General features: G+C 69.0%; 50 protein-coding genes and 3 tRNA genes (2 of these 53 only partly in view). 32 read left to right on the top strand and 21 right to left on the bottom strand.

The window, feature by feature from the left end; translation table 11 throughout:
* The 7 genes from V5F74_RS04105 to V5F74_RS04135 form a co-directional block, all read left to right on the top strand.
* A protein-coding gene (locus V5F74_RS04105; protein WP_394006402.1) for a xanthine dehydrogenase family protein molybdopterin-binding subunit crosses the window boundary here: on the top strand, positions 1-1,448 show its 3' portion. It extends 1,327 nt beyond the left edge of the window; 1,448 of the gene's 2,775 nt are visible here — the last part of the coding sequence; its start codon lies off the left edge, out of view; it ends in the stop codon at positions 1,446-1,448.
* Positions 1,449-1,461: 13 nt separating this feature from the next.
* Positions 1,462-1,977: a (2Fe-2S)-binding protein gene (locus V5F74_RS04110; RefSeq protein ID WP_029557782.1), complete on the top strand. Its 516-nt coding sequence runs from the start codon at positions 1,462-1,464 to the stop codon at positions 1,975-1,977.
* Between the two features lie 9 nt (positions 1,978-1,986).
* The gene (locus V5F74_RS04115; protein WP_029557781.1) at positions 1,987-2,622 is read left to right on the top strand and encodes a hypothetical protein; all 636 of its coding nucleotides are present in this window, start codon (positions 1,987-1,989) and stop codon (positions 2,620-2,622) included.
* A 45-nt stretch (positions 2,623-2,667) separates the two neighbouring features.
* Positions 2,668-3,765 carry a hypothetical protein gene (locus V5F74_RS04120; RefSeq protein ID WP_029557780.1) on the top strand — a complete coding sequence of 366 codons (1,098 nt, stop codon included), beginning with the start codon at positions 2,668-2,670 and terminating at the stop codon, positions 3,763-3,765.
* Positions 3,766-3,821: 56 nt separating this feature from the next.
* Positions 3,822-4,808: a polysaccharide deacetylase family protein gene (locus tag V5F74_RS04125; RefSeq protein WP_051679133.1), complete on the top strand. Its 987-nt coding sequence runs from the start codon at positions 3,822-3,824 to the stop codon at positions 4,806-4,808.
* A 352-nt stretch (positions 4,809-5,160) separates the two neighbouring features.
* Complete coding sequence (locus V5F74_RS04130) at positions 5,161-6,591, top strand: DUF1254 domain-containing protein (protein ID WP_029557778.1); 1,431 nt, start codon at positions 5,161-5,163, stop codon at positions 6,589-6,591.
* Positions 6,592-6,740: 149 nt separating this feature from the next.
* Entirely contained in the window at positions 6,741-7,361 is a 621-nt protein-coding gene (locus V5F74_RS04135) for a hypothetical protein (protein WP_029557777.1), read from the top strand.
* Between the two features lie 293 nt (positions 7,362-7,654).
* Here the strand turns inward: V5F74_RS04135 and V5F74_RS04140 are convergent.
* Both V5F74_RS04140 and V5F74_RS04145 read right to left on the bottom strand, forming a co-directional pair.
* A tRNA-Gly gene (locus V5F74_RS04140) sits at positions 7,655-7,728 on the bottom strand.
* Positions 7,729-7,861: 133 nt separating this feature from the next.
* Positions 7,862-7,946 (bottom strand) — tRNA-Tyr (locus V5F74_RS04145).
* Positions 7,947-8,246: 300 nt separating this feature from the next.
* Between V5F74_RS04145 and rlmB the strand changes: the two genes are divergently transcribed.
* From rlmB to V5F74_RS04185, 8 genes are all read left to right on the top strand, one after another.
* Positions 8,247-9,104, top strand: a complete 858-nt coding sequence (gene rlmB, locus V5F74_RS04150; protein WP_029557776.1) for a 23S rRNA (guanosine(2251)-2'-O)-methyltransferase RlmB — start codon at positions 8,247-8,249, stop codon at positions 9,102-9,104.
* Between the two features lie 330 nt (positions 9,105-9,434).
* Complete coding sequence (locus V5F74_RS04155) at positions 9,435-11,102, top strand: MFS transporter (protein WP_029557775.1); 1,668 nt, start codon at positions 9,435-9,437, stop codon at positions 11,100-11,102.
* A gap of 127 nt (positions 11,103-11,229) precedes the next feature.
* A tRNA-Thr gene (locus V5F74_RS04160) sits at positions 11,230-11,304 on the top strand.
* Between the two features lie 107 nt (positions 11,305-11,411).
* On the top strand, positions 11,412-11,717 hold the full coding sequence (locus V5F74_RS04165) for an Arm DNA-binding domain-containing protein (protein ID WP_348550899.1): 306 nt from the start codon (positions 11,412-11,414) through the stop codon (positions 11,715-11,717).
* Positions 11,718-11,911: 194 nt separating this feature from the next.
* Positions 11,912-12,436 carry an RNA polymerase sigma factor gene (locus tag V5F74_RS04170; RefSeq protein WP_394006406.1) on the top strand — a complete coding sequence of 175 codons (525 nt, stop codon included), beginning with the start codon at positions 11,912-11,914 and terminating at the stop codon, positions 12,434-12,436.
* A gap of 28 nt (positions 12,437-12,464) precedes the next feature.
* Positions 12,465-13,436: a FecR family protein gene (locus V5F74_RS04175; RefSeq protein ID WP_394006408.1), complete on the top strand. Its 972-nt coding sequence runs from the start codon at positions 12,465-12,467 to the stop codon at positions 13,434-13,436.
* 156 nt (positions 13,437-13,592) lie between these two features.
* A complete protein-coding gene (locus V5F74_RS04180) occupies positions 13,593-16,043 on the top strand; it encodes a TonB-dependent siderophore receptor (RefSeq protein WP_394006410.1) in 2,451 nt (816 codons plus the stop codon).
* Between the two features lie 259 nt (positions 16,044-16,302).
* Positions 16,303-16,689: a hypothetical protein gene (locus tag V5F74_RS04185; protein ID WP_394006412.1), complete on the top strand. Its 387-nt coding sequence runs from the start codon at positions 16,303-16,305 to the stop codon at positions 16,687-16,689.
* Between the two features lie 27 nt (positions 16,690-16,716).
* Here V5F74_RS04185 and V5F74_RS04190 read toward each other — a convergent pair whose 3' ends face one another.
* Positions 16,717-16,959 (bottom strand): hypothetical protein, encoded by a 243-nt coding sequence (locus V5F74_RS04190; protein ID WP_024279862.1) that lies wholly within the window; start codon positions 16,957-16,959, stop codon positions 16,717-16,719.
* A 368-nt stretch (positions 16,960-17,327) separates the two neighbouring features.
* Between V5F74_RS04190 and V5F74_RS04195 the strand changes: the two genes are divergently transcribed.
* The 9 genes from V5F74_RS04195 (at position 17,328) to V5F74_RS04235 (ending at position 28,054) form a co-directional block, all read left to right on the top strand.
* The gene (locus V5F74_RS04195) at positions 17,328-17,714 is read left to right on the top strand and encodes a hypothetical protein (RefSeq protein WP_394006414.1); all 387 of its coding nucleotides are present in this window, start codon (positions 17,328-17,330) and stop codon (positions 17,712-17,714) included.
* 63 nt (positions 17,715-17,777) lie between these two features.
* On the top strand, positions 17,778-19,061 hold the full coding sequence (locus V5F74_RS04200) for a TolC family protein (RefSeq protein ID WP_394006416.1): 1,284 nt from the start codon (positions 17,778-17,780) through the stop codon (positions 19,059-19,061).
* Positions 19,058-20,044: a divalent metal ion exporter adaptor subunit IhpB gene (gene ihpB / locus V5F74_RS04205; protein WP_394006418.1), complete on the top strand. Its 987-nt coding sequence runs from the start codon at positions 19,058-19,060 to the stop codon at positions 20,042-20,044. Before V5F74_RS04200 ends, ihpB begins: the two co-directional genes overlap by 4 nt.
* Positions 20,045-20,071: 27 nt before the next feature.
* On the top strand, positions 20,072-23,278 hold the full coding sequence (locus V5F74_RS04210) for an efflux RND transporter permease subunit (RefSeq protein WP_394006420.1): 3,207 nt from the start codon (positions 20,072-20,074) through the stop codon (positions 23,276-23,278).
* Between the two features lie 17 nt (positions 23,279-23,295).
* The gene (locus V5F74_RS04215; RefSeq protein WP_394006422.1) at positions 23,296-23,673 is read left to right on the top strand and encodes a hypothetical protein; all 378 of its coding nucleotides are present in this window, start codon (positions 23,296-23,298) and stop codon (positions 23,671-23,673) included.
* A 279-nt stretch (positions 23,674-23,952) separates the two neighbouring features.
* Positions 23,953-24,222: a hypothetical protein gene (locus V5F74_RS04220; RefSeq protein WP_394006424.1), complete on the top strand. Its 270-nt coding sequence runs from the start codon at positions 23,953-23,955 to the stop codon at positions 24,220-24,222.
* Between the two features lie 23 nt (positions 24,223-24,245).
* The gene (locus V5F74_RS04225; RefSeq protein WP_394006426.1) at positions 24,246-24,692 is read left to right on the top strand and encodes a hypothetical protein; all 447 of its coding nucleotides are present in this window, start codon (positions 24,246-24,248) and stop codon (positions 24,690-24,692) included.
* Positions 24,693-24,834: 142 nt separating this feature from the next.
* On the top strand, positions 24,835-25,881 hold the full coding sequence (locus V5F74_RS04230) for a DMT family transporter (RefSeq protein ID WP_394006428.1): 1,047 nt from the start codon (positions 24,835-24,837) through the stop codon (positions 25,879-25,881).
* 148 nt (positions 25,882-26,029) lie between these two features.
* Positions 26,030-28,054, top strand: a complete 2,025-nt coding sequence (locus V5F74_RS04235) for a hypothetical protein (protein ID WP_394006430.1) — start codon at positions 26,030-26,032, stop codon at positions 28,052-28,054.
* A gap of 61 nt (positions 28,055-28,115) precedes the next feature.
* Here the strand turns inward: V5F74_RS04235 and V5F74_RS04240 are convergent, their stop codons facing one another.
* From V5F74_RS04240 to V5F74_RS04315, 16 genes are all read right to left on the bottom strand, one after another.
* Positions 28,116-29,456 (bottom strand): ABC transporter ATP-binding protein, encoded by a 1,341-nt coding sequence (locus V5F74_RS04240; protein ID WP_374252149.1) that lies wholly within the window; start codon positions 29,454-29,456, stop codon positions 28,116-28,118.
* A gap of 11 nt (positions 29,457-29,467) precedes the next feature.
* Positions 29,468-31,204 (bottom strand): ABC transporter permease, encoded by a 1,737-nt coding sequence (locus V5F74_RS04245; RefSeq protein ID WP_250167815.1) that lies wholly within the window; start codon positions 31,202-31,204, stop codon positions 29,468-29,470.
* Positions 31,205-31,875: 671 nt separating this feature from the next.
* The gene (locus V5F74_RS04250; RefSeq protein ID WP_394006433.1) at positions 31,876-33,072 is read right to left on the bottom strand and encodes a hypothetical protein; all 1,197 of its coding nucleotides are present in this window, start codon (positions 33,070-33,072) and stop codon (positions 31,876-31,878) included.
* On the bottom strand, positions 33,069-33,692 hold the full coding sequence (locus tag V5F74_RS04255; protein ID WP_394006435.1) for a hypothetical protein: 624 nt from the start codon (positions 33,690-33,692) through the stop codon (positions 33,069-33,071). The genes V5F74_RS04250 and V5F74_RS04255 overlap by 4 nt, the downstream gene beginning before the upstream one ends.
* Positions 33,689-34,561 carry a VWA domain-containing protein gene (locus tag V5F74_RS04260; protein WP_394006436.1) on the bottom strand — a complete coding sequence of 291 codons (873 nt, stop codon included), beginning with the start codon at positions 34,559-34,561 and terminating at the stop codon, positions 33,689-33,691. The genes V5F74_RS04255 and V5F74_RS04260 overlap by 4 nt, the downstream gene beginning before the upstream one ends.
* The gene (locus V5F74_RS04265) at positions 34,558-35,541 is read right to left on the bottom strand and encodes a VWA domain-containing protein (protein WP_394006438.1); all 984 of its coding nucleotides are present in this window, start codon (positions 35,539-35,541) and stop codon (positions 34,558-34,560) included. The genes V5F74_RS04260 and V5F74_RS04265 overlap by 4 nt, the downstream gene beginning before the upstream one ends.
* Complete coding sequence (locus V5F74_RS04270; RefSeq protein WP_029557720.1) at positions 35,538-35,879, bottom strand: hypothetical protein; 342 nt, start codon at positions 35,877-35,879, stop codon at positions 35,538-35,540. The genes V5F74_RS04265 and V5F74_RS04270 overlap by 4 nt, the downstream gene beginning before the upstream one ends.
* Positions 35,866-36,714 (bottom strand): DUF58 domain-containing protein, encoded by an 849-nt coding sequence (locus tag V5F74_RS04275; protein ID WP_394006440.1) that lies wholly within the window; start codon positions 36,712-36,714, stop codon positions 35,866-35,868. Before V5F74_RS04275 ends, V5F74_RS04270 begins: the two co-directional genes overlap by 14 nt.
* On the bottom strand, positions 36,708-37,658 hold the full coding sequence (locus V5F74_RS04280; protein ID WP_394006442.1) for an AAA family ATPase: 951 nt from the start codon (positions 37,656-37,658) through the stop codon (positions 36,708-36,710). Before V5F74_RS04280 ends, V5F74_RS04275 begins: the two co-directional genes overlap by 7 nt.
* A gap of 93 nt (positions 37,659-37,751) precedes the next feature.
* On the bottom strand, positions 37,752-39,077 hold the full coding sequence (locus V5F74_RS04285) for a histidine kinase (RefSeq protein WP_394006444.1): 1,326 nt from the start codon (positions 39,075-39,077) through the stop codon (positions 37,752-37,754).
* Positions 39,077-39,712: a response regulator gene (locus tag V5F74_RS04290; RefSeq protein WP_029557716.1), complete on the bottom strand. Its 636-nt coding sequence runs from the start codon at positions 39,710-39,712 to the stop codon at positions 39,077-39,079. The genes V5F74_RS04285 and V5F74_RS04290 overlap by 1 nt, the downstream gene beginning before the upstream one ends.
* A 191-nt stretch (positions 39,713-39,903) precedes the next feature.
* A complete protein-coding gene (locus tag V5F74_RS04295; protein ID WP_394007468.1) occupies positions 39,904-40,890 on the bottom strand; it encodes an ABC transporter substrate-binding protein in 987 nt (328 codons plus the stop codon).
* A gap of 155 nt (positions 40,891-41,045) precedes the next feature.
* Positions 41,046-42,419 carry a 3-oxo-isoapionate kinase OiaK gene (gene oiaK / locus V5F74_RS04300; protein ID WP_394006446.1) on the bottom strand — a complete coding sequence of 458 codons (1,374 nt, stop codon included), beginning with the start codon at positions 42,417-42,419 and terminating at the stop codon, positions 41,046-41,048.
* Complete coding sequence (locus V5F74_RS04305) at positions 42,416-43,660, bottom strand: ribulose-bisphosphate carboxylase large subunit family protein (RefSeq protein WP_394006448.1); 1,245 nt, start codon at positions 43,658-43,660, stop codon at positions 42,416-42,418. Before V5F74_RS04305 ends, oiaK begins: the two co-directional genes overlap by 4 nt.
* Positions 43,661-43,750: 90 nt before the next feature.
* Positions 43,751-44,581: a phosphogluconate dehydrogenase C-terminal domain-containing protein gene (locus V5F74_RS04310; protein WP_394006450.1), complete on the bottom strand. Its 831-nt coding sequence runs from the start codon at positions 44,579-44,581 to the stop codon at positions 43,751-43,753.
* A gap of 67 nt (positions 44,582-44,648) precedes the next feature.
* A complete protein-coding gene (locus V5F74_RS04315; protein WP_394006452.1) occupies positions 44,649-45,989 on the bottom strand; it encodes an MFS transporter in 1,341 nt (446 codons plus the stop codon).
* A 234-nt stretch (positions 45,990-46,223) separates the two neighbouring features.
* On the opposite strand from V5F74_RS04315, the gene V5F74_RS04320 reads away from it, so the two are divergent.
* Entirely contained in the window at positions 46,224-47,120 is an 897-nt protein-coding gene (locus V5F74_RS04320) for a LysR substrate-binding domain-containing protein (protein WP_394006454.1), read from the top strand.
* An 87-nt stretch (positions 47,121-47,207) separates the two neighbouring features.
* On the opposite strand, the gene V5F74_RS04325 is transcribed toward V5F74_RS04320, so the two are convergent.
* Positions 47,208-49,169 (bottom strand): sigma-54-dependent Fis family transcriptional regulator, encoded by a 1,962-nt coding sequence (locus V5F74_RS04325; RefSeq protein ID WP_394006456.1) that lies wholly within the window; start codon positions 49,167-49,169, stop codon positions 47,208-47,210.
* A gap of 404 nt (positions 49,170-49,573) precedes the next feature.
* Between V5F74_RS04325 and V5F74_RS04330 the strand changes: the two genes are divergently transcribed.
* The 6 genes from V5F74_RS04330 to V5F74_RS04355 all read left to right on the top strand — a co-directional run bounded on the left by V5F74_RS04330 (position 49,574) and on the right by V5F74_RS04355 (position 55,115).
* A complete protein-coding gene (locus V5F74_RS04330; protein ID WP_280938447.1) occupies positions 49,574-50,596 on the top strand; it encodes a thiamine pyrophosphate-dependent dehydrogenase E1 component subunit alpha in 1,023 nt (340 codons plus the stop codon).
* Between the two features lie 47 nt (positions 50,597-50,643).
* Positions 50,644-51,666 carry an alpha-ketoacid dehydrogenase subunit beta gene (locus V5F74_RS04335; RefSeq protein ID WP_250167830.1) on the top strand — a complete coding sequence of 341 codons (1,023 nt, stop codon included), beginning with the start codon at positions 50,644-50,646 and terminating at the stop codon, positions 51,664-51,666.
* A 19-nt stretch (positions 51,667-51,685) separates the two neighbouring features.
* Positions 51,686-52,804 (top strand): acetoin dehydrogenase dihydrolipoyllysine-residue acetyltransferase subunit, encoded by a 1,119-nt coding sequence (locus tag V5F74_RS04340; protein ID WP_029557706.1) that lies wholly within the window; start codon positions 51,686-51,688, stop codon positions 52,802-52,804.
* 61 nt (positions 52,805-52,865) lie between these two features.
* Positions 52,866-53,651, top strand: a complete 786-nt coding sequence (locus V5F74_RS04345; protein WP_029557705.1) for a glucose 1-dehydrogenase — start codon at positions 52,866-52,868, stop codon at positions 53,649-53,651.
* 9 nt (positions 53,652-53,660) lie between these two features.
* On the top strand, positions 53,661-54,011 hold the full coding sequence (locus V5F74_RS04350) for a carboxymuconolactone decarboxylase family protein (protein WP_024279895.1): 351 nt from the start codon (positions 53,661-53,663) through the stop codon (positions 54,009-54,011).
* Between the two features lie 36 nt (positions 54,012-54,047).
* Entirely contained in the window at positions 54,048-55,115 is a 1,068-nt protein-coding gene (locus V5F74_RS04355; RefSeq protein WP_394006459.1) for a 2,3-butanediol dehydrogenase, read from the top strand.
* A 63-nt stretch (positions 55,116-55,178) separates the two neighbouring features.
* Here the strand turns inward: V5F74_RS04355 and V5F74_RS04360 are convergent, their stop codons facing one another.
* Positions 55,179-55,955, bottom strand: coding sequence for an SDR family NAD(P)-dependent oxidoreductase (locus V5F74_RS04360; protein ID WP_394006461.1), 777 nt, complete (start codon positions 55,953-55,955; stop codon positions 55,179-55,181).
* Positions 55,956-56,131: 176 nt separating this feature from the next.
* Between V5F74_RS04360 and V5F74_RS04365 the strand changes: the two genes are divergently transcribed.
* Positions 56,132-56,665, top strand: partial view of an SDR family NAD(P)-dependent oxidoreductase gene (locus V5F74_RS04365; RefSeq protein ID WP_394006463.1) — the 5' portion only. The gene runs 216 nt beyond the window's last position; the window shows 534 of its 750 coding nt (coding positions 1-534); the start codon lies at positions 56,132-56,134; its stop codon lies off the right edge, out of view.

Raw genomic sequence — 56,665 nt, forward strand, 5'->3', positions numbered from 1 at the left:
GGGGCGTCACGGCCGGGTCCATGCGCGGCTACGGCGTGCTCCAGACCACCACGGCTCTGGAGACCCTAGTGGACGAGGCGGCGCAGGCGCTGTCGATGGACCCGATCACCCTTCGGCGGCGCAACCTGCTGAAGGCCGGCGATCTGACCATGACCGGCAATCCGTGGACCGTCTCGATCCGCACGCCGGAAATCCTCGACAAGCTGGAAACCCACGCCCTGTGGCGGGGCCGCGACGCGGCCCGCAAGGCCGCTCCGGCCGGGACGCTGGTCGGCACCGGCGTCGCCGTCTGCGCCAAGGACTACGGGACGGGCGCCGACTGCTCCCTCGGCCGGGTGGAGGTCGATCCCCAGGGGCGCATCCGCATCTTTTGCGACGCGGTGGAGATGGGCAACGGCATCGGCACGGCGGTGGCGAACCGCGTGGCGGGCTTGCTCGGACGGCGGGCGGATGCGGTCTCCGTCGCCCGCATCGATGCGTTCGATGAACTCGGGCTCGTGACCTCAGGCGATCCCTACACCCTCACGCAGTCGGAGCAGGACGCCGCCGCCCGCAATCCGCGCTGGGTACCGGCGATCAGCTCGGCCACCAGCGCCTCCATCGGCGCCCATGTGGGTACCCAGGCGGCGGCCGAGGCGGCGCGGCTCATTTTTCGCTTCGGTCTGTGGCCGGCGGCGCTCAGCCTGTGGGGCATCGCCCAGGACGATCCGCGCCGCTTCCTGTGGCAGGAGGCGTTCTGGTTCGACGACGCGCTCATCCTCTCCGGCCTGCCGCCGCTGCAGCAGGAGAAGGTGGCCGCCCGCGCCCACGAGGTGGGCGGCCTCACCGGCGCCATGGCCCACGCCTTCTCCCGCTGGGCATGGGCGCAGGCGGCTTTTCCGCTGGACGGGTTCGAATGGGTCGTGGACCTCGATGCGCTGGCGGTGCGCCGCGGCGGCGGCGCGTTCAAGGTGCTGGATCGCAGCTTCATCGCCTTCCCGCCGGCGAGCTACAACCGGATCGGCACCTCCTTCACATCGAGCTGCGGCACGCTGGTCAAGGTCGAGATCGAGAAGGCGAGCGGCGCCGTGCGGGTCTCGCAGGCCTACAGCGTGCTGGAATGCGGCGAGGTGCTGACCCCCGAGGTGGTGGTCGGCCAGGCGCAGGGCGGATTCGCCATGGGCCTTGGCTACGCTTTGCTCGAAACCCTGCCGCCGTTCGAGGACGGGCCCGGCAATGGCCGCTGGAACCTCGGCGACTATGTGGTCGCCCGCGGCTCCGATCTGCCCCTCCACGCGCTGGAGGTGGAAGTCTTGCCACGCGTCGCCCCGAACGAACCGCCCAAGGGCATGGCCGAGGTGGTCATGATCCCTGTGGTGCCCGCCATTCTCAACGCCATCCACGATGCCACCGGCCATCGTTTCCGTGCCTTGCCCGTCACGCCGGACGATGTCCGGCGGGTGCTGTGAAGGGAGAAGCCGCTTGCCTCCGGTCTCACTCACCATCAACGGTCGCAGCCACGGTCCCATCGAGGTCCGCGAGGGCCTGAGCATGAACGACTTCCTGCGGGAAGTGCTGGGCATGACCGGCACCAAGTTCGGCTGCGGCGCCGCCCAGTGCCTCAGTTGCGCGGTCATCGTGGATCATGCGGACGGAACCAGTTCCACCACGCCCACCTGTATCGCGTCCGCCACCGACTTCAACACGCTCGCCATCCGCACCGTGGAGGGCCACGCGAAGAACGGCGAGCTGACGCCGCTGCAGAAGAGCTTCGTCGCCCATTTCGCCTTCCAGTGCGGCTATTGCACCCCCGGCTTCCTCAACGAGGGGCAGGTGTTGCTGGAGCGGCTGGAACGCTCGCCCATTCCCCGGGCCGATCTGGAGCGCACCATCGCCGAGGCCCTCGACGGCCATCTGTGCCGCTGCTCCGGCTACGTCAAATATCATCAGGCGGTGCGCGATGTCGTGCTCGCCGACCCCAAACGCTTCCTGACCTGAGGGGCTTCGATGCTGTTCGACAGGCGCCTCGCAATGACCCTACCTGCGGCGGCCCTCGCCGGGCTGCTGGCGGCAGCCGGGATCGCGCTTTCGGCGCCCGCAGGTACGCTTGCGGCACCCGCAGGTGCTCTTGCGCCGCCGGACGCTTTCGCCGCCATCGCCGATCCGGCACAGCGGTCGGCAGCCTATTTTGGTGAGCTCAGCAAGGTGCTCACCCACCCGCGCTGCACCAATTGCCACCCCGCCACGGATCGGCCCCGACAGGGGGATTCCGCACGTCTGCACCAGCCGCCGGTGACGCGTGGCACGGACGGGTTCGGCACCGCGAGCCTCAGGTGCGGCACCTGCCATCACGGCGAGAATTACGCGCCGGCCGGCGTGCCCGGCCATCCCGAATGGCATCTCGCGCCCGCCGAGATGGCCTGGGAAGGCAAGAGCCCGGCCGAAATCTGCATCCAGATCAAGGACCCGAGCCGCAACGGCGGACGATCGCTCGCCGATCTCATCGCCCATATCGGCGACGACACGCTGGTCGGCTGGGCCTGGCATCCCGGCGGCACGCGAACGCCCGCGCCGGGCTCGCAACAGGAGGCGAAAGCCCTGGTCAAGGCGTGGGTCGAGAGCGGCGCCGCCTGCCCCAAATGATCTGCCCCCAGCGACCCGCGCAAATGACATATGGAGGAGGAAAAGATGAAATACCGTTCCGTCGGATTGGCCGTGGCGGCGGCGCTCGCCGCAACGCCGCTGCCCGGCGCCCTCGCGGCCGAGCCACCGGCCTATCTCAAGCCCATCTCCGGGCCGCCGCAGCCGCTTTCCGCGCAGGATCTCGCCACCCGCAACGTCCTCCAGCTCAACACCACCATGTTCGCGCTGTACGACAATGCCGGCACCGCGTTTCGCCGCAACATCCTCGCCAGCCATCCGGTCATCCTGGCGCTGTTCTCGGGCGCCGGCGGCCGCATGATCCTCTACCGGCCGGGCCAGCCGCCGCTGGAGGCGCCTTCAGTGCCCAAGGCCTATCAGGTGATGAAGTCGCTCGGCCACAGCGCCATGGCCATTTCCGAGGTCGTGCTGCCGTATCTGGACACGCCGGCCGACACCTCCTGGGTCGCGCCCATGCGGGCCTATCTGAGTGAGACGAAGAGCGCGCTGGAGACCATCGGCGCGGCGGAGATGCCCGATGCGTGGCGGGCGAATTCCCGCGCCATCCTGGAGAACAACATCGCCTTCATGGAGGACAGCCTCGCCAAGGGCGTCGTCACCCTCGATGCGGTGCAGGCCTATGCGAAGAAGCAGGCGCCGGTCCTGCGCAATGCCATCGCCTGGGCGGCCCAGACGCAGGTCAAGCACTGGATGGGCGTGCTGGACGGCTGGAAGAAGGACCTCGGCGGCAGCTTCGATCAGGCCTTCGGCGCCAGCAACACCATCTATGTGGCCCGCCAGAACAACGTGCTGTTCAGCGTGCTCGCCCAGTATTTCGGTGAGAAGGCCATCAACGACCGCCTGTTCCTGATCGAGACCGTCTCCTTCACCACCACGCCGGAGGACATGCTGACCGCCGTGGTGCGCATCATCTCCGACCGCTCGGTGGGCGGACTGTTCTTCAACAGCGATCGGCTGATGGATTACGAGCTGATGGGAGGCGATGCCCGCAAGGCCATCATCGCGGAGATGAAGGCGCGCGGACAGGAGCCGTTCCTGCCGCCGCAGGTGCCGTTCGGCTCGAAGCAGTGGCCGGCGCTGATCTCCGGCGGATCGGGCGCCGCCTCCCTCGACGACCTCCATTGAACGACGCCCCGGGCGCGGCACATCCGTGCCTGGGACCATGCACAGGCAGGTGGGACATGCGCGCACCGATCTTCGCCCTTCTCCTCGCCGCCGTCGCGGCCCTCACCCCCGGGCGCGCTCCGGCGGCAGAGGGCGCTGGCACCGACTGGATCACCGGCCTGCCACGGCAGGACATTCCCGTCGCCGCATGGCCGGGCGGCAAGAAAGTCGCCGTGCTGTTCGTCCTCTATGTGGAGACGTGGGGCCACGGACAGGGGCCGAACTTCCGCCCCGACATGACCGGCCGCACGCCCGACCTCGTGGACGAGGGCTTTCGGCAATACGCCATCAATTTCGGCTTGCCCCGCACCGGCCGGCTGTTCAAGGAGATGGGCGTTCCCCTCAGCCTCGCGCTCAATGCCCAGTTCCCCAAGGCGCAGCCGCAGGTGTGGGCGACGCTGCGGGCGCTCGTTCCGTCAGCGCCCATCATCGCCCACGGGCTGAACAATTCCACCGACCTCCTGCCCCTGTCGGAGGGGCCGGCGGCGCAGCGGGCCTATATCCGCAAGACGCTGGACATGATCGAGGCAGACACCGGCGTGCGCTCCACCGGCTGGTCGAGCCCGAGCGTCTATCCCGATGCGCAGACGTTCGAGGCCACCGCCGCCGAAGGCATCCGCTACACCCTCGACGGGATGGATTCCGACGTGCTGGCACGCCTCGACACCAAGCCAGCGCCGCTGGTGCTGGTGCCCTACCCGCCGAGCGTGGTGGACATGGGCCAGTATCTCTCCCGCTTCAAGGAAGCCGACGACCTCGCTCGCCTCTGGATCGACTACGTGCGCGAGTTGGCCCGCGAGGCGAAAGCCGATCCGGCGCGGCCGGCGACGGTGGTCGCCATCGGCATCCACCCCTTCGTCGTCGGCACGCCGGCGGGAGCGGCCGCCCTGCGGCGGGTGCTGGAGGCGCTGAAGGTCGAGGATCAGGTCTGGCTGGGCGACACGGAGGCGGTGATGCAGGCCGCCGGCCCGTCTTTGGCGAGTCCCGCTCCCGGCAAGAAGTGATGAAGCGTCCTCAAATACCGCTCATACCGAGATCTGGAGGGTGCGCCGGGGCTTGACGAGAAGTTGAAGCCAATTTTCGGCGGGGAAAAATGCGCAGCGCTCCCTTGACCCGCGAAGATCGACGAAATCGGCGCAGGCGTTGAATAAATCCTGTTTTAAGAAATGGCCTCCGAACGGACTGAGATTACTAACCTACCACCCGACGTATCGGCAGGTATCAACATATTTCCCCGCCCCCTGTGCGATGGCGCGCAAAGCAAAACGCGGCGCTTGGGCTTGAGATAACGTCCCGCCGCGCCGCAGGGCGGCTAGATGCAACGCAAGTTGCTCTTTATCGATTGGGGGATACGCAATGAAAGTTTCCAGGCGCACAGTTACGGCCGGTCTCGGCCTTCTGGGTGCAAGCTCAGCGCTTGGCTCTGCGCAGGCGGAAGGCTTCATCGGCGAAATGGTGACGGACGCGGAAGATCTGCGCGCCGCGTCGGATGCCTATATCTACGGCTACCCGCTCGTGACCATGGAGTTCACGCGCCGGGTGATGACCAATGTGGCCGCCCCCGAGGGCAGCCATGCGCCCATGGGGCAATTCGCGCGCCTGCGCACCTATCCCGACGCGAGCTTCCGCGACGTGACCGCGCCCAACGCCGATACGCTCTACACGATGACGTGGCTCGATGTGGCCAAGGAGCCGTGGATCGTCAGCATCCCCGACATGAAGGGGCGCTATTACCTCTTCCCCATGCTGGACGGCTGGACCAACGTGTTCCAGGTTCCCGGCACCCGCACCACGGGCACCGGCGCGCAGACCTATGCCATCACCGGCCCCGGCTGGAAGGGCACGCTCCCGGCCGGCGTCGTCCAGTACAAGTCGCCGACCGCGCTCGTCTGGCTGCTCGGCCGCATCTACTGCACCGGCACGCCGGAGGATTACGCCGCCGTCCATGCGCTGCAGGATGCCTGCAAGGTCTATCCCCTCAGCGCCTACGGCAAGGACTACACCCCGCCCGCCGGCAAGGTGGACCCGTCCGTCGACATGAAGACGGCGGTGCGCGAGCAGGTGAACGCCCTGAGCGGCGTCGAGTACTTCAAGCTTCTGGCGGAGCTGATGAAGACCAACCCGCCCGTTCCCGCCGACGCGCCCATCCTGCCGAAGCTCGCCGAGATCGGCATCGTGCCCGGCAAGGATTTCGACGCCAAGGCCGCCAATCCCGAAGTGCTCGACCGGGTGAAGAAGATCAGCGTCGACCGTGTCATGCTGCACATGGTCACCAGCGGAGACTTCAAGAACGTCAACGGCTGGCGCTACAGCACCAAGACCGGCCTCTACGGCACCGACTACATGCAGCGCGCGCTGATCACCGCCGTCGGGCTCGGCGCCAACCGCCCCGAGGACGCGATCTATCCCATCTCGCTGAAATCCGGCAGCGGCGTCTTCGCGCGCAAGTACAACGGCGCCAACAAGTATGTGATGCACTTCCCCAAGGGGCAGCTGCCTCCGGTGAAGGGATTCTGGTCCCTCACCATGTATGACGACAAGTATTTCTTCGTCGCCAATCCCATCAACCGCTACTCGATCAGCGCCCGGCAGAACCTGAAGGCCAACGCCGACGGCTCGATCGACCTCTACGTCCAGCACGACTCGCCGGGAGCGGACAAGGAATCGAACTGGCTGCCGGCACCGGCGGGCGAGTTCATCCTCATGCTGCGCATGTACTGGCCGAACCCCAAGAAGCCTTCGATCCTCGACGGCACCTGGACGATCCCTGAAGTCAAGGCGTCCTGACACCAGGGCGCTGGCTCCAGCGCCCCCCCGCAGAGAAACGATCCGCCCTCCGGACGCAGGCGACCTCACCGGCCGCCTGCGCAGAGGGCGTTCATTGACTGTTCCCGAACTCCCGGCCCGGGTGCCGGGTCCACCAAAAGGAAAATGACATGACCTTTCGCACGCTGAAGCTGGCCATCGCTGCCGGCAGCCTTGCCGCCGCCAGCCTCGCCGCCGCCCTGCCGGCCGCGGCCCAGGCACCCGCCGTGCCGAAGCCCGAGGCGGTCGAGGTCGTGACCCTGCCGGGCGTCGGCAGCGCCACCGTCCTCACCTACAAGGTCCGCTTCGTCTCTGCCGATCCGGCGACCCGCCGGGTCGTGCTCGAGACCCCGGCCGGCAAGCGCTGGGCCGTCATCGCCCCGCCGCTGGTGGGCGACCTCACCGCCTTCCGCAACGGCCAGAGCCTGCTGATCCGCAAGCTGCCCGGCGTGGTCACCGCCATTGCCAAGCCCGCCAAGAACGAGCCCGCGGAAGTCCTGAACGAGGTCGTGGTGAATGACGGCCTGCCCGGCCTGCCCGAGGGCTTCGGCCTGCGCGAGGTGACGATCGTCGCCCCCGTCGTCGGCACCGATCCGGCCGCGGGCACCGTGAGCTTCCCCGGCCCGGATGGCTACCTGCGCACCCTGAAGGCCGCCAACGGCAAGGTTCTCAGCGACCTCCAGACGCTGCAGCAGGGTGTCAACGCGAAGTTCACCTACGTGGAAGGCCTCGCCATCAACGCGGTGCAGTGAACGGTCGCCTGACGACCGTTTGAAGGATTGGAACCTCGACCTCGGTGGGGTGTGCGATGTCGGCTCCGGGCCGCCGTGCAGCGAGCGAGGTTCCATGCCGTCAGGGGCTCCGAACGCCCCTGACGGCCGCTTTCGTTCTGGGGGGCGAAATCGTCACGGCCATCGGAGTCTCCCGCATCGCCGGCACGGTCGCGTCCCGACGAATCGGGGCGGTCAGCACCCGAGGCGATCGGCGCTCATGAGCCGGCTGGAACAGCGCGGACAGGCACGGTCTGAAATTCAGAAAACAGGGCTGGAGCGGGTGAAGGGAATCGAACCCTCGTATTCAGCTTGGAAGGCTGCTGCTCTACCATTGAGCTACACCCGCATGCCGGCTGGCTTAGCATGCCGGTTCAAAGGGCGGAAGAGGTGGCGGGCGACCGGACAGGCCGGCTCCCTCCTGCTTCCGCGGGCCGGCGGACACCGGCCCCGCGCTCGCGAGAGCGCATTGCGACGACGGGTGGTGGAGGGGGTTGGATTTGAACCAACGTAGGCAGAGCCAACGGATTTACAGTCCGTCCCCTTTAACCACTCGGGCACCCCTCCATAACGACGCCCGTCATCGCGGACCTTCATGCCGGAGCAGGAAGGCTTCGAGCCGGACTGGTGATGCAGGAAAGCGCCAGCGGCCGAAGGTGACGCAGAGCGTGAACTCAAATCGCCATCCGAGGCCGGGTTTATGTGAAAACACCGTGCCGAAGTCAACCGGAAATCGCCCGCCCATGCGCCTCGATCCCCGCCCCTGTGGACGGCCGGGCCGGCCGTGCCGCCGCAACCGGCACCGAAACGCCTGTCCGGGCCCCGCCGCCCCTTGCGCGCGGCGGCGGTGTCTGACAAAGCCACGTCATGTCTGATCGTCCGCCCCGCGAACCGCGCCGCCCCGGCGCCCGCCCGCCCTTCGCCGGCCGTGGCGGCCCGCGCCCATCCGGCGCGCCGTTTCCCCCACGCAAGGGCAAGGGTGGCGGCAAGCCGCCGCCGTGGGCCGGCGCGGACGATGTCGCGCTGCTCTATGGCTGGCACACGGTCGCCGAGGCGATCGGCAATCCCAAGCGGCGGTTCCGCAAGCTGATGGCGACGGAAAACGCGATCAACCGCCTCGCCGAGGAGGGACTTGTCCCGCCGGTTACGCCCGAGCTGGTGCGCCCCGGCGACATCGACAAGCTGCTGGGGCCTGATGCGGTGCATCAGGGGCTCCTGGCGGAGGTCGACCACCTGCGGTCGCCCCCGCTCAAGGATCTCGCGCAGAGCGAGCTTGTCCTCGTGCTCGACCAGATCACCGACCCGCACAATGTCGGCGCCATCGTGCGCTCGGCGGCGGCGTTCGGGGTGAGCGCCATCGTCACCACCGCCCGTCACAGCCCGGCGGCCACCGGTGTGCTGGCCAAGAGCGCGTCAGGCGGGCTGGAGCACGTGCCCTTCTGCCTCGTGCAGAATCTGTCGCGGGCGCTGACCGAGCTGAAGGACAACGGCATGCTGGTGGTCGGCCTCGACAGCGAGGGGCCGGCGGATATCGAGGACACCCGGTTGCGCGCGCCCCTCGCCCTGGTGCTGGGCGCCGAGGGCAAGGGCCTGCGCCAGCTCACCCGCGAGACGTGCGACGTGCTGGCCCGCATCGACCTGCCCGGCGCCATCAAGAGCCTCAACGTCTCCAATGCCGCTGCCTTGGCCCTCGGCATCGCCCGCCGCGCGCTGAAGAAGGGCTGACGCGGGGCAGGCCTGCCAAACGGCAGGCCACCATGCTGCGGCGCATGCATTTTTCGCCCTGCACCTAAGACCAATGACCAATCGTAAGGCTGCCACACCTTCGCCATGATACCGCTCGACGCGCCGTGCGCGTCCAGCCCTGCGGGATATCCGTGCGCCAACAATGACGCGGAACCCAGAGGGTCTACCGGAGGAACGCCCTGAGATCCGTCGCACTCCCGCGTGCGCACGGCGCGGTGGGCTTGCGCCGAAAAGACCCTCTCTCGCAGGACCTGTTGGGTCCGACATCCGCCGGCGGCGGAACCCGAAGCGATGGGAGGGATAGGTTCCATGAGCGTGACCACAGCGGGGGCGGCAGCCAAGCCTCGCCCCATGAGCCGGGAGGAGAAGAAGGTCATCTTCGCCTCGTCCCTGGGCACCGTCTTCGAGTGGTATGATTTCTATCTGTATGGCTCGCTGGCAGCCATCATCGGCGCGCAGTTCTTCTCCGCCTATCCGCCGGCCACGCGCGACATCTTCGCCCTGCTGGCCTTCGCCGCCGGCTTCCTGGTGCGCCCCTTCGGCGCCATCGTGTTCGGGCGCATCGGCGATCTCGTCGGCCGCAAGTACACCTTCCTCGTCACCATCCTCATCATGGGCCTGTCGACCTTCATCGTCGGCATCCTGCCCAATGCCGCCTCTATCGGCATCGCCGCCCCGATCATCCTGATCGGCCTGCGCCTGCTGCAGGGCCTCGCCCTCGGCGGTGAGTATGGCGGCGCCGCGACCTACGTGGCGGAGCACGCCCCGCACGGCCGCCGCGGCTTCTACACCTCGTGGATCCAGACCACGGCGACCCTCGGCCTGTTCCTGTCGCTGATCGTGATCCTGTTCACCCGCACCATCGTGGGTGAGCAGAACTTCGCGGCGTGGGGCTGGCGCGTGCCGTTCCTCGTCTCCATCGCGCTGCTCGGCGTCTCGGTCTGGATTCGTCTCCAGCTCTCCGAATCGCCGACCTTCCAGAAGATGAAGGAGGAGGGCACCACCTCGAAGGCACCGCTCTCGGAGGCCTTCGGCAAGTGGGGCAACCTCAAGGTGGTCCTGATCGCGCTGTTCGGCCTCGTCGCCGGCCAGGGCGTGGTCTGGTACACGGGCCAGTTCTATGCCCTGTTCTTCCTGCAATCGATCCTCAAGGTCGATGGCTACACCTCCAACCTGCTCATCGCGTGGTCGCTGGTGTTCGGCACGATGTTCTTCGTGTTCTTCGGCTGGCTGTCCGACAAGATCGGCCGCAAGCCGATCATCCTCGCCGGCTGCCTGATCGCCGCGGCGAGCTATTTCCCGCTGTTCAACATGATCACCACCTACGCCAACCCGGCGCTGGAGAAGGCGATCCAGAACATCCGGGTCACGGTTGTGTCCGATCCGGCGAACTGCGGCAGCCTCTTCAACCCGGTGGGCACCCGCATCTACACCCAGCCCTGCGACCTCGCCCGCGACTTCCTCGCGAAGTCCTCGGTGAAGTACTCGACCGAGGCCGGCCCCGCCGGTTCCCCGGTGCAGCTGAAGGTCAACGACACGGTCGTGCCCTACAGCCCCGACTTCAACAAGACGGCCCTCGCGGCGCTCCAGACGGCGGGCTACCCGTCGGCGGCGACCAACAAGGACGTCGTGAAGATGGCGCATCCGTTCGACATCTTCCGCCCGCAGGTGGCGGCGGTGATCGGGCTGCTGTTCATCCTCGTGCTGTTCGTGACCATGGTGTACGGCCCGATCGCGGCAGCTCTGGTCGAGCTGTTCCCGGCCCGCATCCGCTACACCTCCATGTCGCTGCCCTACCACATCGGCAACGGCTGGTTCGGCGGCCTGCTGCCGGCCACCGCCTTCGCCATGGTGGCCGCCACCGGCGACATCTACTACGGCCTCTGGTACCCGATCGTGATCGCGCTGATGACCTTCGTCATCGGTCTTCTGTTCGTGCCCGAGACCAAGGATCGCAACATCGATCACTGGCACTGAGGTTGCGCGCGGCCCCGCCGCGCGTCTCCCCGCAATCGAACGGCTCCGCCCAAGGCGGGGCCGTTTTCATTTCCCCCTGCCCCCGGCTTGTTCAGCCCTTGGCGCGCTGGTAGAGCATGGGGCCGGAGCCGGGTTAGCACAGCGGTAGTGCAGCGGTTTTGTAAACCGAAGGTCGGGGGTTCGATCCCCTCACCCGGCACCATTTCCCGGTCGGCCCACGTCGATTGACGCCGATAACTCAAACAAAATCAACGGACTGAAAGCCCCGCTCGTCGGAGGCCGCCTTTGGGCATCTGCTGGCATCGTCAGGTGCCAACAAATCCCGATGCCAGCAATCTGGCGCTTTCCGATGCCGTCGTTCGTTCCACCAAGCCCCAGCCGCGCCCCGTAAAACCGTCTGGCGGAGGCGGCTTCCACCGGCTCGTGACGCCCGCCGGCGGCCGCCTTTGGCGCCTGGCTTACCGATTCGATGGCGGCTGGGGATCACCAAGCACTCGCTCTACGAGTGGAGGAAGCGGAACGGCAACGGCGTCCTTGTCCGACACCCGTCGTCGCCGGACAGCCAGTGCTGCCCGGATCTCACGGCAACTCAATTCGCGCGCGCGGCACCGGTGATCCAGCTGGTGGAGAGCACCCCACATTCGAACAATTCAAATTATTATCTGAATGCAAACCTCTCACCTTTCGACCAGCCTTCATCAATTTTGGACGACTATTTATTATAGTTCCAAATCAACGCGATTGATCCCTCAGGTCAGAACGGATACCTCCTTCATACTCAATTCAAATATTTCTCCTGCCCCACCACGATGACTGCGAAACCTGATGCCGCTGGCGATCTGATGCTGGCCTACATGCGCCAATGGCACGACCTGCGCGGCCACCTCAGCAGGCGCGTGGGTTCGCGAGACCTTGCCGAGGAGGCGCTTCAGGAGACCTGGCTGCGGCTCGCCGGCATGGGGCAGGCGCGGGTGGAGGTGCGCGATTGCCACGCCTTCCTGCTGCGCATCGCGGGGAACATCGCCATCGATCTGCTGCGGCGCGAACGCCGTCATGTCGCGCGGCAGATCAGCAACGAGGCCGTCCTGCGCGAGATTGCCGACGCTGCCCCCTCCCCCGAGGCCTATGCCCTGCACCGCGACGAATTGCGGGTGCTGGTGGCCGCCCTTGCCGAGTTGGCGCCGAAGCCTCGCGCCGCCCTGCTGCTGAGCCGCTGCGACGGGCGGACCCATGCGGAGGTCGCGGCGCACCTGAAAGTCTCCGAAAGCATGGTCGCAAAATATCTGGTGCAGGCTCTGCGTCACTGCCGCGACCGCCTGAGGGCATTGGGCTAACCTCAAGGGTTCGTTGAGACATACCCGCATGACGCACACGCCGCCCCCGTCCTCCGCAGCGGTCGCCCGCCCCTCCATCGCGGCGAGCGATCGCGCCATTGAATGGGTCGTGCGTGTGCATTCGGGAGCGCCGGAGGCTGAAGCGGAAGCCCGGGCCTTCGCCCGCTGGCGCGCGGAAAATCCCGAGAACGAGGCGGCAGCGCGGGAAGCCGAGGCGCTCTGGCATGGGCTCGGCGGTGCCAGCGTCCTGGCCCGGGATGCGAAGCGCAAGGCGTCGCGGGAGAAGATCACGCGCCGCGCGCTGATCGGCGGCGGCGCCTTCGCCGCCCTGGGCCTCGGAGCGCTTGCAGCCGGCGCCATCCGCGATCGCCTCGCCGCGGATGTCGCGACCGACGTCAACGAGGTGCGGACAACCGAACTGCCGGACGGTTCGCGCGTCCTGCTCAATGCCAGTACGGCGCTGGCGCTCGATTTCAGTGCAACGGAGCGGGGTGTGAGACTGCTGTCCGGGCAGGCCATGTTTACCGTGGCGCGCGATCCGGCGCGGCCGTTCGTCGTCACCGCGGGGGATGGGCGGACCCGGGCCATAGGCACGGCCTTCGACGTGGATATCCGGCCCGACGGCGTGGTGGTGACGGTGATGGAGGGCGTCGTCGCCGTGGCGACGGCAGCCGGCGGAGCAGGTGCCATCCTGCGCGCCGACCAGAGCCTGCGCTATGACGGACGCGGCCGCGTCATCGGCCCGCAGGCGGTGAATGCGGATGCCGCAACCGCCTGGCGGCGCGGGAAGCTCATCTTCGATCGCCGCCCCCTGGTGGAGGTGGTGGCAGAGCTTCAGCGTCACACCCACGCGCGCATCATCATCGCCGGCAACCGCCTCAAGGGCCTGGAAGTGACAGGCGTGTTCGAGTTGGACGACCCCAGTGCCGTGCTGAAAACCATCGAGCAGACGCTCCCGGTGCGGGTCGTGCGCCTGCCGCTGATCAACGTCATCCTCTGATTGGAAAAAAAGTCGCCCGCGCCGGTGCAAGGTCGCCGGGCTGGTTTCGTCCTTGTCCTTGAAGGTCCTGAACGGCGGCGCGCTGGCGGGCCGGCCTCAAGGAGAGAGACGATGGCGGCGGTTGGGAATGGCGTCCGGCGACGGGCGCGCGGAGCGTTGACACGAACGGCATGGCTGACGGGTGCAGCCATCTGCGCCCTGGTCGCGACAGCCTCGGCCGGTCGTGCGCAGTCTGGCGATGCGCCCCCCGGCATCGCCTTCAGCATCCCTGCGCAGGATCTCGGCAGCGCGCTCACGACCTTCGCCGACAAGGCCGGCGTACGCCTGCTGTTCCCGTCTGATCTGGTGGCTGGGCGCCGCACGCCCGGGTTGACCGGCACCTATTCGCGCGATGCCGGGCTGGCGCGCTTGCTGGCGGGCACCGGCCTCGTCTACCGCTTCACGAGTGCCAACACGGTGACCATCACGGCGCCTCAGGCGCAGGGCGCGACAGGGGCCGGCGACGCATGGCTCGGCATGGTGGATGTGCAGGGCGAGGACACCCAGCAGGTGGTGGCGCTGGAGACCTCGGCCGGGACCAAGACCGAGACGCCCCTCATCGACACCCCGCAGTCCATCAGCGTGGTGACGCGGGCGGAAATGGACCAGCGCGGCGTGCAGGATTTCAACTCCGCCGTGGCTTACACGCCGGGCGTGCGGGCGGTGGACTATCCCGGCGGCCAGGGCATGCCGGACATCTATATTCGCGGTTTCCGCGCGATCGACCAGAATGCCAATTTCCGCGACGGCCTGCGCAACGGCTTCAACAATTATGACGCCGACATCGAGGTCTATGGCCTCCAGCGCCTGGACGTGGTGAAGGGGCCGGCCTCGGCTCTTTACGGCGCCGGCACGCCGGGCGGCATCATCGATGCCGTCACCAAGCGCCCGACAGCAGCGCCGCTGCACGAGATCGAGATTCTCGGCGGCAGTTACGACCGCATCCAGGGCGCCTTCGACATCGGCGGACCGGCGACCGAAGACGGGACCTGGCTCTATCGCCTCACCGGCCTGATCCGGGACAGCGGCACCCAGATCGACTATTCCCCCGACAACCGCATCTACATCGCGCCTGCCGTCACATGGCAGCCGAACGCCAATACATCGCTGACCCTTCTCGCCAATTACCAGAAGACGGAAAAGGGCGGCTCCGAGCAGAGCATTCCCATGGCCAACAGCCTTTTTCCGCTGGGGCCGAAGATCTCGCCCAGCCTCTATCTCGGCGCGCCCGGACTGACCAGCTGGAACGTCGAGAACACCTCCGTCGGCTACGAGTTCAAGCACAGGTTCGAGAATGACTGGCAATTGGTCCAGAATGCCCGGTACGCTCACGCCGATGTGGACTATAACTCCGCCTGGGGCTGGGACTGGCCCATCGCGGTGGTCGACAACAAATACTACAATGTGGGCGTTCAATTGCGGCCCAAGGTGGCGGACAGCTTCCTCATCGACACCCACCTCTCCCGCGATTTTCAGACTGGGCCGCTGACACACAAGATCCTGATCGGCATCGACGGGGGGTGGTACAACTCGACCGAAACCCGCACGAACTCCACCAACTACAACTCCATCAACATATTCGCACCGAACTACAACTTCATCTACACATTCGGTCGCCCCTGGTCGGACAGCGAGAGCACCATCTCCCAGATCGGCGTCTACGCGCAGGACCAGGTGACCCTCAACAACTGGCTGCTCACCTTGAGCGGGCGTCAGGATTGGGTTCGCAACGAAGAGGCCAACTATTATTCCCGCACCATCCTTGCGGATTCCGGCCTTACGGACCAAATCGCGACGGCCAATTATTCTGCTTTCACGTGGCGTGCCGGTCTTGGATACAAGCTCGACAACGGCGTGATGCCCTACGCCAGCTACGCGACCTCCTTCCTGCCGGTGGCCGGGACGGACTTCCGGGGCCAGTCCTTCAAGCCGACGACCGGCGAGCAGTACGAGGCCGGCATCAAGTATGAGCCGCAGGGCTGGCGGGCCCTGTTCACGGCATCCGTCTTCCAGATCACCCAGCAGAACGTGCTCACCACGGATCCCGTCAACGTGGGCTACTCGGTGCAGGACGGCGAGGTGCGCTCGCGCGGCATCGAGCTGGAGGCGAAGGCCAATATCACCGCCAATCTCGATATCATTGCCTCCTACACCTATCTCGACGCGGTGGTGACGCAGGCCAACCCCAACGAGGCGGGCATCAGCAAGGTGGGCACCGCACCGTCAGGCGTGCCGCACAACAGCGCCGCCCTCTGGGCCTACTACACGTTCCGCGAGGGCGCGCTGGACGGGCTCGGCATCGGCGCCGGCTTGCGCTACGTGGGCAGTTCCTGGGCGGTGATGAACGAGAGCAACGGCGGCCAGGTCGCCATTCCCGGCTATACGCTGGTGGATGCCTCGCTCCGCTACGACCTCGGCAAGCTCAATGAGCAACTGCGCGGTGCCACCTTCTCGCTTTCGGGCACCAACCTTTTCAACACGGAGTATTATACCGCAGGCTTCTACGCCAACTCTGTCATCTACGGCACCCGGCGCACCATCTACGCATCCCTGAACTATCGCTGGTAGGCGGCCGGGCGTCATGCCCGGCCCGATCTTTGATACCAGGCGCTGGGACCAGAAGACGCCGGACGCCGCCCTCGACAAGGCGAACGGGCGGAAGCGACGGCGTAGAAACCACTACACCATCGCGTCCGTCTCGCCCCTCGAGGTGAGGCCGGCTCACGCTGCGCCGCGCATTGACGGCGGCGTGGGAACGGGTGCCCATACGTAGCCGCAACATCAGAAGCGCTCTTGAGCACGATCTGCACGGCTGGGGCGAACGTTCATGACTTACATTGTGCTGATAGCGGTCGGAGGCGTTCTGCTGCTGCAGTGGAGCGGCGCCATACCGATGGATAGCGTTGGCGGCGCGCTGGTGATCGCGGCCGCTGTAATCCTGGGTTCGCTGGCGGTCGCGATCCACGAGGCATGGACGAAGCGACGGGGCCTCCTCGGCTGGATCGTCAACATCGTCATCTCGTTCGCGGGCGCGTTGCTGATCGCTCCACTCGCCGGCGGCGTGATGGTGGCGCTGCTCCTTCCGTTCATGGACGGCGCATCGTCACTGGCTGCGGCCGGCGGAGCCAGGATGGCCATCGCGCTTTCCGGCCAAATGGCCCTCACGCTCCTGGGATCCTGGGGCGCGCTGTGGCTCTTGAACCGTTGGCGATGAGCCCGCCGGGCGCGCCCCTGCCGGCGTCTATTGTCCGACGGCATCCTTGACGCATTTCGTGGTGAAGCTGGTCTGGGCGGCGCCGCGGAGCTTCTTGTCGGTCGCCTGGGTGTTGCAGGCCGCCGTCGCGTCCTTCTGGCACTTGGTGAGGAAGCTGGTGCGCGCCGCACCGGCGAGCTTCTGCGCATCGGCATTGGCGACGCAGGTGTCCGCCGAGGCGGCGACGGCCGAAAACGACAGCAGGGTGAGCGCGATTGCGAGCGTCTTCATGATTCCCTCCCACAGGTGGAGACGGGAGGCTATCACCGGCCGGGACCGCGTTCGATGGTGACCAAGCGTCAGACGCCGAACCACCGGCGCCACACCCTGACGATCGGGTCCAAGAACAGGTTCAGGAACAGGATCAGGAACAAGAGTATCCACGCCGGGGGCATGTCGAGCCCCCCGGGGATGCTTTGAGGAGCATCTCGACTGTTGGCGTGTCGGGCCCAAGCGCTCCGGCCTTTGGCGGCCATCCTGATCGTCAAGACGTCCGCTGACCATGAGGCGACTTCGCCGCATCGCCGTGCTTGACATTCCGGGCGGCGTTGGGCTCTCTCCTCGCCATGCTCCGAACCTCGGGATGGCACTTTGCACGTTTGTGGTCGCTGGCGCTGCGCCGGCTGATCGCGGCCTGCGTTGTGCTGTCCATGGTTGCGGCGCCCGTCGCCGCCGGGCTCGTCACCCATCATTCGGACGATCTGGACAGCCCCGCCTTCGCGGCGGCCGTGTCTGGTGCGGAGGTCGCCCTTCCGCTCGCGGCTGCAAAGGATGTGGCCGTCGACAGCGCCAAGAGTGGCGCCGCCGCCCAGACGAAGCATGTCGTTCCCTCCGCAGACCATGACTGCCATGGCTGCGCCGCGGTGCTCCTCCCCGCTGCCGATGCCACCCGTTTGGCCGAGGTCGTGGCGGTGACGGGCACCACCATCCCGGCGCTCGGCTCCGGCCGCGCCGTTCCCGCCGACCCCCGCCCCCCGCGCGCCTGATCCCTTCTGTTCGCACGCCGCTGCGCTGCATCGGCCCATCGCAATCAGAATCCGGATCAGATCATGCCGCCCCGTGCAAACGGGCAGGCTCTCGCGCTCGCGCTCGGGGCAGCATTCGCGCTGCTTTCCGCTCTGCCCGGCCGCGCGGAGACCCAACGCCCGCTGACCCTTACCAGTGCCCTTGCGAGCGCGCTCGCAGCCAATCCGCGGCTGACCGCCGCCGAGCGTGACATCGGCATGGCCACCGGCCGCGACCGGCAGGCCGCGACGCTGCCGAACCCGAACCTCTCACTAGAGGTGGACAACGCCTTCGGGTCCGGCCCCTACCAGGGGCTGGACCTTGCCGAGCAGACGCTTCAGATCAGCCAGCTGGTCGAGCTGGGCGGCAAGCGCGAGGCTCGCATGGCGGCCTCCGGGGCCGGCGTCGGCATCGCCCGCTGGGAGCGCGAGGCCATCCGCCTGCAGGTGCTGGCGGAGACGACAGCGGCCTTCGCTGGCGTCCTCGGCGCGCAGCAGCGGGTCAACATCCTCCAGGCCCAGGCCGAGGCCATCGGCCGCCTCGCGCCGCTCCTTCAGCAGCGGGTCGAGGCGGGCGCATCGTCGCCGTCCGAAATCTCCCGCGCCCGGGTGGCGGCCGATTTCGCGCGGGTGGAGCTGGACCGCGCCAAGGCGGCCCTCGGCACTGCCCGGCGGGAGCTGGCCCTCCTCATGGGCCTCGGGGCGGCGACCTTTTCCCGCGCCACGGGCAATCTCCTCCGCGTGGCGCCCCCGCCGGCGCTGCCGCAGCTGCTGAAATCCGCACAGGGCAACCCGCAGCTCACCCGCTTCACCGTGCTCCAGGCGCAGCGTCGCGCCGAGCTGCGCTCGGCCCAGGCCAAGGTGGTGCCGGACGTCACCCTCGGCGTCGGCTACCGGCACTATAACGAGACCGCCGACAGCGGGATGATCTTCACCCTGTCGGTTCCCATCCCGCTGTTCGACCGCAACGAGGGCGGTATCAGCGAGGCGCGGGAATCCCTCCTCAGGGCCGAGGCGGAGGAGGCCATCGCCCGCAGCGCGTTGATCTCCCAGCTCGGGCGCGCCCACGACCAGTTGAAGGCCGCCTTCGACGAGGTGACGCTGCTGCGCGGCAGCACCATTCCCGGCGCACGCAGCGCCTATGAAGGGGTCGAGACCGGCTACACCCAGGGCCGCTACACGCTGCTGGAACTGCTCGACGCGCAATCCGCCCTCTCCGAGGCCTCCCTGCGCGAACTCGACGCGCTCGTCACCTATCACACCGCGCTCGCGACCATCGAAGGCCTCACCGGCCGTCCCGTCGCCTTCGCCAAGGGAAAATCCAAATGAGCCGCTCGGCGCGACGGGACCTCGCGATGCTGCTCGTCGGCCTTCTGGCCGGAGCGGGCGCCGCCTACACATTCTCGGACCGCGCCGCCCCGGTGGGCGGCAGCCAAGCGGCGGAAGACAGCCACGCCGAAAAGGCGGGCGGCGGCCACGGCGACAGCCATGGCGAAGGTGCCGTCGAGCTGGACGACGCCAAGCTCTCCGCCGCCGGCATCGGGCTGGAGACGGCCGGCCCGGGCACCCTCAGGCAGACGCTCCGGCTCAACGGGCTGGTGCAGACCAACCAGGAAGCCGTCGTCCAGGTGACGCCGCGCTTTCCCGGCATCGTCCGCGAGATCCGCAAGCGCATCGGCGACACCGTGCAGAAGGGCGACGTGCTCGCGGTGATCGAGAGCAACCAGAGCCTCACCAGCTACGACCTCAAGGCGGCCATCGCCGGCACCGTGGTGGACCGGCAGGTGGCCTTGGGCGAATACGCCTCCGACCAGAAGCCGTCCTTCGTGGTCGCGGACCTCTCCACCCTGTGGGTGGATCTCTCCGTCTACCGGCGCGACTTCGCCCGCGTGCGCGTGGGCGACGCGGTGGCCATCGACCCGGACGACGGGGCGCCGCCCATCATCGGCAAGGTCTCCTACGTCTCGCCCATCGGCTCGGCCGATACCCAGTCCGCTCTGGCGCGGGTGGTCATTCCCAATGACGGCCTGAGGCTGCGGCCGGGGCTGTTCGCCAGCGGCACCATCACCCTCGCCGAGCAGCCCGTGGACCTCGCGGTGCGCCTCTCGGCGCTGCAATCCATCGAGGGGCGCACCGTGGTCTTCGTGCGCAACGGCGACGCCTTCGAGCCGCGCGACGTGGAGACCGGCGCGCGCGATGGCGCGTTCGCCGAGGTCGTGTTCGGCCTCATGCCGGGCGACGTCTACGCGGCGAAGAACAGCTTCGTGGTCAAGGCGGAACTCGCCAAAGGGAGCGCCAGCCATGAGCACTGAGACGGCGCTCCAGCGGGAGGGCGCGCGATGATCGACGCCATCCTCGCCTTCTCCATCCGCCAGCGCTGGCTGGTGGTTCTCGCCTGCCTGATGGTGGGCGCGTTCGGCGCGTGGAACTTCACCCGCCTGCCCATCGATGCGGTGCCGGACATCACCAACGTCCAGGTGCAGATCAACACCCAGGCGCCGGGCTTTTCCCCGCTGGAGGTGGAGCAGCGCATCACCTTCCCCATCGAGACCGCCATGGGCGGCCTGCCGGGGCTCCAGTACACGCGCTCCCTCTCGCGCTACGGGCTCTCGCAGGTCACCGTGGTGTTCCGCGACGGGACCGACACCTACTTCGCGCGCCAGCTGGTGAACGAGCGCATCCAGCAGGCCAAGGACCAGCTCCCGCAGGGCGTCGAGACCGCTCCGGGGCCAATCTCTACCGGCCTCGGCGAAATCTACATGTACACGGTGGAGGCGAAGCCCGGCGCGAAGAAGCCGGACGGCACGCCCTTCACCCCCACCGAGCTGCGCACGATCCAGGACTGGATCATCAAGCCCCAGCTGCGCACCGTGCAGGGGGTGGTCGAGGTCAACACCATCGGCGGCTACGAGAAACAGTTCCACGTGCTGCCCGATCCCGCCCGGCTGATGGCCTATTCCATCTCGTTCCGGGACGTGATGACCGCGCTTGCCGCCAACAACGCCAATGTCGGCGCGGGCTATATCGAGCGCAACGGCGAGCAGTATCTGGTGCGCACGCCGGGTCAGGTGGCCGGCGCCGAGGACATCCGCGAGATCGTCATTGGCTCGAAAGGCGGCACGCCCATCCGCATCGGCGACGTCTCCGAGGTGCGCGAGGGCCGGGAGCTGCGCACCGGCGCCGCGACGCTGAACGGGGAGGAGGTGGTGCTCGGCACCACCATGCTGCTCATCGGCGAGAACAGCCGCACCGTCGCCCAGCGCGTGGCGGCGCGGCTGGAGCAGATCTCCCGTTCCCTGCCGGAGGGCGTTGTCGCCCGCGCCGTCTATGACCGGGCGCACCTGGTGGAAGCCACCATCGCCACGGTGGAGAAGAACCTGCTGGAAGGCGCGCTCTTCGTTGTCGTGGTGCTGTTCGTGCTGCTCGGCAATTTCCGCGCGGCGCTGGTGACGGCCTGCGTCATCCCGCTCTCCATGATGCTCACCATCACCGGCATGGTGGAGAACAAGGTCAGCGCCAATCTCATGAGCCTCGGCGCCATCGACTTCGGCATCATCATCGATGGCGCGGTCATCATCGTGGAGAACTGCCTGCGCCTGCTCGCCGAGGAGCAGCACCGGCGTGGCCGCCTGCTGACGCGCGCCGAGCGCTTCGAGACCATCCTCGCGGGCGCCAAGGAGGTGATCCGGCCGAGCCTGTTTGGCACCCTCATCATCGCCGTCGTCTATCTGCCCGTGCTGACCCTCACCGGGGTCGAGGGCAAGATGTTCACGCCCATGGCCATCACGGTGCTGATGGCGCTGGGGGCGGCGGCGCTGTTTTCCATGACCTTCGTGCCGGCGGCGGTGGCGCTGCTCGTCACGGGCAAGGTCTCGGAGCACGAGAACTTCATCATGCGTGCGGCGCGGCGCGTCTACACGCCGCTGCTGGACGCCGCCATCAACCTGCGCGCCCTTGTGGCCGTCGGTGCGGCGGCGCTGGTGATCGCGTCGGGCGTCGCCGCCTCCCGCATGGGCGGCGAGTTCATCCCGAGCCTCGACGAGGGCGATGCCGCCATCCAGGCCCTCCGGGTGCCCGGCACCAGCCTGACCCAGTCGCTGGAGATGCAGCAGGCGCTGGAGAAGGCCCTGCTCGGGGTGCCGGAGGTGCGGGAGGTGTTCGCCCGCACCGGGACGGCGGAGGTCGCGACCGACCCCATGCCGCCCTCCATCTCCGACGGCTACGTGATGCTGAAACCGCGCGCGGAATGGCCGGACCCCGGCAAGGCCAAGAGCGCGGTGATGGAGGACATCGAGAAGGCGGCGGAACAGGTGGCGGGCAGCAATTACGAGCTGTCGCAACCCATCCAGCTGCGCTTCAACGAGCTGATCTCGGGCATCCGCTCCGACGTGGGCGTGAAGATCTTCGGCGACGATCTCGAGACGCTGCTCCAGGTGGCCGGGCAGGTGGAGGCGGTCATGCGCGCCGTCCCCGGCGCCGCCGATGTGAAAAGTGAGCAGGTCTCGGGCCTGCCCATGCTCACCGTGGCGCTGAACCGCCCGGCCATGGCGCGCTACGGCGTGAGCGTGGCGGAGGTGCAGGAGCTGGTCGAGATCGCGGTCGGCGGGCGGGAGGCCGGCGTCCTGTTCGAGGGCGACCGGCGCTTCGACATCATCGTCCGCCTGCCGGAGAACCTGCGCACGGACGTGGAGGCGCTGCGGGATCTGCCGATCCCCCTGCCGCCGGCCACGGCGGCGCCGGAGCAGGCGGTGCGCGCCGCCTGGACGCCGGCCGCCACGGGGCAGATCCGTTATGTACCGCTCTCGGCCATCGCCAGCCTCTCGGTGTCGCCCGGCCCCAACCAGATCAGCCGGGAGGACGGCAAGCGGCGCATCGTGGTGAGCGCCAACGTGCGCGAACGGGACCTCGGCTCCTTCGTCTCCGAGGCCCAGCGGCAGGTGGCCGAGAAGGTCCGGCTGCCCGCCGGCTACTGGATCGGCTGGGGCGGACAGTTCGAGCAGCTCGTGTCGGCGACGCAACGCCTCGCCATCGTGGTGCCCATCGCGCTGCTGCTCATCTTCCTGCTGCTGTTCATGAGCTTCGGGTCCATGGCCGATGCGGCGCTGGTGTTCTCCGGGGTGCCGCTGGCGCTCACCGGCGGGATCGCTGCGCTGATCCTGCGCGGGCTGCCGCTGTCCATTAGCGCCGGCATCGGCTTCATCGCCCTGTCCGGCGTGGCGGTGCTGAACGGCCTCGTCATCATCGCCTTCATCCAGAAGCTGCGGGCGGAGGGGCGCGACATCGTCACTGCCGTCCGGGAGGGGGCGCTGACGCGCCTGCGCCCGGTGCTGATGACGGCGCTGGTCGCGTCCCTCGGCTTCGTGCCGATGGCCATTGCCACCGGCCCCGGCGCGGAGGTGCAGAGGCCGCTCGCCACCGTGGTCATCGGCGGCATCGTCTCCTCCACCATCCTCACGCTGCTCGTGCTGCCGGCGCTCTACGTGCTGTTCCGGCGCGAGCCCAAACCCGCCGCCCCGCCCGAACCCGCGGCGGCCGCATCCCATTGACCCAAAGGAGAAACCCCATGCTCAAGAGCCTGATCGTCGCCCTCGGCCTCGTCGCCGCCGGCCCGGCCCTCGCCCAGCACGCCCACGGCGCCCAGAAGGGGCCGAACGGCGGCCCCATGGAGGATGTGGCGGGCGTTCATGTGGAGTTGGTCGTGGCCGGGGAGACCGTGACCTTCAACCTGCTCGACGAGGCGGGCAAGCCGCTCGGCGCCACCGGCTTCACAGGCTCCGCCATGGTTGCGGCCGGGACCGAACGCAAGACGCTGCCGCTCGCTGCCGCCGGCGAGGCCCTCGCCGGGAAGGCGGCCGCGCCCGTCGCCAAGGGTGCCGCCGTGACCCTGCTCATCAAGACGCCCACCGGGAAGTCCGGTCAGGCCAAGTTCACGGCGCCCTAGGACGGCACCGATGGCACGGCCTCGAAGGCTCGGCGGCGCGGCTGCGGCCGTGACCGCCTTGCTCGGTCTCGGGTCGCCGGCGCTGGGCCTGGACCCGAGACCGACCACCTATCGCGAAAGGGTGAGGCACGACTTCCGCGATGTGCAGCTCGGCCTCGCGCATCCCGCACCCGACGGGCGCAGCACGCCTGTCAGCCCTCCGGCCACGCAGGACCACCGGTCCCGCGGGCCAACCACCGCCCCCGGCATCCCCGCCACACCGATTACGAAAGGCACGCCATGAAAGGCCCGCGCTACACAAGCCTCATCTGCCTCGCCCTCAGCAGCCTTGCCGTGGGCCCGGCCCTCGGAGGCGGCATCCCGCCCGCGCGGCCAGCGAGCGCCTTGGACGCCGGCTGCGAGCATGGCAGCGCCGGCGCGCACAACCTCTTCTGCGCGAAGACCAAATCGGAATGCATCAGCAGCAACCGCGCATTCCGGCCGCACGAGATCACCCATTGCTCCATTCGCTATGACCAGTGCATGCGGGTGTGGGGCACGGCCAAATGAGGGCGGCGGCGTCTTCAGCGTGGATGCTGCGTCTTCTGGTGGCGGCCGCATCACCTCTTGCGCTCGGGCCGGCGCAGGCCAGCGAGAGACACAATGAGCGCGATCTGATCCGGGCCTTCACCTTTCAAAACCTCACGGTCTATTGCGGCCAGTTCACCCCCGCCGCCCTCTCCCAGACGGTCGGAAAGGACGGCGGGATCAACGGGCTGGCTCTCCATGTGAAGGCGGAAGCCGCAGCCGAACTTCCCGAGGCGGACGCCGATCGCCTCCTCCGGCGCTCCGCGGATACCGCGCGCGCCCTCGCACTGAACGCGGTGCGTCTGCACTATGACGCAGATCGCGAAGTGGAAAACGCCCGCATCACACAATGGTGCGACGCGGTCGTGGTACCTGCGGTGCGGCGGCATATTGAATCGCATGGTGCAGCGGAAGAGGGTGGCCCGACGGCGACGGAGCAGCGCCGGCCTTGAGGCGGTCTCACTCGGAACGCCGCTGGCGCCCTTCATCACCGAGCACGCCTGCCGGAAGGTCCCCGTGTGCGTTGTGGAGCATCGGTGCCAACCGTTTCATATCCCGCCCCAACGGATAGAAATACTCCCAAGGGAGGCGGCCATGAACACCGGAATTGTCTTCGCACTCGTCTCGGCCGGCCTGTTCGGCGCAAGCACGCCGCTCGCCAAGCTGCTCCTTGGCGCCATCGATCCGTGGATGATGGCCGGCCTGCTCTACCTCGGGGCAGGTGCGGGCCTCGCCGCCGTGCATCTGTCCCGGGCCGCGCTCCGGCTGCCGGCGGTGGAGGCGCCGCTGCGGCGGACCGACGTGCCGTGGCTCGCGCTGGTGATCCTTGCCGGCGGCGTCCTCGGCCCGCTGCTGCTCATGTTCGGCCTCGCCCGGACCGACGGCGCGAGCGCATCCCTTCTGCTCAATCTGGAAGGTGTGGCGACCATGGCCATCGCCTGGATCGCCTTTCGCGAGAATGTGGACAGACGCCTCCTTCTGGGCGCGCTCGCCATCCTCGCCGGCGCGGCGCTGCTGTCATGGCAGGGCCGGGCGACGCTCGACCTCGGCGCCATGCTGATCGCCGGCGCCTGCCTGTGCTGGGGCATCGACAACAACCTCACGCGCAAGCTCTCCTCTGCCGATCCCGTGCAGATCGCCATGCTGAAGGGCCTGATCGCCGGAACCATCAACCTGGTGATCGCGCTCGGCCACGGGGCGGCCCTCCCTTCAGCAGGGGCGGTGGCCGCTGCTGCCGTGGTCGGCTTCTTCGGCTATGGGGTCAGCCTCGCCCTGTTCGTGCTCGCGCTGCGCCATCTCGGCACCGCGCGCACCGGCGCCTATTTCTCGCTCGCGCCGTTCGTGGGCGCGCTCCTCGCCATCGCGCTGCTCGGCGAGGCCCTTACGCCCCAGCTCGTGATCGCGGGCCTCTTCATGGCGCTCGGCCTCTGGCTCCACCTCTCCGAGCAGCATGAGCACGAGCACGCCCACGAAGCTCTGGAACACGAGCACCGCCACCGCCACGACGCGCACCACCAGCACGCCCACGAGGCGGGCATCCCGGCCGGCGAGCCGCACACCCACCGGCACCGACACACACCCATGGTGCACCGGCATCCGCACTACCCCGATATCCACCACAGGCACGGCCACGGCGCGTGACGTCTGAGACCGGATTGCGCGCGGATCATCGATCACGGCCGTCCGTCATCGAGGCTTCCCTATATGCTCGAAATCCCGTCCCATAGGGACAGGACACGAGACGGAGGCTCAGATGCGGGAGGGACAGGGACCGGATCTCATCCAACGCATGGCGCCTCCCCCCGTGCGGCCGCCGCGCCGGTACCGCGCAGTCCTTGCGGGCGCGCTGGCTGCGGTGCTCGCCGCCATGCCTGGTGTGGCCGAGACGCAGAAGGCATCCACGTCAACGTCGCCGGAGCCGGTGCGGATGGTGCTGGATCGGCCTGCCCTGAGCATGGTCGAGGCCAAGGGCTGGTCTTTCGCCGCGCTCATGGGCGCGCCCGGCGCGGCAACGCTCGATGCGTTGAAGGCCCGCAGCCCGCTCTATGGCGACCTCTCCCGCCAGCTCGGCGACGACGTGAAGGCACTGCGGACGGAGATGGCGACCAACAAGCGCCCGCTGTTCGAGGTGACCGACGACAATGTGGGCCGGATCATCGACCTGCGCTGGCTCGCCTCGCCTTTGGCCAGCTTCCGCCTCGTCGGCGTGGTCAACCGCACCGACCGGCGCGATTTCACCGCGCTGACATCCCGGCCGTCCTGCGGCGAGGTGCGCCTCATCTATCGCCTCGCCTATCGCTTCCGCCGGGGGGCCCTTGTCTATGCCTCCCGTCTGCCGGGGAACGTCAATGCGGTGTTCGACGTGCCGGCCGCGGCCGGGGTCCCCTGCCCCGACCTCGCCCGCGCCTGGACGCCGCCGCACCCCGATATGGACGCGGCCGAGACGGCGAACTGGCTGGCGACCGGGCCGCTCGCGGGCCTCGACTTGCGGCAGATCGAGATCAACGCCCAGGTGGTCCGCCTGCCGTCCGGCATGGAAACCGAGCTCGGCGGGCAGGCCATCTATCTCATGCGGGTGTTCCGCATTGAAGGCGACCGCGCCATTCCAAAGCCGCTGGAGAACACGCCAGATGTGGCGCGGCTCGGCGCCGATGCCGCATTGAAGGCGCGTCTGGTGGACTATCTGCGGGCCCACCTGCCTGAGATCGACCGGGGCGTGTACCAGATCCCGGACGAGTTCCTGGCCGACAAGGCCCTCTCCTTCTCCACCTTCGGCAGCGCGCGGACCGCCAACCACCCCTTCGCCAGCCTCTTCACGCCAACGGATTTTGCCGGCCTGCCCTATGCGGACCTCGGCTATGTGGCCTCCCCGGCCGGGCTGATCGCGCGGCTCGATGACGGAACCTGCACCGGCTGCCATCAGGGCGCGGCGACGGCGGGCTTCCATCTGATCGGCCATGACGAGCCGGACGCCTCCCCCTTCAACGTGGTGAAGGTGCCCATCTCGCCCCATCTTTACGCCGAGGATGCGCGACGGCGCGCCTATCATGCCGCGCTGGCGGAGGGGCGCGACCCCGACGTGTTCCGGCCGCTCTCCATCGCGCCGCCGGCCTCGTGGACCGGCGCGACCCCGCATGCGCCGATGCCGGCGGCCGCCACCATGGCTTGCCTGCTGCCCAAGGAGCCGGCGCCCTTCAAGGACGGATGGATCTGCGGCGGTGCGTTCTCCTGCGAGGCCATCGCCCACAATCCCCGCCTGCCGGTGGAGACCGGCCAGTGCATGCCAAGGCCGGAAAAGGGCCGCAACAATGGCATCGTCTCCGGCATGGCCTGCCTCTCCGGCGAGATCGTGCCCGGGAGGGCGCCCTATCTCGATCGGTTCCGCATCCTCCGGCAGATCAACAGCCAGTCGGCGACGGTCTCGCCCACCGCCTACAATTGCCGGCCGGCAAAACTCGGCGTTCCGGGCGGTGCGGCCTATCGCCAGTGCACGCCGGCCGAGCGCGCGTTCTCGGGATTCACGGCGGGCCAGGCACCGGCGGAAATCTGCGCCCTGGTCGGTGGCAAGGCGTTCGATTTGTGTGTCGCAACCGACAACTTCGCCAAATGCATGGATGCAAGCGTGGTCCGCGGCAACCGGCCGAGCTGTGGCACCGGCCGCTTCTGCCGCGAAGACTTCATGTGCCAGGCCCTGCCGCCGAACATTCCCGGCGTCGCCCCGGTGGCGCGGGACAACGGCTTCTGCTCACCCACCTATTTCGTGTTCCAGATGCGCATCGACGGCCATCCGGATCCGATCCAGGGCGTGAAATAGATCCGCCGGCCGGCCTCGGGGGAGGCCGGCCGACCACTCGCATGGACCTATCGCAGGTCCGTCAGGTCGGGTTTTCCAGATTGAACTGGCCGGCGTGCTCGTCATAGCCGAACAGCTCGCCATAGCGGCCCCAGGTTATGAGCGCACGCAGGGTCGTCTCGGCGAAGTCCTCGGACATGTGGTCCTCCAGTTCCTCGCTGAAGCGGGTGAACGGCGCGCGGTGGGTCGGCCGCTCGTCCAGCACCCGACGGATGAGGCCGGCCAGCGGCACGTAGGCCATCAGGTGATCCGCGAACAGGCGCTTGCGGGCATCCACCTCGGATTCGGCAAAGTGCCGGCCGGCCTCCGACAGCGTTACGTCGCCCGCTTCCACACCCGCGAACCGCAGCAGCTGCAGCGTCTCGACGATGGGGAACAGCTCGTCCACCTCCATCTGCAAGGCGGCTGCGAGAACGGGGAGATCGGCCCTGCCGTTGTAGGGCGGGGCGGCCAGCGTCTCCATCAGGCCCGAGAGGAGGTTGGTGGAGATGTTGGGCAGAGCGGTGCCGATCCCCGCGATGCCGGCGCCTTCGTGCCTGGGTTCGCTCTTTTCCAGCGGCGTCCGCTGGGTCATGCGGCCATAGATGTCATCCACGATGGCGCGGAACACCGGGTCGAGCCGCGCGCGCGGATGCGGCAGGTCGATCTTGATCTCCGCCGCCACCCGGCCGGGATTGGAGGAGAAGATCAGGATGCGGTCGCACATGAGCACCGCTTCCTCGATGTTGTGCGTGACCATGAGAATGGACTTGATGGGCAGCCGCCCCTCGATCCACAGGTCGATCAGGTCGGTGCGCAGGGTCTCGGCGGTGAGCACGTCGAGCGCCGAGAAGGGCTCGTCCATGAGCATCAGGCGCGGGTGCACCACCAGAGCGCGGGCGAAGCCCACGCGCTGGCGCATGCCGCCGGAAAGCTCCTTGGGATAGGCGCTCTCGAAGCCGTCGAGTCCGATGAGGTCGATGGCCTGAATGGCGCGGCGCCGGCCTTCCGCCGCTGGCACGCCGATGGCGTCGAGACCGACCTCCACATTCTCCAGAACGGTGAGCCAGGGAAACAGCGCGAAGCTCTGGAACACCATGGAGAGGCCCTCGCACGGGCCGGTGACGGGCTTGCCGCACCATTCCACGCGGCCGGTGGTGGGCTTCACCAGGCCGGAGATGATGCGCAGGAGCGTGGATTTGCCGGAGCCCGAGCGGCCCAGAAGCCCCACCACTTCGCCCTCATTGATGGTGAGCGACACGTCATCCAGCACCAGCAGGTCGGCATTCTCACCCTTGTGGTAGATCTGCCGGACGCCCGAGGCGGAGACGAGGGTTTTCTTTTCGCTGTCGACGACAGAGGCGTGGTGTTCCATCAGGGTCATCTCATCCTCCATCAGTCGAGGCGCAGACGGCGGCCGGCGAAGACATAGAGCGGACGCCAGAGCAGTCGGTTGAACAGGATCACGAAGATCGACATCACCGCGATGCCGAGCACGATGCGGGGATAGTCGCCCGCGGCGGTGGCATCGGCGATGTAGGCGCCGATACCGTGGGCGCGCAGCGTGGTGTCACCCCAGCTCGCCACCTCGGCGACGATGGAGGCGTTCCAGGAGCCTCCGCTCGCGGTGATGGCGCCGGTGACGTAATAGGGAAAGATCCCCGGCAGCATCACCTTCTTCCACCAGCTCCAGCCGCGGATGCGGAAGGTGCCCGCCGCCTCCCTCAGATCGTTGGGGAAGGCGCTGGCCCCCGCCACCACGTTGAACAGGATGTACCACTGGGTGCCGAGCACCATCAGCGGCGACAGCCAGATGTCCGGGTCGAGGCCGAGCCGGACGATGGCCACCACCGCGAACGGGAAGATGATGTTGGCCGGGAAGGCCGCGAGGAACTGCGCCAGCGGCTGCACCCGCTCGGCCCAGGCCGGCCGGAGGCCGATCCAGACCCCGATGGGCACCCAGATGAGGGTGGCAAGGGCGATCAGCACGATCACCCGCAGCATGGTCAGCACCCCGAGGCCGAAGGCCTGCGCCACCTCCGGCCAGGTCAGCTCGGTGGCGACGAAGGTGACGATAGTCCACAGGCAATAGGCCGTCACCGCCAGCACCAGCGCGAGCCACACCTTGTCGGAGAGGGGGCTGGACAGGGCGCGGCGGGCGTCCCCCGGCACCGCGACCGGAAGGGCGAGGCGCTGGCGCGGGACCGCGGACAGCAGCGCGCCCAGCGGCCCCAACAGACGCTGGAACAGGCGGGTGCGCCGGGCCGCCGAGAGCAGCCAGGAGGACGGCGCGGCCCCGCTGGCGGAGGTCTCCACCCGGAACTTGTCGGCCCACGCCACCAGCGGGCGGAACAGCAGCTGGTCGTAGATGAGGATGACGGCCAGCATGGCCAGCACAGCCCAGCCCACCGCCGGCAGGTTCTGCTCCTTGATGGCGAGGGCCACGTAGGAGCCCACCCCCGGCAGGGTGATGGTGGTGTCGCCCACCGAGATGGCCTCCGACGCCACCACGAAGAACCACCCCCCGGACATGGACATCATGGTGTTCCACACCAGTCCCGGCATGGAGAAGGGCACTTCCAGCCGCCAGAAGCGCTGCCAGCCGGTGAGGCGGAAGGAGCGGGTGGCCTCGTCGAGGTCGCGCGGCACGGTCTTCAGCGACTGGTAGAAGCTGAAGGTCATGTTCCAGGCCTGGCTGGTGAAGATGGCGAAGATGGCCGCCAGTTCCACCCCCAGCACCTTGCCCGGGAACAGGGACATGAAGCCCACCACGGTGAAGGACAGGAAGCCCAGCACCGGCACCGACTGGAGGATGTCCAGCATGGGGATGAGCACCATCTCCGCCCGCCGGCTCTTGGCCGCCAGCGCGCCGTAGAGGAAGGTGAAGACCAGCGAGGCGACGATGGCCGCCAGCATGCGCAGCGTGGTGCGCAGCGCATATTCCGGCAGTTGGGCGGGATCGAGGGAGACGGGCGTCTGGTTCAAGGCCGCGAGGGGCACGAGTGTGCCCTGCCCGCCGTGCACGATCAGGATGAGCGCGCCGAACAGCAGGCCGAAGGCCAGCGCATCCCACAGGTTCGGCGCGAAGCGCCGCCGACGGCCCGCTTCCAGGGCCGGGTGCTGCATCGTCATGACGACAGATCCGAATGCGATTGGAATTTACGGCGCCGACGGGCAGCCGGTGCCGGGAGGTTTCGCATGGGACTGGGGCTCACCCTGTCCTGCCGGGACAGCAGGAACCGCCCTGCCCGAGGCCGCGCAGCGGAGCACGGCCATGCGACGCCACCGTGACGGCGCCGCGGTGGGGCTGTGGTCAGCCAGGATGGGTGCCAGGCCTGCGCCTGTGCGCGCATCGGCTTCGATCGCCGTCCTCGTTACGATGAGAGAACGCGATAGGTCTGCGGAAATACAGCGCCCGCATGGCTCACCTCTTGTCCCGGAGCCTGCCGGCGGGACGGTGAACCGGACGCGAAAGGTCAGGTCCGCGCGGCCGCGGGCGGGCTCGAGCTAGATCGACTGGAACTGTCCATCACCCGATTGCTTTCAAGAAATCCGGCCGGCCTGACGGTGGAGTCTTCGATGAACCCGCGAACGGGCACGCTCCATCTCCCAGGCATCCGGTGACGCCGCCTATCGCGCCCGGCGCCGGCGCGGTCAAGCGGAAAATGCGCGGTGCGGCAAGGCGTCCGGACTGACGCTGCGAGACCGGCTTCGGCGCCCCCGGGACAGCAGCTGAGGCACGAAATCTCCGGTCATCAGCCATGAATGAATGCATCCGGCGCGGCCTTGAGCCGTGCCCCGCCCTACCTGCCGCTCCGTCTCCGGAGCCCATCGACCGCCCGAAGGATCGCCTTCGCCTCGGCCCCGGCGTCGAACGGCACTGTATCTCCACCCCGCCCGTAGAGCCGCGCGTCGAGGCCCGCCGTCTCTTGCCCGCTCACCGGCAGTCCGAGTGCGCGCCACCGGCGCAGGTGACGCTCCACCGCGCGGCGGAGCGCGAATGGCTCGCCGGTCCGCACCGCCCGGCGCACGGCGATACGGGTGGGGTCCACTGGCGAGAGCCGCCCGAGCGCCCTCACCACGTTATCCCGCCGGCGCGGTCCGAGGCCCGCGAGGACCAGCACACATCCCGCCAACAGCCCGCCCGTGATGGCCAGCGCCGCGGCCCGCACCTGCCCGGCAGGCAGATGCCCGGTGCCGCCGACCCCGGCATAGATGCTGGCATAGCCGAAGGGGATCGCCGGGATCTCCGCCGTGCGCATCTGCCGTGCTTCGGTGTCAAACCAGGGGATAGCGATGGCCGGAAGGACGGCGGGGTCGCCGGTGCTCGGCCGCAGGTGCCATTCCCATGTCACCGTCGTCACCGGCCCGTCTGGCGTCAGGCGCTGCGTGCGCGCCTCCGGCGCCGCGAAGCTGATGAGCCAGGGCGCGCGCACGATGGGGCGCGGCGGCACCAGATGCGACGGCGCCCCTACCGCCTCGATGGTGACACGGCGGACGAGGGTTTCCCCGTCGCGCAGCTTGCCGGGCTCGGCGGACAGCGCGTCGGTGACGGTGAGGCTGCGCGCCGCGAGCGTTGCCCCCTCCACCGGGAACGGGGCCACCGCCACCGTCACGGGCTCCGCCGTGACCGGCAATTCCTCCCGCGGCGCATCGGTGCCCACCACGGTCAGCCGGTGCGTCACCGGCCCGATAGTGAGGGGACCCGCGTGGCGCGGGAACAGCGCGATGCGGCGCTCGAACACCCGGACGGACCGCCCCTCCACCTGCTCCGTTCGCCACTGATCGCGGGCGAGCTGCATCCAGTCATAGTCGGGAGAATCAGGAAAGCTCAGCTTTTCCAGCGTGATCTGCCGCTCGTATTCGCCGCGCACGAGAACGGGGATCATCTCGCCCGCCACCGGCCGCATCTCGGGAATGACCAGCCGCAGGCTCTCCGCCCGCGTGGCGCCGGCCGGGCACAGGAGGAGCAGGAGGCAAAGCGCACGGCGTAGCCTCATTGTGCGTCTCCATCCCGCCCGATCAGACCCAGGGCCCCGCGGCGCTCGAACTCCTTGCGCAGGCGCAGGCGCAGATATGCGCCGGGATCGTCGGCGATGGTGTCGAGCCAGGCATCGGAAGCGACGATCCCGCGTGCCTCGATCGGCTTTTTCAGCTCCGGGTCGGGGGTGGCCACCACGCCGTCGCCCGTGTTCGCGGATGCGGTTCCCACAGCAGCCGGGATATGGCCGCGGACGACGCTGGTGCCCAGCGTCTTGGGCGCCAGCGCGTCGATGATCCCGCGCAGCCGACGCGCCTCGGCGTCCGCCGGGTCCACGAACAGCACGGCGTCGAGATAGGCGACGGACAGCGCGTAGCGGCCGGTCGCCGCGAGGGTCAGGGCGCGGTTGAAGGTCTCGCTGCGGCCGGCCTCCGCGAAGGCCGCGTCCGCGGCGGGGTAGTCACCTGCCCGGTAGAAGGCGATGCCCCGCGCGGCGGCATCATCCTGCCAGGGCGCCGTTCCCGGCGCCCCGGCCCAGAAGGCGAGCCGCGCAAGGGAGGACGGCCCCGCAAGCATGAGGCAGGCGATGCCCGCCGCCGCCATGAGGAGGATGCGCCGTGCCGGGGAGAGGCCGCTCATGCGCGCCTCCGGAACAGGGCGAGGAACGGGATGAGCGCGAGCGCCGCGACCAGCGGGCCGAGATCCTCGAACGCAAGCCCCGCCGCCCGCCCGTCACGCGTGAGCGCCGCCGAACCGGACAGGCGGTCGATGACCGGCCGGGGCGCACGGGCCGGCGCGGATGCGACGCCCAGCGCCTCGAGCGACGCCCCTCCGTCGCTCCCCGCGCCGAGGGCGAGAGTGAAGAGGCGGACGCCGCCCATGGCGAGCCGCGCCGCCTCCGTGCGCGCCGCTGCATCGAGGCCGCTGCCGTCCGAGATCAGAACGAGATCCGCGTCCGGCGTCCCCTCCAGCATGCGGCGGGCGAGCCGCAACGCGGCGGCCGGCCGGGCGCCACTGCTCGGCATGGTATCGGGGCCAAGCACGGCGATCAGGCTCTCCAGCACCGCGGGATCACCCGTCGGCGCCGCCACGTCATAAGCCTCGTCGGAATAGAGGATGAGGCCCACCGGCCGCCCGGCCGCGGCAGCCATGACGCCGGCGGCGGCGGCCTGCGCATCGGCCAGCGCCGCTCCGGCGACGCCGGGCGTCAGACCGATGGCCACCAGCACGGCCCCCGCCCCGGCGAATTGCGGGGCGTCCGCGCGCGGGATCGCAGGCCCCGCAAGGCCGAGGCCGACCAGCGCCGCCGCCGCCACCGGCATCAGGCTGGCACCGGCATCGTCCCGGCGCAGATGGCCGAGGGTGCGCATGGCCGCCAGCATGGCGGGCGTCATCACCCGCCCCCAGCCGCCCGCCACGGGGCCGCGCCGCCACAGCCAGACGGCCAGCGCGGCGAGGAGCGGCAAGGCGGCGAGCCACCAGGGGCGGAGCAGGACGAAGCCATTCATGAACGCCGCCCCATGGCCGGCAGCAGGGCCAGCAGCGCGGCAAGGACGAGCGCCGCCGCCGCGGGCCACATCCAGAGGGAGCGCCAGTACAGGGTCGGGGGGCGCCGCATGGGGTTCGGCTCCAGCCGGTCGAGGGTCGCGGCCACGTCCACCAGATCGTCGAGGGTGCGCACCCGGAAACTCGCCCCGCCGCCGGCGGCGGCAGTGGCCCGGAGGCCGGCGACATCCACCGCATCGCTGGCGTCCGGCTGGCTCTCCAGATCCTCCGGTCCAAGGGCGATGGTGTGCACGCGGATGCCGTGGCGGGCCGCAAGCTGCGCCGCGTCGCTCGCCTGCACCTTGCCCGAGGTGTCGATCCCGTCCGAGAGCAGGATCACCGCTTGGGACCTGGCTTCTTTGGACCTGGCTTCTTTGGACCTGCCATCGCTGCGGGAAAGGCGGCGCACGGCGAGGCCGAGCCCCTCGGAAATCGCCGTGGACAGGCCGGAGATGCCGATCTGCAACGTCTCCACGGCGCGGGCCGTGGAAGCCACGTCGAAGGTGGGCGGCTGCGCCACATAGGCCCGGTCGCCGAAGACGACGAGGCCGATCCTGTCGCCCTGCCGGCCGGCAATGAAGCGCGCCGCGACCGCCTTGACCGCGTCGAGGCGCGACAGCGGCCGGCCGTCGAGCACGAAGTCCGTCTTCGCCATGCTCCCCGACAGGTCGAGGGCGAGGATGATCTCCCGGCCGGACGCGGTGGGAAGGCTCACGGGCGTGGCGACGCGCGGCCCGGCCAGCGCCACCACCAGCGCGATCCAGGCCCCCGCGCGCAGCAGGGCCGCGACGGGGTCATGGCGCAGGCCGGACGGGGCGGCAGCGGCAAAGGCGGTGGCATCGACGGCGAGCGAAGCCATCGCCGGCGCCCGCGCCGCGAGGACGCGCCCGACCAGCCACGGTAGGGGCAGGAGCAGCAGGACGAGGGGAAAGGCGAGGCTCATCGGCGCGCGCGCCTCGCCTTCAGCGCGATGCGCTCGATGGCCTCGGCGCCGGGCGGCGGCGCGGCGCCGTAGGCCGCGGCGCGCAGTTCGTCGGGCAGGCGGCCGAGGATGCGGGCGATGGCGAGCAGCCGTGCCTCGGGCTCAAGGGAGCGCACCGCCCGGAGCCGCGCACGGAGCGGGACAGGCCGCGCGAGGAGCGGCAGCACGAGGGCGCAGCACAGCGCGCCGAGGAGCAGGCCGAGGCCGAACAGGGCGACAAGGTCGGTCGCATGGAGCGCCATCAAGGCGGGCGGCAGGCGCCCTTCCGGCAAGGCGGCGATCAGCTCAGCCTGCGTCATCCGGGATCACCTCGAGGCTGACATTCAGGCCGGCCATCCGGTCGGCCAGCGGTGCGGGATCGAACGGGCGGAGCCGCGCCAGCCGCCGCTCCGCCCCGGCATGGATCGGCAAAGGCGCGGCGGGCGGCGCCACGTCGAGCGGATCGAGCGGAAGCAGCACGCGCACCCGCCGCTGACGCGCGAGGCGTGCCAGCGCCGCCTCGTCGGCCGGGCGGATGCCGTCCGGACCGGTGGCGATGAGCACCTCCGCGCCCGATGGGACCATGGCCACCGCCCGCGCCAGCACCTCGCGCAGGGACGTCGCCCCGTCTCCCCTCCGGCCCGCCGCGAGCGCGCGGTCGTGGCTGTCGGCCAGCATCCGGCTGATGCGGCCCATCTGCGCCACCCCGGCGCCTGCGGCGGCGACGGCAACGCCGGACGCATCGAGGCTGATGGCGGCGAGGACGGCGCGGCGCGCCGCCGCCTGCCAGCCGCGCCGGGCCAGAACGCGGGCGGCGCGCACCGAGCGCAGGCTGTCCCCGGTGCCCCAGAGCATGGCCGGCCGGAAATCGGCGATCAGCAGCACCGTGTCGTCGCGCTCCTCATGGAAGCTGCGGATGTGCGGCGCCCCGGTGCGGGCGGTGGCGGCGGGATCGATCCGCCGGAAGTCGTCGCCTTCGGCGAAGGCCCGGATCTCCCGAAGGTCCATGCCGGAGCCCGCCGGGCGCGCCTGCACCGCGCCGGGGCGCCGCGTCACCGGGCGGTGGCGGGCGCGCGGCAGGCGCGTGTCGCGCAGCGCCAGCAGTTCCGCCGCGACGAGCCGGATGCCGGGCGCATCGAGCGCCGCCGTCACCATGGCTCCACCGCCTTCAGGATGTCGGCGACGAGGCTGCGGCCGGTGCGTCCCTCGCCGACGGCAGCCCAGGTCGGCACCAGCCGATGGGCCAGCGCGTCGGGCGCCAGGGCAATGACATCCTCGGGCAGGCCGTAGTCGCGCCCCTTCAGCCAGGCGAGGGCCTGCGCCGCCGCGGCCAGCGCCAGCGTGCCGCGCGGCGAGACCGGGTGTTCCACCCATTCGGCGACCACCCCACCGGGCCGCGAGGCCATCACCAGCCGGACGATGAAATCCTTGAGCGCCGGAGCGAGATGGACGGTCGCGACCTCGGCCTTGGCCTGCGCCAGCGTGTCCGGCGACAGTGCGGCCTCCGCCTGCGCCGGCCCCGCGATCCGCTCCGCGGCGACGAGATCGAGGATCGCGCGCTCCTGCTCGGCGTGGGGCAGTCCGAGGGACAGGTGGAGCAGGAAGCGGTCCATCTGGGCTTCGGGCAGGGGAAAGGTGCCCTCGTGCTCGATGGGGTTCTGGGTCGCCACCACCATGAAGGGCTGCGGCAGCGGGCGGGTGACGCCCGAGGATGTCACCTGCCCCTCGGCCATGGCTTCCAGCAGCGCCGACTGCACCTTGGGCGGCGCCCGGTTGATCTCGTCCACCAGGACGAGCGCATGGAACAGCGGCCCGGCGACGAAATCGAAGCGTCCGGTCTCCGGCCGGAACACCTGGGTGCCCGTCAGGTCCGAGGGCAGCAGGTCCGGGGTGCACTGGACGCGGGCGTGGCTCCCCGGCAGGCTGGCGGCGAGGCGCTTGACGGCGCGGGTCTTGGCGATGCCCGGCGGCCCCTCGATCAGCACATGGCCGCCGACCAGCAGGGCGATCAGCAGCCGCTCCACCAGCGCCTCGTGGCCGATCAGCCCGGCGGCGACGGCGCTGCCGAGGCGGGTGATCGGATGGCTCATGTCGTTCATGCCCGGCGCCTCCCATGGTCGGGAGAGGATGGGGGCGCCCGGTGCCGCGCCGCCAGAGAGCCCTTCCCGGCCGGTTCGGGAAGATCACCCGGATCAACGGGGAAGACGTGCCGTCGCCCGCATGCCGCCGCCCGACGGCGCCAGCGCGAAGCTGCCGCCGAGCGCATCGACCCGCTCGCGGATGCCGAGCAGGCCGTAGCCGTCGCCCGCCCGGCTGTCGGGCCGCGCGGCGCCGTCGTCCTCGACGGTCAGGGTGATCGTCTCGGCGACCTCCAGAGTCAGGATGACGCTGCCGGGGCCGCCATGGCGGACGGCATTGGTGAGGCATTCCTGGGCGATGCGGTAGAGGCTGAGGGCGAGGGTGTCCGGCACCGCCTCCATGTCGCCCGTCAGCTCCAGCGCGAAGCAGATGGCAGGCACGCGGCTGCGCCAGTCGGCGACGAGCCGCTCCAGCGCGTGGCGCAGGCCGAGGTCGTCGAGATCGGGCGGGCGCAGGCGGGACAGCTCGGCGCGCAGGCTGTCCATCATCTGGCCGCTGATCTCGGCGATCCGCGCGCCGTCCTCGGCGGTGGTCTCCTTCGACTGCGCGATGGCCGTGGCCAGCGCCCGGGTGGCGGTGAGGCACTGGCCGAACTCGTCGTGCAGCTCGCGGGCGAGCGCCCGCCGCTCGCTCTCCTGCATGGTGAACAGGCGGCGCGTCAGCTCGGTGCGCATGGCCTGCGCCTCCTTGAGCGTCTCCGCCGTATGGTTCAAAGCGGTGCTCAGGCGATCGAACTCGGCGACGTGGAGCGGCGGCAGCCCGGCCGAGAAGTCGCGCCGCTGGAGGCGCTCGATGCCGCTCAGGATGATGCGGAACGGGGCGAGGAGCCGGACCATCAGCAGGCCGGTGAGAATGGAGCCGCCAACCGCCATGCCCACCGCCACCCGCATCAGGTCGCCGGTCCGCGTCCAGGCCCGGCTCATGACGACTCCGGTGTCGGCCGAAGCGGTGACATAGGCATCGGTCAGGTAGCGCGTGCGCACCGGCACGGACATGGGCTCAGGCATCAGGCCGAGGTGCCCCGCCAGCCAGACGAACCAGCCCGGCGGCGCCACATCGGCGGCGACATAGGGGCCGCAGCGCCGGTGCAGCGGATTCTCCCGCGCGCCGAGTTCGACGCAGATCCCCGGTGCGATGAGGGTCCAGGCGGGAAAGGCCTGCCAGTCGCGGAACACCGGCACCGGCGCCACGCCGCCGAAGGCGAGCCCCTCGAAGCTCGGGCGGGCGGCGATGGCGTCGGCGACGCGGACGGCGGTGGTCGCCACATCCTGCCGCGCGGCCTGCGCCGTATCCCAAAGCACCCAGCCGGCGGCGACCACCACCGTGGCAAGCCCCGCCGCCAGCACGCGCAGCACCAGCTGGGGCAGGAGCCGGCGCATCAGATGGCCGGGACGAGGCCGGACCGCTGAGCCTTCAGCACCAGGTCGGCGTCGCCGGAGGCGCCGAGCTTGGCCCGGATCAGCGACAGGTTGTTCTGGACGGTCTTGGAGGAGAGCCCGAGGCTGCGGGCGATGGAGCGGCCGTTCATGCCGCGCGCGACGAGCAGCAGGATCTCGCGCTCACGCGGTGTCAGGCTGGCGATCTCGTCGGTGCCGAGCGAGGTGCGGGCCAGCTCCTGGGCCATGTCGGACGACAGCGCCCGCCGCCCCGCCGCCACCGCCGTTATGGCCTTGACCAGTTCCTCCGGCGGGCTGCTCTTGGACACGAAGCCCCGCGCGCCCGCCGCCATGGCCTTCTGGGCGAAGATGGCGCCCTGGTGCATGGACACGACGATGATCCGCGCCCCCGGATCGCGGGCCACCATGGCCTCCACCGCCGTGAAGCCGCCGCCGCCGGGCATGGACAGGTCCATCAGCACGATATCCGGCGCATGGGCGGCGAAGGCGGTGAGCGCCGCGATCCCGTCGCCCGCCTCGGCCACGACAGAAAGGCCGGGCTGACGGTCGAGCAGCCGGCGGTAGCCCTCGCGCACGATCGGATGATCGTCGACCAGCAGAATGCGGATCATGTCCATGGGGCGAGGATATCCCTCCGCGGCGCCCGCACAATGGGGCGACACGGTTGGGAAGGCTCGACGGGGGCTGCGACCGTTCGGGTCGGGCGGTCTCGGCGAGCCCGGCGCGATACGCGCGCCCTCCCCCCGTTGAACTCGGCTCACACCTGCCTCGGTCTATTCGACCTTCAAGGGTGAGGCGCGGCTGACCCTCAGCTGCCGCTGCGGGTGCGCAGCTGCGGCACGAACAGGTCGCTCCAGCTCGCCGGCTTCGCCTTGATGGAGCCCGCGAGGTGCATGAAATCGGCGATCTTCATGATGCCCTCGGGGGTGGTGGAGAACCAGGTGTCCTTGTCCTCCAGCATCTCCAGCACCTCCTGCTGGGTAGTCTTCACCTTGGAGGAGCGCACATAGATCTCGGCTGCGGCCGCCTTGTCCTTGGCGATGAACTGATCCGCCTCGTCGAGCGCGTCGAGGAAGGCCTGCACCACCTTCGGGTTGGCATCGACGAAGCGCTTGGGCGCGAAGGTTACGTCCATGGTCAGGCGCCCGAGAATATCCACCGAGTTCGCCACCCGGCGCACGTTGGGGTTCTTCACCTCCAGATAGGAGAAGGGCGGCGAGGTGAAGTGCGCGGTGATCTCGGTCCGGCCGGCGGTGAGGGCCGCGAGCGCCTCGGGATGGGGCAGGCCCACGGTCATGGGATCGAGCTTGGCATAGTTTTCGCGGCCGAACTCCTGCGCCGCCATCATCTGGAGAATGACGGCCGAGAGCGATGTCTTGATGCCCGGCAAAGCGATCTTGTCGGAGGACTTGAAGTCCTTCAGCGAATTCACGGCCGGATTGTTGGTGTTCATCCACAGGGCGGTGGAGGACAGCCCGCTGACGCCGACCACCTCCACGTTCGGGATGCCCTTGGCCTTCGACCACAGCGTGATGAAGCCGGGCGCGCCGGTGCCGGCGATGTCGAGGGAGCCGGCCATCATGGCGTCGTTGATGACGTTGCCGCCGTCCAGCATCAGCCAGTTGACCTTGAGCGGGCCAAGGCCCGCCTTCTCCGCCTGCTTCTCCAGGAGCTTCTGGTCCTCCATCACGATGAGCGGCAGATAGAGGATGCCGTAGCCCTTCGAGATGCGGACGTCCTTCACTTCCGCCTGCGCGGCACCGGCGGCGAGCGTCGCTGCGATGGCGACGGCGATTTCAGTGTGGTCCTCGAATTGCGCTGAACCGGGCGCACTCGGAGCCGGATCGGCAGCTCGATCCCGTCGATCATGGCGCGGGGCTTAAAGAATGATCGGGCCGGCGGCGTCAAGACAGCTGGCCCTGAGAGTGCGCGACAGGAATGCGGAGCGCCTCAGCCCCTCACCTGAGGGAAGAAATCGGTCGGCCCCATCTGGCCGCCCTTCAGCACCAGTTCCAGCCCGTCATAGAGTGGATCGTCGGACCATGCGCGGCACAGGGGGGCGCCGGGGGCGAGGCCGGCGACGATGTCGAGGGCGAAGATGTTGAGCGCCTCCATCACCTCGCCGGAACTGTCGCCGCCTGCCACCATCACCCGCCGCACCGCGCCGCTTTCCACGATGCGGCGCATGATCTCTGCCAGCACCGTGCCCACCCGCCGCGCCGCATCGGCACGGGAGAGGCCGGCCACGGCGGCGGTGGCGTCGAAGCCGGCGACGGCCGGGTCGTCCGGCCCCTCGGCGCTGTAGACGACCGGGCTCAGGCCACGGGAGAGCGCATCCATGGCGGTCGCGACGGCGCGGGAGATTTCCGCCTCCCGATGGACGTCGGAGAGCGCGTGGGAGAGGTCCAGCCGCTCGGTGTGGAAGCCGGCGGTCCGCGCGTGAGCGAGCTGCGCCGCCGTCACCGGCGAGCAGCTGCCCGAGACGATGGCGATCTTCTCCACGGCACTGGCCTTGGGCAGGCCGGGCGCTTCCGGTAGCAGGCCGAGGCTGCGCCAATAGGCGGCGAGCGCATATTGCAGGCCGGAGGAGGAGGCGGAGAACAAGCCGTCGCCCCGGTTCTCCCAGATGAGCCGTCCGGCCTCCACCAGGGTCGCCTCATCCATCACGTCGATGAGCACCACGGGCGTGTCATCGCCCCGAAGCGCGTCGCAGCGCGCCTGTGCCTGGCCGGCGCGGATCTCGGCGAGATCGATGAGGGCGATGCGCCGGTCCGTCTGGCGGGCGAGATGACGGCCAAGGTCCGCCTCGTGCATGGGCGTCACCGGATGGCGCGACATGGTGGGGTGGCGGTCGAGCCGGTAGGTGGTGCCGTTCCAGGTGACGAACAAGTTGCCGAACATCTGGTAGCGGCCGAGGCGCGGCACGCCCACCACCATGGGCGACCAGCCGCCGCCCATCTGCCGCACCCCGAGATCGATGGCGCGGCCGATGGAGCCCACATGGGGGGCGGAATCGAAGGTGGAGCACACCTTGTAGTGCAGCACCGGCGCGCCCAGCGCCGCGAGGCGGGCGAACAGGGGCGGCAGCTCCTTGTCCATCCACTCCGGCGAGCGCCCGCGCGAGGAGCCCGCAAGGCCGATGGCGCGGGCATTGGGAAAGCGCGCGCGCATCTCTTCGGTGGGCGGGCGCAGGAACAGCACCGAGGGCACGCCGGCCGCCGTGATCGCCTCCAGCGCGTCGGTGGAGCCGGTGAAGTCGTCGCCGTAGTAAGCGAGGAGCAGGCCCTCCGGCAGCGCCGCGCCGGTCTTGGTCCCCGAAATCATCGCCAGAAGCCGAGCGCGGTCTTCAGCGCGGTGCTGCGGGTCGCCTCGTCCTCGAGGCTCGCCCCCGCCATGGCCGCCCGCCAGGCCGCCCGCAGCGCCTCGACGCCGGCCGGCACCCCCGCGGGATGGCCGAAGATGCCGCCGCCCGCCGTGTGGATGAGATCGGCGCAGCCGATGGCGGCATAGGTCTGTGCCGCCTGCCGTCCGGTCTGGCCGGAGGAGAAGACCGGCATGGCCTCCATGGGGGCCGTGTCATTGATGGGCGCCAGCACCGCGCGGGCGGCAGCGATGACGCTCTCATTGCTCTCGGAGAACTTGTTGTAGAGCCCGTTCACATGCAGGTGGTCCACCCCCGCCAGCCGCCAGAGCTGCTGCCAGGGGGCATAGTCCCACCCCAGCGCCGGCGCGCGATAGAGCGTGCCCCAGCCGGCGCGGTGGCCGTGCAACGGCAGCTGGGCGTGGCGGGCGATCTCCCGCACCCCCACGAGGCCGATGGAATTGAGGCAGACCATCACGCAGGTGCCGCCCAGCTCCAGCACGAGGTCATGGCGGCGGCGCATCTCGTCCAGGTCGCCGGTGATGTTGAAGGCCACCATCACCTTGCGGCCCCGCCGGTCGGCGGCATCGTTCACCACCCGCATCACCGCCCGCACCCGCTCCTCGAACGGGCAGCGGCCGCCGTCGGCCTGCAGTTCGTCGTCCTTGATGAAGTCGATGTCGCCGGCGATCAGCTCGCGCACCTGCTGCGCGGTCTCCTCCGCTGTGAGGCCGATGGAGGGCTTGATGATGGTGCCGATGATGGGCCCTTCCGCCACTCCGGCGAGGCGGCGGGTGCCGGAAATGCCGAAGGCCGGACCCTTGAAAGCTGACGTGAAGCCGAATGGCAGCTGAAGGCCGGTGATACGCAGACCGGAAACCTGGTGTAACTCGAACAGATTGCCGGCGATGGTGGACATCAGGTTCGGCAGGGACGGGCCGAAATTCTCCACCGGCCAGGACAGTTCGAGCGTCGCCCTCGTGTAGCGATCGGACGCCATGGCGCCCGGCAGGCTGGGCCGGTCCACCACGTCAAGTATCTCGAGACGCTCGACTTTTGCACCCGAACGCTGCTTCAGCTCTGCCGTCTCGGTGGCCAGCGCCACGAAGGTGCCGCTCGACTGCTCCCCGGCGATGACCTCCGCCGTCCGCGCCGGGTCGCCCCCGGTCTCCATCCAGTAGGTGGCATGGACACGATCGCTCATCACACGGGTTCCCAAGGTCGTCTGTCAGGTGAGCCCAACCAATTGCCTTTGTTGAGGAATTGGTTGGGCTCTCGGGGGAGCTGGTACCGCTCAGGTGATGCGGCGGATGCTCTCGGCGATCTCGTCATTGTCCAGGCACTTGAGCCAGTCGTCCCGCATCAGCCGCGGCTTGCCGAACTGGATGGCCTTGTTGCAAGCATCTGAGAACATGCCAGGAATCTCCTTGAACGTCACCGCCGCAAGGATGTTCATGTGGCCCAGCAGGAAGTCCCGCGCGCACTCCGCCGGCACCCCCCGCCGCACCGTTTCGTCCATGGCTTCGCGCATGACATCGAGCAGGGTGGCGCAGATGGTCTCGGACAGGCCCGGCTCCAGGATCGCCATCTGTTCGACGGTCAGGCGATAGGAGCGCAGGATGGGGGCGTAGATGGCCTTCGCCACCGCCTCGCCCAGGGCGAACGCCTCGTCCGGCCCCTGCATCAGCGCGGAGGTGATGGACTGCTTCGCGGCCACGCCGCCGAAATAGTCGCGCCGGCCTTCCTCGGTGGTCTCATCGTTGAAAATCAACGGGTGGCAGGGGTGCGAGACGAAATAGATGAGGTCGGGCCGCTCCGGCAGATGCCCGGCGAAGGGTGCTGCGGCGTCCAGCAGCATCACCATGGTGCCTGCCTTCAGCTTGGACGAGATGGCGTGCGAGACCTTGCCGATGAGGGTGTCCGGCACGGCGAGGATGACCACGTCGGCGCCGTCGAGGGCGGCATCCACCTCAATGCAGTCGACGCCCACCTCGTCCTTGAGCCGCTTGCGGCCGATCTCACTGACCTCCACATGGGCCACGCGGAAGTCCGTCTTGGCGAGGTTCTTGGACAGGCGCACGCCCATCTTTCCGCCGGCGCCGAACAGCGCGATCTTCGCATCCATCTTGTTTCTCCCGTCGTCTTCATCGGGGCCGGCAGGGCCGGCCCCTCGTGTTTGTTCAGTTGCGCCGTCAGGCCGAGCGCGCCGGAGCCGCGGCCCTGTCGCCGAGGCTCTCGCCCTGCCGCGCCACCACCAGGGTCAGCACCGCGGACAGGAGCATGAAGCCACCCACCAGCAGCATCGCCGCCTGGAAGGAGCCAGTGGCATCCTTCACCCACCCGGTGATGAAGGGTGCCGCAAAGCCGGCCACATTGCCTACCGTGTTGATGAGGGCGATGCCCGCCGCCGCACCGGCGCCCGACAGGAAGCGGGCGGGGATGGCCCAGAAGTTGGGCAGTGCCGAGAAGATGGCGCAGGCCGTGACCGTGATGACCGCCACCGTGGCCGCAGGCGAGTTCATGTAGAGCGCCACCGGGATGGAGACCGCGCCGATGAGGGCGGGCAGGCCCACATGCCAGGGCTTCACGCCGGTCTTCGCCGCCTGCCGGCTCCACAGCACCAGGGCGAATGCCGCGGGCAGATAGGGGATGGCGGTGATGAAGCCCTTCTGCATCACGCTGAACTTGGAGCCGAACTGGGCCTCGAAGCCGGAGATGATGGTGGGCAGGAAGAAGGCCAGAGCGTAGAGGCCGTAGATGAGGCCGAAATAGACGAAGGAGAGCAGCCACACCCGTCCGTTCAGCAGCGCGCCGGTGGCGAGGATGTTGTGCGAGCCGCCCTTCGCCTTCTCTTCCTTAGCAAGCTCGGACGTGAGCCAGGAGCGCTCCGCGGCGGTCAGCCATTTCGCGTCGGCCGGCTTGTCCACGAGGTAGAACCAGGCGATCACGCCGACCACGATGGCCGGCACCGCGACGCCGAAGAACATGACACGCCAGCCGGCGAGGCCCATCAGCCCGTCAGCCCCGATCAGCGCCGACGCGAAGGGCGCACCGATGACGATGGTGAGCGGTTGCGCCACATAGAACAGCGCCAGCACCTTGTTGCGGTGACGCGCCGGTACCCACAGGCTGAGATAGAGGATCGCGCCGGGGAAGAAGCCGGCTTCGGCAACGCCCAGCAGGAAGCGCAGGAAATAGAGGCCTTCCACGCTGCTCACCCAGGTGAACAGCAGGGCGACGATGCCCCAGGTGACCATGATGCGGGCGAGCCAGCGGCGCGCGCCGAACTTGTGGAGCGCAAGGTTGCTCGGCACTTCCAGGAGGATATAGCCGAGGAAGAAGATGCCCGCGGCGAAGCCGAACTGTGCGGCGTTCAGGCCGAGGTCCTTGGTCATGCCGTTGGGTCCGGCGAAGGACACGGCGGTACGGTCGAGGAAGTTGATGAAGAACATCAGGCCGATGAACGGCGTCAGCCGCCAGCAGACCTTGCTGATGGCCGACCGCTCGACGGCCGACACCGCGGGCTCAGGCATGGTTATCCTCCCAGATAAGGCAGATGGGTTGCCGTCTGCGCATTCTTGTTTTTGGGCTCGGGACGCCGCGCAGGTGGCTGCCCGGGCTTAGAGCTGACGTGCGCCATTAGGCGCTGGGAGGCGGCAGGAACAATCGATTTGTTGTCCGCCGGATGTGAGTTAAACTCACATTTTGGATGCTGCATTGCAGCGAAATAGAGCCTTCAGCCGATGTCTCAACAGCCGAGCCACCCCTTGCCATCATTGGTGGCGCTGCGCGCGTTCGAGGCCACGGCGCGGCACCGGAGCATGAGCCGGGCGGCGGAGGAATTGTGCGTCACGCACGGGGCTGTCAGCCGCCATGTGAAGGCGCTGGAAGCGACCCTCGGCGTGCAGTTGCTGGCCCGCCGGGGTACCGCCACCGATCCGACGCCCGAGGGCCAACGGCTTGCCGAGGGGCTCACGACCGCGTTCGGGGTGATCCATGCCACGCTTGAGCGGGTGCGGCCGGGGCCGCTGACCCTCTCCTGCTCGGCCTCCATCATGCTGTGCTGGCTCATCCCGCGCATGGCCGGGTTTCACCGTCGGAATCCGGACGTGCAGGTGGAGCTGAACATGAATTACGACAAGGTGGATTTCAGCCGCGACAACATCTCGCTGGCGATCCGCTCCTCCACCATCCCCCCACCCCGCGATGCCATCATCCGCGAACTGGGGGCGGAGTGGATCGGCCCGGTCTGCGCCCCGGACTATCTCGCCGCCATGCCGCTGGCGACGCCGGACGATCTGGCGCGCGCGCACCTTCTGGCCACCAACACCCGGCCCGAGGCGTGGCGGGACTGGGCCGAGGCGACCGGCAACGGCGGCCTCACCCTCAAGGCGCAGCGCAGCTTCGATCATTTCTATCTGCTCATCCAGGCGGCGGCCTGCGGCCTTGGCGTTGCGGTGGTTCCGCACATGTTGGCCCTGAGCGAATTGCAATCCGGCCGGCTGGTGGCGCCGTTCGGCTTCACGCCCGGCGCGCGGCACCTGAGGCTGTGGATCTCGCCTCAGGCCGCCATCCGCGCCGAACTGAGGGCGCTGGAAGCGTGGCTCGTAGGCGAGATGGCGACATTCGGCGCTGCGCCCCGGCCGGCGCGTGGCGGAGCCTGACCTCAGGTCGGCTTAGAGCGATGAGATCCATTCAGGGACCGCCGAAGCGGGCCATCGCGCATCCCCTCTTTGCGCGCATGGTTGGCCCTAGACGCGGCGCGCGATGCCGTAGCGGCGCATGCGGCGGTGGATCGTGGTGCGGTCCACACCGAGGTCGCGGGCGACGGCGGAAATGTTCCAGCTCCGCGCCCGCAGGGCGGCGAGGAGCCGGTCCTGGGCGATCTCCCCCTCCCCTGATGGGAAGGCTGGCGACAGGGCAGCCGCGCCCGCCTCGTGCGGGGAGTCAGCCTCGCGCAGGCGTTCGGGAAGGTCTTCCCACTGGATCGTCCCCTCGGCGGCGAGCGCGCAGGCGAAATCCAGCGTGTTCATCAGCTCGCGGATATTGCCGGGCCAGCGATAGGCGCGCAGCAGATCGCGCGCGTCCGGCGACAGGCTGAAGCGGGTCTTCGCCGCTTTGCCCCGCTCCTCCAGCAGGCGCTCCACCAGCCACTCGAAATCGGCGCGGCGGCGCAGCGGCGGCAAGGTCAGGACGGCGCCGCTCAGGCGGAAATAGAGGTCTTCGCGGAAGCGGCCGGCGTTCACCTCCGCGAGGAGATCGCGGTGGGTCGCGGCGATGACGCGGATGTTCACCGGCACCGGCCGCGTGCGGCCCAAAGGCGTTACCTCCCGCTCCGCGAGCACGCGCAGGAGGCGGGTCTGGAGGGTCAGCGGCATGTCGCCAATCTCGTCCAGGAACAGCGTGCCGCCGTCCGCCTCCAGCACGAGACCCTTGCGGCCGCGTGCGACGGCGCCAGTGAAGGCACCGGCCTCGTAGCCGAACAATTCGCCCTCGATCAACGTCTCCGGCAGCGCCGCGCAGTTCACCGCCACGAAGGGCCGCGCGGAGCGGGCGCCGGCGGCGTGGATGGCCTTGGCGAGGAATTCCTTGCCGGTGCCCGTCTCGCCGCAGACGATGAGGTTCATCTGGGTGTTCACGAGCCGCGCCGCGCGGGCCGTCACTGTCGCCATGGCCGCATCACCGCCGTGGAGGCCGGCGAGCGGTGCCGGCAGGCTCGGCGGGGCGGCCGCAACCGACCGCGTGGAGATGCGGGCGGGCAGCTGGCAATGGGCGAACATGGGCGTCCCCGTGCCGGCAAGGCGGACCATGCGCTGCGCCACGGGGCTCGCCGGGCCAAGGCGCGGCAGGTCGTCGATGGCGATCTCGATGAACTCGCTCAGGCGGCGCCCCACCAGCGGCCGCACGGCATCGGCCGGCGGCCGTGCCTCCAGCTCGCGCCGCAGCAGCGCGCGGGCCTTGCTGTTGAAACCGGCGATGCAGCCGGAACTGTCCACCGCCAGCACGTAGGGCGGGTCCACGTCGGCGAATTCGGGCGAGGGCGCGAGGCGTAGGATGAACTCGCCCCGGAAGCGATTGAGCAGGTTCGCCGTCTCGATCTTGTGGGCGACCGACTTCACCAGCTGGAGCGCGAGGAGCTGGCTCTCCTTCGGCTGCGGCGAGCGCAGCGCCGAGATGTCGAGGACGGCGGCGAGCGCACCGGAGGGATCGAACACCGGCGCTGCCGTGCAGGTGAGCGGGATGTGGGTCGCGTCGAAATGATCGGTCTGGTGGACCACCAGCGCTTCGCCGGTGGCGATGCAGGTGCCCACGGCGCAGGTGCCCGCGCTCGGCTCCTTCCAGTCGGCGCCGAGATAGAGGCCAGCGCGCATGAGGGTGGCGTCGAAGGTGGGATCGCCGATGAAGTCCACGGTGATGCCCTTGGCATCGGTGAGCAGCAGCACGTAGCCGAGCCCCGCCACGTCCCGATAGAGCGTCTCCACCCCGAAGCGCGCGGTGTGGGTGAATTCGTCCATGGCGTCCTGATGCTCGCGCAGCTGCGTCGAGGGCAGGATCAACGGCTCGCGCAACACCACCGGATCGAGACGGTGCTCGCTCACGCAGCGCTGCCAGGACTTCATGATGACGGAATCGCGCGTGCCGCATGACGGCACAGGCAAGCCGCTCGCCGCGCGCATGAGCTCGTCGATATGCGCGACCTGCTCCTGTCGCATGACGATCCTCCCAGATCGTTTTTTATTGTGCGCGAGTGTTGCCGCGAAATGGAGCGCCGGCAAGCCTTTCCGCGGGTCAGGGTGTGTCCGCGAAATCCATGGTGAGGGCCAAGCTGCAACACCTGTGGCACGCGCGGCGCCACACCTGTGGCGTCGCCGCCTCAGGTACCCCTGCGCCACGCTGGCGGCACCGCCTTGTCCCGCAACGGTTTGACGCGACGGGCGCGATTGGCCCGCCCCTTGCTCATGTCCTTTCCATCAAGCCGGCGCGAAGCCGGCACTGAAGCACACGGCAAGGGAAGGAAACGTGGCCCGCTCCGCCAGAAGCGGGCCGTGAACGGGCACGCCTGCGGCTGCCCTTCCTCCCTGCCGGTCCCGTCGATCCGAAGGAGGAGGAAAAGCCCATGTCCATCACGTCGCCCATGCAGACCGCCGACGGCGCGCTGTCCAACAATCCCATTCCGCTGGAGAAGGACGCGCTGCTTGCGGCCTACCGCACCATGCGGACCATCCGCGATTTCGAGGAGCGGCTGCACGTGGAATTCGCCAAGGGCGACATCCCCGGCTTCGTCCACCTCTATGCCGGCGAGGAGGCCTGCGCCACCGGCATCATGATGCACCTCACCGACAGCGACCGCATCGCCTCCACCCATCGCGGCCACGGGCACTGCATCGCCAAGGGCGTGGATGTGGAGGAGATGATGGCCGAGATCTACGGGAAGTCGTCCGGCTCGTGCCGCGGCAAGGGCGGCTCCATGCACATCGCCGATCTCTCCAAGGGGATGATGGGCGCCAACGGCATCCTCGGCGCCGGTGCGCCGCTCATCTGCGGCGCTGCGCTCGCCGCCAAGTGCCGCGGCGACGGCGGGGTCGGCATCACCTTCTTCGGCGACGGCGCGGCCAACCAGGGCACGGTTCTCGAAAGCATGAACCTCGCCGCCGTCTGGAACCTGCCGGTGATCTTCGTGCTGGAGAACAACGGATACGCAGAGGCGACTTCGGTTACTTACGCAACGGGCGTGGACAATTTCCTCGACCGCGCCCACGGCTTCGGCCTGCCGGGCGTCAGCGTGGACGGCACGGACTTCTTCGCCGTGCACAAGGCGGCCGGCGAACTGATCGCCAAGGCGCGCGCGGGCGGCGGGCCGGCTCTGCTCGAATGCAAGATGGTGCGCTTCTACGGCCATTTCGAGGGCGACAGCCAGACCTACAAGGCCAAGGGCGAGAACGACTTCAACCGCCTCAACCGCGACTGCCTGAAGATCTTCGCCGATCGCGTGACGGCGGCGGGCATCGTCTCCGATGCCGAGATCGCGCTCATGGACCGCGAGGTGGCAAACCTCATCGACGATGCCGTGTCCTCGGCCAAGTCGGCGCCGCAGCCGACGCCGCAGGAGCTCACCAGCGACGTCTACGTCTCCTACTGAGCCACGACAGCGAACCCGCACGGCCCAACGATTTCCTGGAGGAAACCATGTCCCGCACCCTCAGCTTCAAGCTGGCGATCAACGAAGCCCTCGACCTTGAAATGCGCCGCGATCCCTCCGTCATCCTGCTCGGCGAGGATATCGTCGGCGGCTCCGGCTCGCCGGGGGAGATGGACGCCTGGGGCGGCGTGCTCGGCGTCACCAAGGGGCTCTACGGCAAGCACGGCAACCGCCTGATGGACACCCCCCTGTCCGAGAGCGCCTACATCGGCGCGGCCATCGGCGCCGCCGCCTGCGGCATGCGCCCGGTGGCGGAGCTGATGTTCCTCGACTTCATGGGCGTGTGCTTCGACCAGATCCTGAACCAGGCGGCCAAGTTCCGCTACATGTTCGGCGGCAAGGCGAAGACGCCCGTGGTCATCCGCGCCATGGTCGGTGCCGGCTTCCGCGCCGCCGCCCAGCATTCGCAAATGCTCACTCCCATGTTCACCCACGTGCCCGGGCTGAAGGTGGTGTGCCCCTCCAACGCCTATGACGCCAAGGGCCTCCTGATCCAGTCCATCCGCGACGACGATCCGGTGATCTTCTGCGAGCACAAGAACCTCTACGCCAGCGAGGCGGATGTGCCGGCCGAGCCCTACGCCATCCCCTTCGGCGAGGCGAACGTGGTGCGCGACGGGCGGGATGTGACCATCGTCAGCTACGGCCTCACCGTCCACCGCGCACTGGAGGCGGCACAGACCCTCTCGAAGCGCAGCGGCATCGAGGCGGAGGTGATCGACCTGCGCACCCTCTCGCCCATCGACTGGGACACGGTGATCGAGAGCGTGGAGAACACCGGCCGCCTGGTGGTGGTGGACGAGGCCAATCCGCGCTGCTCCATCGCCACGGATGTCGCGGCCTACGTGGCCCAGCAGGCCTTCGGGGCGCTGAAGGCGGCGCCGCAGATGGTGACCGCGCCACACACGCCGGTGCCGTTCTCGCCCGCGCTGGAGGACCTCTACATCCCCTCCGCCGACGCCATCGCGGCCGCCGTGCTGAAGACCCATCCCCAGGCGCTCGCCGCCTGATCGCCGGAGACATCGGACAATGACGGATACGCGCATCAAGCCCATCGTCATGCCCAAGTGGGGGCTCTCCATGGCGGAGGGCAAGGTCACGGGCTGGCTGAAACCGGAGGGCACGGCCATCGCCATCGGCGACGAGATCGTCGAGGTCGAGACCGACAAGATCGCCGGCGTGGTGGAGGCGGGCGATGCCGGCGTCCTGCGCCGGACCCTCGGCACGCCGGGCACAGTCTATCCGGTAAAGGCACTCATCGGCGTGCTGGCCGATGCGGACATTCCGGACGCCGAGATCGACGCCTTCGTCGCCGCCTTCGCGGTGCCGGAGGAGGCGGGCGCGGGGGAGGAAGCCTCGGGTCCACGCTATGAGTTCGTGGACACGCCCGCCGGCCGCCTGCGCTACGCTCGCCGAGGCGAGGGCGAGAGGATCGTGGTTCTGGTCCACGGCTTCGGCGGCGACCTCGACAACTGGCTGTTCAACATCGACGCCCTCGCCGAGGCCGCCACGGTCTATGCCCTCGACCTGCCGGGGCACGGGCAATCGGACAAGGCGGTGGGCGAGGCGAACCTCGCCTTCCTCTCCGGTGCGCTCATCGCCTTCATGGATGCGCTCGCAATTCCGCGCGCGCATCTCGTGGGCCATTCCATGGGCGGGGCGGTGGCGAGCGCCGCCGCGCTGGAGCATCCGGAGCGGGTCGCCTCCCTCGCGCTCATCGGCTCGGCCGGGCTCGGGCCGGAGATCAATTCCGGCTACACCCACGGCTTCGTCGCCGCCGGCTCACGGCGCGACATGAAGCCGGTGCTGGAGCAGTTGTTCCATGATCCGGGAACAGTGACGCGCCAGTTGATCGAGGATATCCTCAAGTACAAGCGCCTCGACGGCGTGGACAGCGCGCTGACCGCCCTCTCCGCCAATCTCTTCCCCGCCGAGCGGCAGACCCATGTGCTGGCCGACAGGCTGAAGCAGACCGACGCGCCCATCCTCGTGGTGTGGGGCGAGACCGACCGCGTCATTCCCGCCGCCCATGCCGGCGCGCTGGAAGGCCGCGCCACCGTGGAGGTGCTGCCCGGCGCCGGCCACATGGTGCAGATGGAGAAATCCGGCCGGGTGAACGAGCTGCTGCTCGACCACCTCAAGCGCTGACCGCCTGAAACCCCGCAACGACAAGCGCCGGCGCGCCAGGGTGACCGGCGAAGGAGGACACATGTCCGATCTCAAGGACAAGAGCATCATCATCACCGGAGCGGCCGGCGGCATCGGCGCCGCCATCGCCAGGGCCCTCGCGGAGGACGGCGCGCGCATCGTCGTCGCCGACCTTTCAGAGGCGGCAGCGACGAAGGTGGCGAACGAGATCACCGCCAAGGGCGGCACCGCCATCGCCGTGCCCGTGGACGTGCGCGAGCGGCCACAGGTGCGTGCGCTCATCGACAAGGCTGTCGCTGCCTTCGGGCGGCTCGACGTGCTGTTCAACAATGCCGGCGTCGCCCAGACGCGCCCCTTCCTCGACATCACCGAGGAGGACTGGCGCTTCGTCACCGATGTGAATGCGCTCGGCGTGCTCATCGGCATGCAGGAAGCGGTGAAGACGTTCCGCAAGCAGGGCGGCGGCGGCAAGATCATCAACACCGCCTCCATCGCCGCCAAGCAGGGCTACGAGCCCCTGGCCCATTACTGCGCCAGCAAGTTCGCGGTGGTGGCCATGACCCAGGCCGCCGCCCGCGCCTTCGGCAAGGAGGGCATCACCGCCAATGCCTTCTGCCCCGGCGTGGTGGCCACCGACATGTGGAAGGTGATCGACAAGGGCTTCCGCGACAGCGGCCTGACCCACGGCGAGAACGAGGCGTTCGAGACCTTCGCGGCCGGCGCCGTGCTGGGCCGCGCCTCGCGCCCGGACGATCTCGTCGGCGTCGCCCGCTTCCTCGCCTCGTCCCAATCCGACTTCATGACCGGCCAGTCCCTGCTCGTGGACGGCGGCATGGTCTTCACCTGAGGAAATGCCATGACATCTTCCGTGCCCCAGCAATTGAGAGAGATGAACCAGCGTTTCGGCGCCCTTGCCAAGGCGGCACCGCAGGTGATGACAGCGTTCCGCGGTCTCATGGGCGAGGCGTCGAAGTCCGGCGCCGTGCCGGCCAAGATGAAGGAGCTGGTGGCGCTGGCCATCGCCGTCCACCAGGGCTGCGCGGACTGCATCGTGTTCCACGCCGCCAATGCGCGGAGCCACGGCGCCACCCGCGCGGAAGTGGCCGAGATCCTCGGCGTGTGCATCGAGATGGGCGGCGGGCCGTCCGCCGTCTACGCGGGCAAGGCGCTGGAGGCGTTCGACGCCCTCGCCACCGAGCCGGCCTGACCAACCATCAAGAACAGACACAAGGGAGAAACGCCCATGAAGGCCGCCCGCTTCCACGCCAAGCGCGACGTGCGCGTCGAGGACATCAGCGAACCGCCCGCCCCCGGCCCCCGCCAGGTCGTCATCCGCAACAGCTTCTGCGGCATCTGCGGCACCGACCTGCACGAATACGCCGCCGGCCCCATCTTCATCCCGACCGACCCGCATCCCTACACCGGCGCGAAGCTGCCGCAGGTGCTGGGCCATGAATTTGGCGGCACCGTCGTCGCCATCGGCAGGGAGGTGACGAACGTGAAGGTGGGCGACCGGGTTTCGGTGCAGCCCATGGTGTCGCCGCGCGACGACTATTTCGGCACGCGCGGCCTCTACCAGCTCTCTGAGAGCCTCGCCATCATCGGCCTCGGCTGGCAATGGGGCGGCATGGCGGAATACGCGTTGGTGAACGACTACAACGTCTTCGCCATGCCGGATTTCGTCAGCGACGAGCAGGCGGCGCTGGTGGAGCCCACGGCGGTCACCGTCTATGCCGCCGAGCGTGGCGGGGTGAAGCCGGGATCGAGCGTGCTGGTCACCGGTGCCGGACCCATCGGGCAGTTGCAGGTGCTGGCGGCGCGGGCGGCGGGGGCGACGCAGATCTTCCTCTCCGACACCAACGACAACCGCCTCGCCATGGCGCGGGCCATCCTGCCTGATGTCATCACCCTCAACCCGAAGCGGGACGCGGTGGCCGATGCCATCCGCGACCAGACCGAGGGCCATGTGGGCGTGGACGTGGCGCTCGAATGCGTGGGCGCCGAGGCGGCGCTCGCCACCTGCATCGACGCGGTGCGCCGGCAGGGCGTGGTGGTGCAGGTGGGGCTGCATGTGGGCAAGCCGGCGGTGGACGGCTTCACCGTCACCTTCAAGGACATCGATGTACGCGGCTCGTGGTGCTACACGACCCTCATGTGGCCGAAGGTGGCGGCGCTGATCGGCAAGGGTCTGCTGCCGGCGGAAAAGGTCGTTACCCGCCGCATCCGCCTCGACGAGGTGGTGGCAAACGGCTTCGAAGCCCTCCTCGCCCCCGCCGGGCAGGAGCTGAAGATCCTCATCGACCTGCGCTGACGCCCGGAAGACCCGCTCCGTGACGAGGGCATCGCGCAGCTGCCTGCGCGATGCCCCGCCCCCTCAATAGATGCCGGTTTCCACGGCCACGCGCCGATAGCTCGCGCCGGCCGTGAAGCCGCCGTCGATCACGAAGTCCTCGCCCGTGATGAACGCGGAGCGATCCGAGGCGAGGAACAGCACCAGCTCGGCGATCTCCTCCGGCGTGCCGCTGCGGCCCATGGGGGTCATGCCGATCATCGGCTGAAGGTGCGGGCTCGCGGCGTTGAGGGCCGTCACCACGAGGCCGGGGCACACCGCATTCACGCGGATGCCGCGCGCGGCATATTCCATGGCGGCGCTGCGGGTGAGCCCCCTCAGGCCCCATTTGCTCGCGGTGTAGGCCGGGTCGTAATGCCCGGAAAAGGCGCTGTTCGACGAGATGTTGACGATGGCGCCGCCGCCGGTCTCCTCCATCAGCGGCACCGCCGCGCGGATGCCGAGGAAGGCGCCGGTGAGGTTGACCTTGAGCACCCGCTCCCAGGCATCCGGCTCGGTGGCGGAGACGGTGCTGCGGTTGATGATGCCGGCATTGTTGATGAGGATGTCGAGCCGCCCCTTCCAGCCGCGCACCTCTTCCACCGCCTGAGCCCAGGCCTCGGGATCTGTCACGTCGAGCGGGCGGAAGCGGGCGTCGATGCCCTCGGCCGAAAGCTCCGCCACGAACGCCTCACCCTCGGGCACCAGCACGTCGCAGACCAGCACCGCCGCGCCTTCGCGCCCTAGACGCCGGGACTCGGCCGCGCCCTGCCCCCGCGCGCCCCCGGTGACGATGGCGACACGCCCCTCCAGCTCCTTCATGCTTTTCTCCCGGCTTTATCGTTCGCGGCCGGCGGGCCTCCGGTCGCGCATCTGCCCCCGAATACCCCTTGCCACGAATTCTAGAATAAACTAAAAATCGCATAATACGAGATTAATAGTTATTCAAGCGATCACCGGACGCGCGCAGCGCAGAATCCGGGACGGGGAGGAACGGAATGCTCGACGGGAAGGTCGCCCTCATCACGGGGGCGGGCATCGGAATCGGCCGGTGCGCGGCGGAGCTGTTCGCGCGGAACGGCGCGCGCATCGTCGTCGCCGAGATCAATGCAGAAGCGGGAGAAGAGACGGCGGCGCGCATCCATGCGGCCGGCGGCGACGCCCTGTTCGTGCGCACCGACGTGACCGACGCGGCAAGCGTGGAAGCGGCAGTTGCAACGGCGGTCGCGCACTATGGCCGGCTCGACGTGATCTACAACAATGCCGGCGGCTCCACGACCCGCGACAGCGACCTCACCCGCGCGCCGGACGACGAATTCTGGCGGGCCATGACGCTCGACCTGCACGGCACCTGGCTGGTCAGCCGTTTCGGCATTCCCGAGCTCATCAAGGGCGGTGGCGGTGCCGTGGTGAATGCGGCGTCGGTGGTGGCCCTGATGGGCTGGCCGGGCAAGGATGCCTACACCGCCGCCAAGGGCGCGGTGGCTGCACTCACCCGCTCCATGGCCGTGGAATATGCGCCCCACAATATC

It is taken from the genome of Xanthobacter aminoxidans (genome assembly GCF_043193615.1).
GTDB classification, from domain to species: Bacteria; Pseudomonadota; Alphaproteobacteria; order Rhizobiales; family Xanthobacteraceae; genus Xanthobacter; species Xanthobacter aminoxidans.

What these genes read in the sequence shown, in the direction of transcription:
- V5F74_RS04115 (WP_029557781.1), top strand. Translation starts at nt 1,987, where the DNA reads ATGCTGTTCGACAGGCGCCTCGCAATGACCCTACCTGCGGCGGCCCTC.
- V5F74_RS04120 (WP_029557780.1), top strand. Translation starts at nt 2,668, where the DNA reads ATGAAATACCGTTCCGTCGGATTGGCCGTGGCGGCGGCGCTCGCCGCA.
- V5F74_RS04125 (WP_051679133.1), top strand. Translation starts at nt 3,822, where the DNA reads ATGCGCGCACCGATCTTCGCCCTTCTCCTCGCCGCCGTCGCGGCCCTC.
- V5F74_RS04130 (WP_029557778.1), top strand. Translation starts at nt 5,161, where the DNA reads ATGAAAGTTTCCAGGCGCACAGTTACGGCCGGTCTCGGCCTTCTGGGT.
- V5F74_RS04135 (WP_029557777.1), top strand. Translation starts at nt 6,741, where the DNA reads ATGACCTTTCGCACGCTGAAGCTGGCCATCGCTGCCGGCAGCCTTGCC.
- rlmB (WP_029557776.1), top strand. Translation starts at nt 8,247, where the DNA reads ATGTCTGATCGTCCGCCCCGCGAACCGCGCCGCCCCGGCGCCCGCCCG.
- V5F74_RS04155 (WP_029557775.1), top strand. Translation starts at nt 9,435, where the DNA reads ATGAGCGTGACCACAGCGGGGGCGGCAGCCAAGCCTCGCCCCATGAGC.
- V5F74_RS04170 (WP_394006406.1), top strand. Translation starts at nt 11,912, where the DNA reads ATGACTGCGAAACCTGATGCCGCTGGCGATCTGATGCTGGCCTACATG.
- V5F74_RS04175 (WP_394006408.1), top strand. Translation starts at nt 12,465, where the DNA reads ATGACGCACACGCCGCCCCCGTCCTCCGCAGCGGTCGCCCGCCCCTCC.
- V5F74_RS04185 (WP_394006412.1), top strand. Translation starts at nt 16,303, where the DNA reads ATGACTTACATTGTGCTGATAGCGGTCGGAGGCGTTCTGCTGCTGCAG.
- V5F74_RS04190 (WP_024279862.1), bottom strand. Translation starts at nt 16,959, where the DNA reads ATGAAGACGCTCGCAATCGCGCTCACCCTGCTGTCGTTTTCGGCCGTC.
- V5F74_RS04200 (WP_394006416.1), top strand. Translation starts at nt 17,778, where the DNA reads ATGCCGCCCCGTGCAAACGGGCAGGCTCTCGCGCTCGCGCTCGGGGCA.
- ihpB (WP_394006418.1), top strand. Translation starts at nt 19,058, where the DNA reads ATGAGCCGCTCGGCGCGACGGGACCTCGCGATGCTGCTCGTCGGCCTT.
- V5F74_RS04210 (WP_394006420.1), top strand. Translation starts at nt 20,072, where the DNA reads ATGATCGACGCCATCCTCGCCTTCTCCATCCGCCAGCGCTGGCTGGTG.
- V5F74_RS04215 (WP_394006422.1), top strand. Translation starts at nt 23,296, where the DNA reads ATGCTCAAGAGCCTGATCGTCGCCCTCGGCCTCGTCGCCGCCGGCCCG.
- V5F74_RS04220 (WP_394006424.1), top strand. Translation starts at nt 23,953, where the DNA reads ATGAAAGGCCCGCGCTACACAAGCCTCATCTGCCTCGCCCTCAGCAGC.
- V5F74_RS04225 (WP_394006426.1), top strand. Translation starts at nt 24,246, where the DNA reads ATGCTGCGTCTTCTGGTGGCGGCCGCATCACCTCTTGCGCTCGGGCCG.
- V5F74_RS04230 (WP_394006428.1), top strand. Translation starts at nt 24,835, where the DNA reads ATGAACACCGGAATTGTCTTCGCACTCGTCTCGGCCGGCCTGTTCGGC.
- V5F74_RS04235 (WP_394006430.1), top strand. Translation starts at nt 26,030, where the DNA reads ATGGCGCCTCCCCCCGTGCGGCCGCCGCGCCGGTACCGCGCAGTCCTT.
- V5F74_RS04240 (WP_374252149.1), bottom strand. Translation starts at nt 29,456, where the DNA reads ATGACCCTGATGGAACACCACGCCTCTGTCGTCGACAGCGAAAAGAAA.
- V5F74_RS04245 (WP_250167815.1), bottom strand. Translation starts at nt 31,204, where the DNA reads ATGACGATGCAGCACCCGGCCCTGGAAGCGGGCCGTCGGCGGCGCTTC.
- V5F74_RS04250 (WP_394006433.1), bottom strand. Translation starts at nt 33,072, where the DNA reads ATGAGGCTACGCCGTGCGCTTTGCCTCCTGCTCCTCCTGTGCCCGGCC.
- V5F74_RS04255 (WP_394006435.1), bottom strand. Translation starts at nt 33,692, where the DNA reads ATGAGCGGCCTCTCCCCGGCACGGCGCATCCTCCTCATGGCGGCGGCG.
- V5F74_RS04260 (WP_394006436.1), bottom strand. Translation starts at nt 34,561, where the DNA reads ATGAATGGCTTCGTCCTGCTCCGCCCCTGGTGGCTCGCCGCCTTGCCG.
- V5F74_RS04265 (WP_394006438.1), bottom strand. Translation starts at nt 35,541, where the DNA reads ATGAGCCTCGCCTTTCCCCTCGTCCTGCTGCTCCTGCCCCTACCGTGG.
- V5F74_RS04270 (WP_029557720.1), bottom strand. Translation starts at nt 35,879, where the DNA reads ATGACGCAGGCTGAGCTGATCGCCGCCTTGCCGGAAGGGCGCCTGCCG.
- V5F74_RS04275 (WP_394006440.1), bottom strand. Translation starts at nt 36,714, where the DNA reads ATGGTGACGGCGGCGCTCGATGCGCCCGGCATCCGGCTCGTCGCGGCG.
- V5F74_RS04280 (WP_394006442.1), bottom strand. Translation starts at nt 37,658, where the DNA reads ATGAACGACATGAGCCATCCGATCACCCGCCTCGGCAGCGCCGTCGCC.
- V5F74_RS04285 (WP_394006444.1), bottom strand. Translation starts at nt 39,077, where the DNA reads ATGCGCCGGCTCCTGCCCCAGCTGGTGCTGCGCGTGCTGGCGGCGGGG.
- V5F74_RS04290 (WP_029557716.1), bottom strand. Translation starts at nt 39,712, where the DNA reads ATGGACATGATCCGCATTCTGCTGGTCGACGATCATCCGATCGTGCGC.
- oiaK (WP_394006446.1), bottom strand. Translation starts at nt 42,419, where the DNA reads ATGATTTCGGGGACCAAGACCGGCGCGGCGCTGCCGGAGGGCCTGCTC.
- V5F74_RS04305 (WP_394006448.1), bottom strand. Translation starts at nt 43,660, where the DNA reads ATGAGCGATCGTGTCCATGCCACCTACTGGATGGAGACCGGGGGCGAC.
- V5F74_RS04310 (WP_394006450.1), bottom strand. Translation starts at nt 44,581, where the DNA reads ATGGATGCGAAGATCGCGCTGTTCGGCGCCGGCGGAAAGATGGGCGTG.
- V5F74_RS04315 (WP_394006452.1), bottom strand. Translation starts at nt 45,989, where the DNA reads ATGCCTGAGCCCGCGGTGTCGGCCGTCGAGCGGTCGGCCATCAGCAAG.
- V5F74_RS04325 (WP_394006456.1), bottom strand. Translation starts at nt 49,169, where the DNA reads ATGCGACAGGAGCAGGTCGCGCATATCGACGAGCTCATGCGCGCGGCG.
- V5F74_RS04330 (WP_280938447.1), top strand. Translation starts at nt 49,574, where the DNA reads ATGTCCATCACGTCGCCCATGCAGACCGCCGACGGCGCGCTGTCCAAC.
- V5F74_RS04335 (WP_250167830.1), top strand. Translation starts at nt 50,644, where the DNA reads ATGTCCCGCACCCTCAGCTTCAAGCTGGCGATCAACGAAGCCCTCGAC.
- V5F74_RS04340 (WP_029557706.1), top strand. Translation starts at nt 51,686, where the DNA reads ATGACGGATACGCGCATCAAGCCCATCGTCATGCCCAAGTGGGGGCTC.
- V5F74_RS04345 (WP_029557705.1), top strand. Translation starts at nt 52,866, where the DNA reads ATGTCCGATCTCAAGGACAAGAGCATCATCATCACCGGAGCGGCCGGC.
- V5F74_RS04350 (WP_024279895.1), top strand. Translation starts at nt 53,661, where the DNA reads ATGACATCTTCCGTGCCCCAGCAATTGAGAGAGATGAACCAGCGTTTC.
- V5F74_RS04355 (WP_394006459.1), top strand. Translation starts at nt 54,048, where the DNA reads ATGAAGGCCGCCCGCTTCCACGCCAAGCGCGACGTGCGCGTCGAGGAC.
- V5F74_RS04360 (WP_394006461.1), bottom strand. Translation starts at nt 55,955, where the DNA reads ATGAAGGAGCTGGAGGGGCGTGTCGCCATCGTCACCGGGGGCGCGCGG.